54 protein-coding genes and 2 pseudogenes (1 of these 56 running past the window's edge) are annotated in these 57218 nt (G+C 56.4%); 20 read left to right on the top strand and 36 right to left on the bottom strand.

Annotation, left to right across the window (positions count from 1 at the left end; translation table 11 throughout):
• The 5 genes from ACR0J8_RS08060 to ACR0J8_RS08040 all read left to right on the top strand — a co-directional run.
• Positions 1–1541 carry the 3' portion of a TRAP transporter permease gene (locus ACR0J8_RS08060; RefSeq protein WP_480889571.1) on the top strand. 673 nt of this gene lie to the left of the window's left edge, so only the last 1541 of its 2214 coding nucleotides appear in the window; its start codon lies beyond the left edge, outside the window; its stop codon occupies positions 1539–1541.
• Between the two features lie 4 nt (positions 1542–1545).
• Positions 1546–2784, top strand: coding sequence for an NAD(P)/FAD-dependent oxidoreductase (locus ACR0J8_RS08055; RefSeq protein ID WP_480523260.1), 1239 nt, complete (start codon positions 1546–1548; stop codon positions 2782–2784).
• 28 nt (positions 2785–2812) lie between these two features.
• On the top strand, positions 2813–3553 hold the full coding sequence (locus tag ACR0J8_RS08050; protein WP_480523258.1) for an aspartate/glutamate racemase family protein: 741 nt from the start codon (positions 2813–2815) through the stop codon (positions 3551–3553).
• 332 nt (positions 3554–3885) lie between these two features.
• Positions 3886–4977, top strand: a complete 1092-nt coding sequence (locus tag ACR0J8_RS08045; protein ID WP_480523257.1) for a peptidoglycan-binding domain-containing protein — start codon at positions 3886–3888, stop codon at positions 4975–4977.
• Between the two features lie 47 nt (positions 4978–5024).
• Complete coding sequence (locus tag ACR0J8_RS08040; RefSeq protein ID WP_480523255.1) at positions 5025–5210, top strand: hypothetical protein; 186 nt, start codon at positions 5025–5027, stop codon at positions 5208–5210.
• Between the two features lie 20 nt (positions 5211–5230).
• On the opposite strand, the gene ACR0J8_RS08035 is transcribed toward ACR0J8_RS08040, so the two are convergent.
• Both ACR0J8_RS08035 and ACR0J8_RS08030 read right to left on the bottom strand, forming a co-directional pair.
• Positions 5231–5380 (bottom strand): hypothetical protein, encoded by a 150-nt coding sequence (locus ACR0J8_RS08035; protein ID WP_480523254.1) that lies wholly within the window; start codon positions 5378–5380, stop codon positions 5231–5233.
• A 184-nt stretch (positions 5381–5564) separates the two neighbouring features.
• The gene (locus ACR0J8_RS08030; protein WP_480889565.1) at positions 5565–6041 is read right to left on the bottom strand and encodes an Lrp/AsnC family transcriptional regulator; all 477 of its coding nucleotides are present in this window, start codon (positions 6039–6041) and stop codon (positions 5565–5567) included.
• Between the two features lie 88 nt (positions 6042–6129).
• Here ACR0J8_RS08030 and ACR0J8_RS08025 point away from each other — a divergent pair, with 88 nt between their 5' ends.
• From ACR0J8_RS08025 to ACR0J8_RS08015, 3 genes are all read left to right on the top strand, one after another.
• Positions 6130–7140 carry a pyridoxal-phosphate dependent enzyme gene (locus ACR0J8_RS08025; protein WP_480523250.1) on the top strand — a complete coding sequence of 337 codons (1011 nt, stop codon included), beginning with the start codon at positions 6130–6132 and terminating at the stop codon, positions 7138–7140.
• On the top strand, positions 7133–8257 hold the full coding sequence (locus ACR0J8_RS08020; protein ID WP_480889563.1) for an amidohydrolase: 1125 nt from the start codon (positions 7133–7135) through the stop codon (positions 8255–8257). The genes ACR0J8_RS08025 and ACR0J8_RS08020 overlap by 8 nt, the downstream gene beginning before the upstream one ends.
• Positions 8258–8614: 357 nt before the next feature.
• Positions 8615–11935, top strand: coding sequence for an ATP-binding protein (locus tag ACR0J8_RS08015; RefSeq protein ID WP_480523246.1), 3321 nt, complete (start codon positions 8615–8617; stop codon positions 11933–11935).
• A 50-nt stretch (positions 11936–11985) separates the two neighbouring features.
• On the opposite strand, the gene ACR0J8_RS08010 is transcribed toward ACR0J8_RS08015, so the two are convergent.
• From ACR0J8_RS08010 to ACR0J8_RS07945, 14 genes are all read right to left on the bottom strand, one after another.
• Positions 11986–12681, bottom strand: coding sequence for an RraA family protein (locus ACR0J8_RS08010; protein WP_480889561.1), 696 nt, complete (start codon positions 12679–12681; stop codon positions 11986–11988).
• Positions 12678–13373: an alpha/beta fold hydrolase gene (locus ACR0J8_RS08005; protein WP_480889559.1), complete on the bottom strand. Its 696-nt coding sequence runs from the start codon at positions 13371–13373 to the stop codon at positions 12678–12680. Before ACR0J8_RS08005 ends, ACR0J8_RS08010 begins: the two co-directional genes overlap by 4 nt.
• Complete coding sequence (locus tag ACR0J8_RS08000; protein ID WP_480523241.1) at positions 13370–14494, bottom strand: cobalamin-independent methionine synthase II family protein; 1125 nt, start codon at positions 14492–14494, stop codon at positions 13370–13372. Before ACR0J8_RS08000 ends, ACR0J8_RS08005 begins: the two co-directional genes overlap by 4 nt.
• A 102-nt stretch (positions 14495–14596) precedes the next feature.
• Positions 14597–15559, bottom strand: coding sequence for a cupin domain-containing protein (locus ACR0J8_RS07995; RefSeq protein WP_480523239.1), 963 nt, complete (start codon positions 15557–15559; stop codon positions 14597–14599).
• Between the two features lie 151 nt (positions 15560–15710).
• Complete coding sequence (locus ACR0J8_RS07990) at positions 15711–16685, bottom strand: nuclear transport factor 2 family protein (protein ID WP_480523237.1); 975 nt, start codon at positions 16683–16685, stop codon at positions 15711–15713.
• Positions 16682–17701 carry a LacI family DNA-binding transcriptional regulator gene (locus ACR0J8_RS07985; protein ID WP_170817123.1) on the bottom strand — a complete coding sequence of 340 codons (1020 nt, stop codon included), beginning with the start codon at positions 17699–17701 and terminating at the stop codon, positions 16682–16684. The genes ACR0J8_RS07990 and ACR0J8_RS07985 overlap by 4 nt, the downstream gene beginning before the upstream one ends.
• The gene (locus tag ACR0J8_RS07980; RefSeq protein WP_480523235.1) at positions 17701–18468 is read right to left on the bottom strand and encodes an SDR family NAD(P)-dependent oxidoreductase; all 768 of its coding nucleotides are present in this window, start codon (positions 18466–18468) and stop codon (positions 17701–17703) included. Before ACR0J8_RS07980 ends, ACR0J8_RS07985 begins: the two co-directional genes overlap by 1 nt.
• Position 18469: 1 nt before the next feature.
• The gene (locus tag ACR0J8_RS07975; RefSeq protein WP_480523233.1) at positions 18470–19519 is read right to left on the bottom strand and encodes an ester cyclase; all 1050 of its coding nucleotides are present in this window, start codon (positions 19517–19519) and stop codon (positions 18470–18472) included.
• Positions 19520–19617: 98 nt separating this feature from the next.
• A complete protein-coding gene (hisD, locus tag ACR0J8_RS07970) occupies positions 19618–20955 on the bottom strand; it encodes a histidinol dehydrogenase (RefSeq protein WP_480523231.1) in 1338 nt (445 codons plus the stop codon).
• An 11-nt stretch (positions 20956–20966) separates the two neighbouring features.
• A complete protein-coding gene (locus ACR0J8_RS07965) occupies positions 20967–21497 on the bottom strand; it encodes an ester cyclase (RefSeq protein ID WP_170682669.1) in 531 nt (176 codons plus the stop codon).
• 135 nt (positions 21498–21632) lie between these two features.
• Positions 21633–22514, bottom strand: a complete 882-nt coding sequence (locus ACR0J8_RS07960) for a carbohydrate ABC transporter permease (protein ID WP_170463829.1) — start codon at positions 22512–22514, stop codon at positions 21633–21635.
• Between the two features lie 9 nt (positions 22515–22523).
• Positions 22524–23555 carry a carbohydrate ABC transporter permease gene (locus ACR0J8_RS07955; protein WP_170611510.1) on the bottom strand — a complete coding sequence of 344 codons (1032 nt, stop codon included), beginning with the start codon at positions 23553–23555 and terminating at the stop codon, positions 22524–22526.
• A gap of 71 nt (positions 23556–23626) precedes the next feature.
• Complete coding sequence (locus ACR0J8_RS07950) at positions 23627–24871, bottom strand: extracellular solute-binding protein (RefSeq protein WP_170463833.1); 1245 nt, start codon at positions 24869–24871, stop codon at positions 23627–23629.
• A 98-nt stretch (positions 24872–24969) separates the two neighbouring features.
• Positions 24970–26016, bottom strand: a complete 1047-nt coding sequence (locus ACR0J8_RS07945; protein WP_170463835.1) for an ABC transporter ATP-binding protein — start codon at positions 26014–26016, stop codon at positions 24970–24972.
• 162 nt (positions 26017–26178) lie between these two features.
• Between ACR0J8_RS07945 and ACR0J8_RS07940 the strand changes: the two genes are divergently transcribed.
• From ACR0J8_RS07940 to ACR0J8_RS07930, 3 genes and pseudogenes are all read left to right on the top strand, one after another.
• The gene (locus ACR0J8_RS07940) at positions 26179–27180 is read left to right on the top strand and encodes a nuclear transport factor 2 family protein (protein ID WP_480889545.1); all 1002 of its coding nucleotides are present in this window, start codon (positions 26179–26181) and stop codon (positions 27178–27180) included.
• Positions 27177–28067, top strand: a complete 891-nt coding sequence (locus ACR0J8_RS07935; protein ID WP_480889543.1) for an amidohydrolase family protein — start codon at positions 27177–27179, stop codon at positions 28065–28067. The genes ACR0J8_RS07940 and ACR0J8_RS07935 overlap by 4 nt, the downstream gene beginning before the upstream one ends.
• A pseudogene (locus tag ACR0J8_RS07930) lies at positions 28064–28291 on the top strand (thioesterase family protein); the annotation flags it as partial. The gene ACR0J8_RS07935 and the pseudogene ACR0J8_RS07930, both read left to right, overlap by 4 nt.
• Before the next feature lie 32 nt (positions 28292–28323).
• Here the strand turns inward: ACR0J8_RS07930 and ACR0J8_RS07925 are convergent.
• A complete protein-coding gene (locus ACR0J8_RS07925; protein WP_480889540.1) occupies positions 28324–29037 on the bottom strand; it encodes an MFS transporter in 714 nt (237 codons plus the stop codon).
• A 625-nt stretch (positions 29038–29662) separates the two neighbouring features.
• On the opposite strand from ACR0J8_RS07925, the gene ACR0J8_RS07920 reads away from it, so the two are divergent.
• The 4 genes from ACR0J8_RS07920 to ACR0J8_RS07905 are packed head-to-tail and all read left to right on the top strand — an operon-like array spanning position 29663 to position 33400.
• The gene (locus ACR0J8_RS07920; protein ID WP_480523224.1) at positions 29663–30145 is read left to right on the top strand and encodes a paraquat-inducible protein A; all 483 of its coding nucleotides are present in this window, start codon (positions 29663–29665) and stop codon (positions 30143–30145) included.
• Positions 30106–30756, top strand: a complete 651-nt coding sequence (locus ACR0J8_RS07915) for a paraquat-inducible protein A (RefSeq protein WP_480889537.1) — start codon at positions 30106–30108, stop codon at positions 30754–30756. Before ACR0J8_RS07920 ends, ACR0J8_RS07915 begins: the two co-directional genes overlap by 40 nt.
• A complete protein-coding gene (locus ACR0J8_RS07910; RefSeq protein ID WP_480523220.1) occupies positions 30753–32834 on the top strand; it encodes a PqiB family protein in 2082 nt (693 codons plus the stop codon). Before ACR0J8_RS07915 ends, ACR0J8_RS07910 begins: the two co-directional genes overlap by 4 nt.
• Before the next feature lie 2 nt (positions 32835–32836).
• A complete protein-coding gene (locus ACR0J8_RS07905) occupies positions 32837–33400 on the top strand; it encodes an ABC-type transport auxiliary lipoprotein family protein (protein ID WP_170806813.1) in 564 nt (187 codons plus the stop codon).
• A gap of 182 nt (positions 33401–33582) precedes the next feature.
• Here ACR0J8_RS07905 and ACR0J8_RS07900 read toward each other — a convergent pair whose 3' ends face one another.
• From ACR0J8_RS07900 to ACR0J8_RS07885, 4 genes are all read right to left on the bottom strand, one after another.
• Complete coding sequence (locus tag ACR0J8_RS07900) at positions 33583–34833, bottom strand: aminotransferase class V-fold PLP-dependent enzyme (RefSeq protein WP_480523218.1); 1251 nt, start codon at positions 34831–34833, stop codon at positions 33583–33585.
• Positions 34834–35044: 211 nt separating this feature from the next.
• Positions 35045–35632: a TetR/AcrR family transcriptional regulator gene (locus ACR0J8_RS07895; RefSeq protein WP_480523216.1), complete on the bottom strand. Its 588-nt coding sequence runs from the start codon at positions 35630–35632 to the stop codon at positions 35045–35047.
• Positions 35633–35936: 304 nt separating this feature from the next.
• Positions 35937–36458 (bottom strand): DUF2141 domain-containing protein, encoded by a 522-nt coding sequence (locus ACR0J8_RS07890; protein WP_480523214.1) that lies wholly within the window; start codon positions 36456–36458, stop codon positions 35937–35939.
• A 4-nt stretch (positions 36459–36462) separates the two neighbouring features.
• Positions 36463–37371 (bottom strand): sterol desaturase family protein, encoded by a 909-nt coding sequence (locus ACR0J8_RS07885; protein WP_480523212.1) that lies wholly within the window; start codon positions 37369–37371, stop codon positions 36463–36465.
• Positions 37372–37609: 238 nt separating this feature from the next.
• Between ACR0J8_RS07885 and ACR0J8_RS07880 the strand changes: the two genes are divergently transcribed.
• Entirely contained in the window at positions 37610–39361 is a 1752-nt protein-coding gene (locus ACR0J8_RS07880) for an adenylate/guanylate cyclase domain-containing protein (protein WP_480523210.1), read from the top strand.
• Between the two features lie 57 nt (positions 39362–39418).
• Here ACR0J8_RS07880 and ACR0J8_RS07875 read toward each other — a convergent pair whose 3' ends face one another.
• From ACR0J8_RS07875 to ACR0J8_RS07855, 5 genes are all read right to left on the bottom strand, one after another.
• On the bottom strand, positions 39419–40399 hold the full coding sequence (locus ACR0J8_RS07875; protein WP_480523208.1) for a C45 family autoproteolytic acyltransferase/hydolase: 981 nt from the start codon (positions 40397–40399) through the stop codon (positions 39419–39421).
• Between the two features lie 5 nt (positions 40400–40404).
• On the bottom strand, positions 40405–41856 hold the full coding sequence (locus tag ACR0J8_RS07870) for a biotin carboxylase (protein ID WP_480889530.1): 1452 nt from the start codon (positions 41854–41856) through the stop codon (positions 40405–40407).
• An 18-nt stretch (positions 41857–41874) separates the two neighbouring features.
• Positions 41875–44619: an aminotransferase class I/II-fold pyridoxal phosphate-dependent enzyme gene (locus ACR0J8_RS07865; RefSeq protein WP_480523204.1), complete on the bottom strand. Its 2745-nt coding sequence runs from the start codon at positions 44617–44619 to the stop codon at positions 41875–41877.
• 50 nt (positions 44620–44669) lie between these two features.
• A complete protein-coding gene (locus ACR0J8_RS07860) occupies positions 44670–45638 on the bottom strand; it encodes a carbon-nitrogen hydrolase family protein (RefSeq protein WP_170682689.1) in 969 nt (322 codons plus the stop codon).
• A 345-nt stretch (positions 45639–45983) separates the two neighbouring features.
• Positions 45984–46664: an IS6 family transposase gene (locus ACR0J8_RS07855; protein ID WP_353392075.1), complete on the bottom strand. Its 681-nt coding sequence runs from the start codon at positions 46662–46664 to the stop codon at positions 45984–45986.
• Between the two features lie 592 nt (positions 46665–47256).
• On the opposite strand from ACR0J8_RS07855, the gene ACR0J8_RS07850 reads away from it, so the two are divergent.
• Positions 47257–47463 carry a cold-shock protein gene (locus tag ACR0J8_RS07850; protein ID WP_170766031.1) on the top strand — a complete coding sequence of 69 codons (207 nt, stop codon included), beginning with the start codon at positions 47257–47259 and terminating at the stop codon, positions 47461–47463.
• Between the two features lie 191 nt (positions 47464–47654).
• Positions 47655–48500, top strand: a pseudogene (locus ACR0J8_RS07845) (fatty acid desaturase).
• A 41-nt stretch (positions 48501–48541) separates the two neighbouring features.
• On the opposite strand, the gene ACR0J8_RS07840 reads toward ACR0J8_RS07845, so the two are convergent.
• From ACR0J8_RS07840 to ACR0J8_RS07810, 7 genes are all read right to left on the bottom strand, one after another.
• Entirely contained in the window at positions 48542–48790 is a 249-nt protein-coding gene (locus tag ACR0J8_RS07840; protein WP_480889526.1) for a ParB N-terminal domain-containing protein, read from the bottom strand.
• A 74-nt stretch (positions 48791–48864) separates the two neighbouring features.
• Complete coding sequence (locus ACR0J8_RS07835) at positions 48865–49554, bottom strand: hypothetical protein (protein ID WP_480523199.1); 690 nt, start codon at positions 49552–49554, stop codon at positions 48865–48867.
• The gene (locus ACR0J8_RS07830; protein WP_170712025.1) at positions 49554–49691 is read right to left on the bottom strand and encodes a hypothetical protein; all 138 of its coding nucleotides are present in this window, start codon (positions 49689–49691) and stop codon (positions 49554–49556) included. The genes ACR0J8_RS07835 and ACR0J8_RS07830 overlap by 1 nt, the downstream gene beginning before the upstream one ends.
• 46 nt (positions 49692–49737) lie before the next feature.
• Entirely contained in the window at positions 49738–50526 is a 789-nt protein-coding gene (locus tag ACR0J8_RS07825; RefSeq protein WP_480889522.1) for a hypothetical protein, read from the bottom strand.
• A 643-nt stretch (positions 50527–51169) separates the two neighbouring features.
• Positions 51170–51442: a helix-turn-helix domain-containing protein gene (locus tag ACR0J8_RS07820; RefSeq protein WP_480889520.1), complete on the bottom strand. Its 273-nt coding sequence runs from the start codon at positions 51440–51442 to the stop codon at positions 51170–51172.
• A gap of 70 nt (positions 51443–51512) precedes the next feature.
• Complete coding sequence (locus ACR0J8_RS07815; RefSeq protein WP_480523195.1) at positions 51513–51911, bottom strand: helix-turn-helix domain-containing protein; 399 nt, start codon at positions 51909–51911, stop codon at positions 51513–51515.
• Between the two features lie 38 nt (positions 51912–51949).
• On the bottom strand, positions 51950–52480 hold the full coding sequence (locus ACR0J8_RS07810; RefSeq protein WP_480523193.1) for a GNAT family N-acetyltransferase: 531 nt from the start codon (positions 52478–52480) through the stop codon (positions 51950–51952).
• Positions 52481–52689: 209 nt separating this feature from the next.
• On the opposite strand from ACR0J8_RS07810, the gene ACR0J8_RS07805 reads away from it, so the two are divergent.
• The gene (locus tag ACR0J8_RS07805; protein WP_480523191.1) at positions 52690–53166 is read left to right on the top strand and encodes a MarR family winged helix-turn-helix transcriptional regulator; all 477 of its coding nucleotides are present in this window, start codon (positions 52690–52692) and stop codon (positions 53164–53166) included.
• A gap of 324 nt (positions 53167–53490) precedes the next feature.
• On the opposite strand, the gene ACR0J8_RS07800 is transcribed toward ACR0J8_RS07805, so the two are convergent.
• From ACR0J8_RS07800 to ACR0J8_RS07790, 3 genes are all read right to left on the bottom strand, one after another.
• A complete protein-coding gene (locus ACR0J8_RS07800) occupies positions 53491–53700 on the bottom strand; it encodes a cold-shock protein (RefSeq protein WP_170329064.1) in 210 nt (69 codons plus the stop codon).
• A gap of 60 nt (positions 53701–53760) precedes the next feature.
• Entirely contained in the window at positions 53761–55113 is a 1353-nt protein-coding gene (locus tag ACR0J8_RS07795) for a DEAD/DEAH box helicase (protein WP_480523190.1), read from the bottom strand.
• A gap of 349 nt (positions 55114–55462) precedes the next feature.
• Positions 55463–56095 carry a tyrosine-type recombinase/integrase gene (locus ACR0J8_RS07790; RefSeq protein WP_480889515.1) on the bottom strand — a complete coding sequence of 211 codons (633 nt, stop codon included), beginning with the start codon at positions 56093–56095 and terminating at the stop codon, positions 55463–55465.
• 208 nt (positions 56096–56303) lie between these two features.
• Between ACR0J8_RS07790 and ACR0J8_RS07785 the strand changes: the two genes are divergently transcribed.
• The coding region (locus ACR0J8_RS07785; protein ID WP_480889512.1) for an adenylate/guanylate cyclase domain-containing protein at positions 56304–57218 on the top strand (915 nt) is incomplete at its 3' end.

Below are 57218 nucleotides of genomic sequence, written 5' to 3'. Positions count from 1 at the left end.
TCCACTTTGTGCTGTTTGGCGTCATTGCCCAGCGCACAGGGCTGGGACAGCTTTTCATCGACAACGCAACCATTTTGGCGGGCCGTTATACCGGCGGTCCGGCAAAAGTGTCGGTGGTATCCTCGGCGTTCTTCGGCACGATTTCGGGTTCTTCGGTGGCCAACACCGTTTCGACCGGCGCGCTGACAATTCCCAACATGAAGCGCCTGGGATACCCCGGCCATTTTGCAGGCGGGGTCGAGGCCGCGTCCTCGGCCGGTGGCCAGATCACTCCGCCGATCATGGGGGCGGCCGCCTTCATCATGGCCGAGTTCCTCGAGGTTCCCTATACAACCATCGTGATCGCGGCGATCTTCCCGGCCATCCTGCACTATGTCGGTGTCTTTGCTGTCGTGCACCTGATGGCGCGCAAGCTGAACCTGAAGGGTCTGGCGAAAGAGCAACTGCCGCAGCTCAAGGCTGTCTGGGCCGAAGGCTGGGCGAACATTGTCCCTCTGATCGGTCTGCTGGTGGTACTGTTCACTGGTTACACGCCATTTATGTCAGCTTTCTGTGGTATCTCGCTGGCGGTGATTGCAGGTATGTCGCGGATCAAGCAGCCTCCGACGCTGATCTACGCAGCCGCATTCCTAGCCTTTGTCCTCTGGAAGTTCTCGGATGGCGGGTTCGATCTGACCATGACGGCCATTCTTTGCGCCTTGTCTGTGGTCGCAACGCTCAATCCGCAAAAACGGATCGAAGTGCCTGAGATGCTGCAGGCGGTCGAATTGGGTGTGAAATACTCGCTGGCTGTAGGTGCCGCGGCTGCTGCCGTGGGCATCGTGGTCGGTGTGATCAACACCACTGGCATCGGGTTCCGCATCGGGTTCATGGTGACGCAGGGCGCGGGCAACCTGGCGGCGGATCTGTACAACATGATCTCGTTCGGCAGCTTCCAGCTATTTACGATGGAAGACCTGCAATTGTTCATCTCACTGGTCTTCATCGCCATCGTCTGCATCCTGATGGGCGCAGGCATCCCGACCACAGCGTTATACATCATGCTGGTTTCGGTCGCACAGCCCGCGTTGGCGCAATTGGGCGTGCCGCCCATCGCCAGCCACCTGTTCGTGCTCTACTACGGTGTCGTGTCCGAGATCACGCCGCCGGTCTGCACCTCGGCCTATGCGGCCGCGGCCATTGCCAATTCCAACCCGTTCCGAACCGGGCTGTCCGCCTTTACGCTTGGGCTTGGCAAAGTCATCGCGCCCATGGCCTTTGTCTATGCACCGGTTCTGCTGTTCGTGTCGTCAACCGGGTTCAATCTGTGGGAGTTCACCTACACTGCCGCCAGCTGCATTGCAGGGGTCATCGCCCTGTCCGCCGCCGTGGTGGGATATTGGCTAAAGCCGCTGAACATAGCCTCACGTGTCTTGATGGCATTGGCAGGCGTTATCTTTGTCGCGCCTAGCCTGACCGCTGATCTGATCGCGCTGGCCGTGGCCTCTCCGGTCATCGTCACCCAGATGATCACCCGCAACCGCAGTCATTCCCCGGCATAACAACATGGCGAAAGAAGTCACCATCATCGGCGCTGGCATCGTCGGCATCTGTTGCGCGTTGTCCCTGCAGGAGCGCGGCATTCCCGTCCGACTTTTGGACAGAAGCGAACCGGGGCAGGAAACCTCGTTCGGAAACGCAGGCGTTGTCTCTCCGTGGTCGATCATCCCGCAAGCCGTGCCGGGGATCTGGAAAAAGCTGCCGGCTATGCTGCTGAACCCAAAAAGCGCGCTGTCTGTCCGGCTTTCGTTTTGGCCAAAGATGGTTCCCTGGGGGATGCGCTTTCTGGGTAACTCCGGCGAAAAGACGGTGCGTGAGATCTCGGATGCGATGGAGCTGTTGTGCCGTCCTTCCATTGATCTGTACCGGCGGCATCTACAGGGCACCGGTCACGAGGATCTGATCACCGACAGCTTCTATGTCCACGCGTTCCGCCATCCGGAACAGGCCAACCTGGATGGGCTGGACTACCTCATTCGGCGGGAAAAGGGCGGCGACCTCGACCGCATCGACGGCGTTGAATTGCGGCGTATCGAACCTGCGCTGAGCCGTGATTTCAAGGCTGCCATTGTGATCAAGGGTCAGGCACGCGTCACATCTCCGGGACGGTTGGCTGCGGTTCTGGCCGACAAGGCCCGAATGCAAGGCGCAGAAATCGTCCAAACCGAGCTAAAAGGGCTGAGCCGCGCGCAGGATGGCGGCTGGCAGCTTGCCACAGCGCAAGGGCTCCTTCATGCAGACAAAGTCGTTCTGGCCGCCGGGGTCTGGTCAGCCGAAATCCTGAAACCCCTTGGCTTGTCGATCCCGCTGGTCGCCGAGCGCGGATATCATGTCGAGTTTCCAACGCCTTCCGCCAGCCTGAACAATTCGGTCATGGATGTGGACGCAAAAGTTGTCGCAAGCTCGATGCAGGGTGGCCTTCGTGTCGCGGGAACAGCCGAGTTCGCAAGCGTCGACGCGCCCGCCGATCCCGGAAAGGAAAAGACACTGACCGCGCAAGCCAAGTCCATGGTTCCGGACCTTGATGCAAGCGGCGCAAGGTTCTGGATGGGGCGGCGTCCGTCCTTTCCGGACAGCCTTCCCGCAATCGGACCTTTGAACGGAAAAGATGGTCTCTACACCGCGTTTGGCCATTCCCACTATGGGTTGATGATGGCACCGAAAACCGGCGAGCTTGTGGCCGACATCATCTCCGACCGCAGCCCAAATATCGACCTGGACCCGTTTTCACTGGCCCGGTTTTGAACCTCTGATCCGAAAGGAGCTGACGACCATGCCAATTTACGAAGGCGGCCAGAACATCTGTGGTGCCTCGATAGGCGTTTTATGCCTAGAGAGCTATTTCCCCAAACCTCCGGGTCATATCAAGAACCCGTCCAGCCTGCCGTTTTCGGTGCTGTACGAAATGATAGATGGCGTTACCGTCCCGACCCTGTTGAAAAACCCGACCCCTGAACTGCTGGACCCCTTTATCGCCGGGGCACGGCGCCTTGAGGCCGAGGGTGTACGGGCCATCACCGGCAGTTGCGGTTTTCTGGCGCTCTTTCAAAAGGAACTGGCGGCTGCTGTTTCCGTCCCTGTGTTTGCATCCAGTCTGATACAGGTGCCATTGGCGTTTCACATGACCGGCGCGAATGCACCAGTGGGCGTGCTGACCGCAGATGCGTCGGCCCTGACGCCCAAGCATTTCGAAGGCGTCGGTGCCGCGGGCATCCCCGTCGCGGTACAAGGGTTGGAGGACAGTACCGAATTTGCCGAAGTGATCCTGCAAAACACGCGAACGCGTATGGACACTGATCTGATTGAAGTTGAAGTCATGCAAGCGGTTCGCAACCTGAAGCGGAGAGACCCGGGCATCCGGTCATTGGTTCTGGAATGCACCGATCTGCCGCCCTATGCCGCGCGGATTCAGGAAGAACTGCAGCTTCCCGTTTTTGACCTGACGACACTGGCACAGATGGCGCATTCCGTAAGCACGCGCAGTTCGTATTCAGGGATCATGCCCTGGTCTTAAAGGTGAAAAGGCACGCTGTTGGAGGTGCCCAAAAGCACGAGATGGCGACGTTACAAGTGTCGGCGGCTTTCGCTGATACACTAAATTAGACGCGCGCATCCCAACAGTTATGATCCTGACGGATGGGCAAAACCTGTTTGCGTATTCGCGGCAGGCCCTCGGAAACAAGTCCGGTCTTGAAGGGCTGCCCGACACCGCAATGACACCCGGCCCCGGCAGAGACAATCGAAGTCAGAGTGTCCCACAGAGCGGATTTGCGTCGCTGGAAGGGGAACAATCGGTTACTCTGAACGCAAAGCTTCTGAACCTTGGAGACCTTCTTGCGGAGACGAATGCCAAATCTGACGTGCGACAAGACCTCGAAACGACGAGTTTCAACTCTGGCCTACGCCCTGCTGCTTTGGGTTTGCCTTCATGGGGTATCCACCGCTCAGGTTGCTGACCCCGCGCAGTTGGCGGCCGCCGCGGATTGCATCCGAAAAGCGATCTCAGAGGATCCTCAGATCGACGTTGAGATTGAATTCGAAGTTGGTCCAGCCGGCGACATCGTGAGGCTGCCGGTGATGACCGCGCCGGCGGCCGCCCGGTCCGCGCATCGTCAGTTCTACTTTTTCTTCGCGTCTGCGCTGGAGGGTTGCGCGCCGTTCCGGGATGGCATGGAAGGCAAACTATACAAAGCCAAGTACAGCCAGGGCAACCTGACCATAACCGGTGCGCCAGCGGCACAGACCGCATTGCTCCAGGAAACCCCGCCTGCGCTGAAACAGCTTCCGCCGCTAAGACCGCTGCCACCGCTGAAACCGGTGCCGGAAAATGGTACAGCTGAATCGGAAACTGCTTTGGCGCTGGACAAACAGGCGATCCGCGACATTCAGGCTCGGCTGAGTGTTCTGGGCCATGATCCGAATGGAATAGACGGTGTTATGGGTCGCGGGACTAGAGGGGCAATACAGGCGTGGCAGGCCAGCCGGGGTTTTCCGGCAACGGGTTACCTTTCAGCCAGCCAACTGGTAGCACTCAGGATACAGTCGGAAGCGCAATTGCAATCCTGGCTAGCGTTTCCCGACAACAGCGACCTCTACAACCCTCCGCCCCCGATTCCGATTGGGCCAACGGAAATGTCGGGGAACTGGCGTTTCACAACAACTTGCGGAACCCGCAGCAAAATCGGACAACAAAAAATAACGGGCGCGATGAAGGTCAGACATGTCGGTGGCGGCAATTACACGGGTCAGGTGAAAACCTCGCAAGGGTTTACTGGGCGATTCAACGGTCGGCTGTCGGGGCGTCGAATGTCGGGTGAGATTAATTATGGCTTCCTTTTGGGGCGTGTTCGCAGCAACGGCGTTGTCGCGGATCAAAAACTGGCAATCAGCGGACGCGATTCAAACGGTTGTTCGTTCTATGCGGCAAAAACCAGTTAGTACTGTTTTGACTTGGACTGGTTTCAACCGTCTTCACCAAACCAGACTTGCCACACGTTCTCGCACTGACGGTTGGGTCGCAAAGGCTGTCGTCTGGCACAGACGAAACACCGGAAACCTCACCGATATTCCTGGATGTCTGGCTGTTTACCCATGCCGATCAAGGCGGACGCGCATCCGTGGCAGTCATGAAGGAATGGCTGTCGGGTATTCCGTGGTCAAATCCGACATAACAACCGCCGTTGGTCAGCGTTCAGGCCGTCATATTCATTGCCCGGTTGAACGTCTGGAAGTCGCAGGGATTGCCCAACCGGACACCGTCCTTTGCAACGTCATCCACTGTGTACTTGGCAAGCGGCGTGTTCGAACCGCCAGTCTGCAACAGGGTCGCAAGCCACTCCATTCATCGTCCAGAGCAAAACGACGGCGATATAAGCGGCATTTGCGGTGGCTGATCAAAGCTGGCGGTGAAAACCGAGTTCGCTTCCGAACTTTGGCGTGACTGACACTTCCATATGGTAAGAGATTTCAACAAAAGTCGCCCAAAGCCGTGCCGTACAGAGTGAACGACTTCACGAGGGTTTTCGTCACCCCGGCCCGTCCCCATCAACCGGAATACCCAACCCGATTTTTTTCCGGCCCATGACCACAGATGTTCGAAAGCGACGGACGTTTGAATTGTCGAAAAACAGGCGCTTCGTAAGTTCTTGAAAATCATCCATGTCCTTTGCAGTGCAGACCAGACAGAAGTCGGCGTCTCCTGTGATGTAATAGCACTGCTGGACCATAGGCTCGGACTGCACCTGTCGTGAGAACGCGTCTATCTGATCCTGACGTTCCCGCTCCAGTTCAACCATGACAATGAAGCTCATCGCGACGCCAAGTTTTTTAGCGTCAACAATCGCCACTTCGGACAGAATAGCCCCCGAGGTTCTGAGCGCCTTCAGACGCCTTTGTACGGATGCGACAGACAAGCCCGTCTCTGACGCAAGGGCTTCGAGGCCCATCTTTGCATCGGCCTGCATCAGTTGAAGCAGCTTTCGGTCAAACTGATCGAGTTTCACACGACACCTTCATCATTTAGAGAAATTTTCCCGCAAATTTGGCAAATTTGACCATAATAGATCATCGTTTGCGCGTACAACCCTCTCCATGAAAAACTCAAATATACTCGACGTCGCAAAACCGCTGGCTCTGCTTGCTGCATGCCCTGCCTACAGGCCAAGCCCCTTGGAGACCCGCAGTTTCCAGGGAAGACCGATGCTGATCAAGGACGAAACCGGCAGAATGGGCTTGGGCGCATTCAAAGCGCTCGGTGGTGTTTATGCTGTCGCCAAGCTGATCGAAGCGCGCGTTGGCCACCCCGTAGAAGCAAACGCCTTTTTGGACGACACTGTAAAGGACATCGCACGCTCGATGACTTTTGTTTGCGCCAGCGCAGGTAATCACGGCATGGCTGTGGCCGCTGGCGCGCGTCTGTTTGGAGCAAAGGCCCGCATTCACCTCGCCGAAACGGTGCCCGAGGACTTCGCCATTCGTCTGCGGGACAAGGGCGCAGAGGTAGTTCGGTCCGGCGACGACTACGAGGAAAGTGTTGCGGAAGCCATTGCCGATGCCGAGGCAACCGGCGCCATCCACCTCGCCGACGGCTCCTGGCCCGGATACACCGAACCACCCCGGCTGGTTATGGAAGGTTATACCGTCATTGCCGAAGAAATTCGGCTGGCGTTGGTGACCGCCGGAACCTGGCCCAGCCATGTATTTTTGCAGGCTGGCGTTGGCGGCCTGGCCGCAGGGGTCGCTTATATGATCCGGTCCAACTGGCCGGTTCAGCCAAAGATCATAGTCGTCGAACCGGATGCCGCGCCTTGCCTCAAGGAAAGCGCCATGGCGGGTGAGATCGTCACCGTCGAAGGACCTGTGTCAAACATGGGGCGGCTCGATTGCAAGACGCCGTCCATGTTGGCCCTGGATATTTTGAAACAGTGCGCCGATGATTGGGGTACGGTCAGCGACCAACAGGCTTTGGATGCCGTAAAACAGGCCCAGGACCTGGGTTTCTCCACGACACCTTCCGGTGCGGCAGGTTTGGCAGCCTGCTTGATGGTTGAAACCGACCTGCCGCTGATCATCCTGTCCGAAGGAAGTGTGGCCGATGCTTGACCTCACCGCATTTCGTCGGGATTTGCATGCCAACCCGGAAACCGGTTTCGATCTTGACCGGACCTCTGGACAGATCGCAGCAGCGTTGGAAGACGCAGGGCTTGAAGTCACCCGTGGGGTTGGCCGGACTGGTCTCGTCGCGACCCTGCGACGGGGTCCCGATGAAACTGCGATCGGCTTTCGTGCCGATATGGACGCCCTGCCGATACATGAGGCGACAAACTTGCCCTATCGCTCTGAAACGGAAGGCAAGTTTCATGGATGCGGGCACGATGGTCACAGCACCATGCTGCTTGGGGCCGCGCTGGAACTTGCGGCGGATCCATCATTGAAACGGACCATTCACTTCATCTTTCAGCCGGACGAAGAAAACGGAAATGGAGCCGCCGCGATGATCGCGGATGGTTTGTTCGACCGCTTCCCCATGGCCGCAATCTTCGGTCTTCACAACATGCCGGGAATGGAGCTTGGTCATTTCGCGACGCAGGCAGGGCCATTCTGTGCGTTTGAGGATAATTTCGAGATCCATATTCAGGGTCGGGGCGGGCACGCTTCCATGCCCGAAAAGGGCATCGATCCGATTGTGGTCGGGGCCGCGATTGTGCAGCAATTGCAATCGATCGTCTCTCGCTCGCTTCCAGCCAGCGAACACGCCGTGGTTTCCATCACCGAATTCCTGACGGACGGTGCGCGCAATATCCTGCCCAGCAATGTAACACTGCGCGGGGACTGCCGAGGGTTCACCGGGGATGTGTCTGAAAGCATAGAACGCAGAATGCGCGCGATTGTGGCCGGTGTCAGCGCGGCGCATGCTGCAGAGGCGCAAGTTGATTACTCGACTTCCTTCCGGCCGCTGGTGAACGACGACAGGGCAACCGATTGTATTTCGGGCGCGGCCCGTGACGTTGGCAGAATAAACGCCAGTTATGGCCGGGTCGGTTTTTCGGAAGACTTCGCCGAGTTTCTTGCACATCGTCCGGGGGCATTCATCCTGATGGGTAACGGGGTTGAGGGGAACAATGCGATGCCGCTTCACAACCCGTCATATGATTTCAACGATGATGCTATCCGCCATGGAATTGCGTTTTGGACCAACCTTGCACGGCGGGACTTCTGATACGGAAGCCTGTGTTCAAGCACATGATCTGAACGGCGGCATTGTTACGCCGATCTTATATGGGTGATACGTCAGGCCAATGAAACGCTTCCGGATGAAGCACAGGCATCCAAGGATTACGGCAACCATTACAAGGGCCGTCAAAGCGCCCCGCCGAGAAGTTTATGTTGGGCCGGGTTAAAAAGGCGCATCGAAGCCCTTGACCCGTTAACAAACTGGGCTTCTTCATTGAAAGAATATTTCCTAGGATGTCATCGTAATTTGTAACGAGTGTATTGAAAGCTAAGCTAACAGGGAGATGCCTGTTGTTGGCGCGCAGACATTGCGCCCTGCCACGACGGCAAGTGAAACCACCGAATGTCCGATATCGCGCTTTGGCTTGAGAAACACGGTTTGACTAAGTACGCCAAGGCCTTTGCCGAGCATGAAATCGAACTGAGCGATCTATCCGAATTAACGGACCAGGATCTTGTCACGATCGGACTTCCCCTTGGTCCGAGACGGCGTTTCCTGAAAGCGGTTCGTGTCGATGCAGAGGCCGGGCAAAGCCAGCCCAAGGGTCCTGACGGCCCGACAATCGTGGCCGAGCGCCGGCAGCTTACTGTAATGTTCATCGATCTGGTCGGGTCAACTGAAATTGCCCAGCGCGTCGATCCCGAAGATCTGGCGGAGGTACTTCGGCTTTTCAAGGAAACATGCGCTGCGTCCGTTGCGGCCTTTGACGGCCATATTGCAAGTTATTATGGCGATGGAATCATGGTCTTTTTCGGGTTTCCTCACGCCCATGAAGATGATGCGGAGCGTGCCGTTCGTGCGGGGCTTCGCATTATCCAGGAAGTACCGGCTATTCGCACTCACGCGAAACTGAATGTCAGAATTGGGATAGCGACCGGATTGGTCGTCGTTGGTGATTTGCGCGGCGAAAAAATGTTTGAGGATGGAACCGCCATGGGCGAGACGCCCAATCTGGCCGCCCGTCTGCAGACTATGGCGGACCCAGGAACTCTGATCGTCGCTCCAAGCACGCAACAATTGGCGGGCGACGCTTTCAACTACGTTCTGCGCGGCGCATTTAAACTCAAAGGTTTCGCCAGGGAGGTTGAAGCCTGGCAGGTTACCGGAACGCGGGAAACCGTCAGCCGCTTTTTGGCCTTGGATGACGAGTTGCTCAAGCCTTTGGTCGGCCGCACCGCAGAGTTTGAGACCCTGAACGAAAAGTGGCGGTTGGCCAGGAACGGTCAGGGACAGGTTGTGCTGGTGTCAGGCGAGCCTGGAATTGGCAAGTCGCGATTGGTTGAGGAATTACGACAGAGTATTGCGGGGGTGCCGCACACTCAAACTCGATACCAGTGTTCGCCTTACCATTACGCAAGTGCGTTTTATCCTGTCATTCGCCAACTCAAAATTGCGGCGGGACTCCGTTCCGACGATTCAAGCGACGTAAAACTCAAAAAAATCTCTGCCGTTCTTGGCGATCAGTCTGACCATGCATTGAAATTGGCAGCGTCGCTTCTGTCGGTTCCATTTGAAGATCAATTGGGCCCGTTGAATCTGACTCCGCAGCATCTCATGGAGCAGACGCTGGAAATGCTGCTGAGCAATCTGACGGCAGTGGCCGGGAAAAAACCGCTGCTGTTCCTGTTCGAGGATGCGCATTGGATTGATCCGACGACCAAGCTGTTGCTGGATCGGATCGTGGACCGGATTCATGACCTTCCGGTGCTGGTTGTCATGACATTCAGACCCGAGTTCGACCCGGGCTGGGCGCTGCAATCAAATCTTTCGAAAGTGGTTTTGAAGCAGTTGGATTTCCACCAGGTCAAGAACATTGTGGATGAAGTCGCCAAAGGCCAGTCGATCTCGGACGAAATGTATGACCTCGTTGCGGCCAGATCCGACGGTGTGCCTCTATACGTGGAAGAAGTGACCAAAGACCTTCTGGAATCCGGCGGTTTGACCGAAGGAACAGACGCGTATTCAATGGGTCTAGTTTCTCCGGCGAACTCGGTTCCCAGTGCCTTGCACGATGCGTTGATGGCGCGCCTTGACCGGTTGAGTTCGGCCAAGGAAGTGGCCCAGATCGGAGCTGTCATTGGACCTCAGTTTTCGTATCCGCTTATCGCCAAGGTGGCCCGCATTGAAGATACAGCGTTGCGCGCGGGTTTGGAGCTTTTGTTGGATGCAGGCATAGTCACGGTTTCTGATGCCGATGATCATGAAACCTTCAGTTACCGTCACGCGCTTATTCGCGACACCGCCTACAACAGTCTTCTGAAAAGCGAACGCCGTGTTTTGCACGCTCGTGTTGCCCGAAGACTGGAAGACAAGGAGGTTCATACGGGTGATGCCAGCCCGGAAATTCTGGCACACCACTACACGATGGCGGGCATGAACAAGGAAGCAATCGACTACCGGCATCTTGCGGGCCAGCACGCGGTTCAACGATCTGCCAACATCGAGGCAGGTACACAATTGTCCCTGGCGATTGAGCAGTTGGCGGAACTGAGCCAAAGCACCGATCGGGACCGAAAAGAAATCGAGATACAGGTTCTCAGGGCAGGTGTTCTGCGATCAACGGCTGGTATTGCCGCTGATGAAACCGGTTCTGTCTACTCAAGAATACGCGACCTTTGTGAACGCGTTGAAGAGACAGAACATTTGTTCCCGGTTCTGAACGGTTTGTATTCCTTTCATTTGGTGCGCGCCGAGTACGATTTGGCCAGAAATGTTGCTGGGCAATTGCTGGATCTGGCGCATTCGACTGGCCAGACGCAACATCAAATGGTGGCGCACCGGGCGATGGGCGCGGTACTATTTCATATCGGGGAACTAGACCCGGCCTACGCGCATCTGAGCAAGGCGCTGGAACTCTACAGCCGGGAACGCGATGGGCATCTGGCGTTTATTTACGGATCGGACCACGCCGCGATTACCTCATGTTTCCTAAGCCTTGCGATCTGGATGCGCGGTGCGCCGGACAAGGCGCTTGAAGTCCAGAAAAAAGCGGTCGTTGCCGCAAAGGACCTTCAGCACGCCCACAGCATCGCGCAGGCGCTGACCTACCTGTGCATGCTTCATCTTCTGCGCCGCGAACCGGAACAGGTTATCGAGGTTACTGATCAACTTGAGCAGCTTTCCTCCAAGCACTCCTTCACATTCATGACTTTGACGGCATCCCTCTGGCGAAGCTGGGTGGATGCCCATGTTTCACCCCAGCCGGAAACGATCCGCGCATTACGCAAGGCATCAGAAGCATGGTGGGCCAGCGGCGCGGGAAACTACAAGCCGTTCTTTCTTACCTTGATTGCGGAGCTCACGCTGAAATCCGGCGACCGGGAAGGTGCGCTGGATTGCCTCGCCGAAGCACGCAAACACCACGGACTGACCAATGAGGGATGGGCCCAAGCTGAGACGGAACGGGTCTATGCCCTCGCATCTTCAGAGAATGGGGTCGCTGAAAACGAGTTTCGTTTGGGTTTGGATGTCGCGCGACAACAGAATGCCAAGATGTTCGAACTTCGAACGGCATTGGACTATGTCAAGCACTGCCAAAAATACGGTCGAGCTGCCTTTCCCACTTCCGATCTTCGTGCCGTCTTGCAAACGGTCACGGGCGGAGAGCATACAATTGACGTGAGCGATGCCTTGAAATGGCTTGATGAAACAACCGTCGGCTAACGCACGTCTGCTCAAGATGACACGGACGGGTAACTCGTCCCTTGCGCCTCCTAGGTTCGAGAGGCTTCAAACGCCGCCCACGCTTTTTCAAAGGCGTCGAAATCGAACCCTGATTGACGCGCGGGCACCAGGATAAGCTTCTCAGTTTCAAGCAACTTGATGATCGCCTGTTCAAGCACGTCCATCACCTCGGGCGGAACCACCAGTGCGCCATGCCGGTCTGCATGCACAAGGTCCCCGTCCCTGATTGAAAGTCCGAAGATCGACACCTGCGTTCCAACCTCTTTCACGTGCACGAAACCGTGGCTTGGCCCGACCGAGCCCGCCACAACCGGAAACCCGTCGGGCAAATCGCCGAGGTCGCGCATAACCCCGTTGGTTAATGCGCCACTGATGCCAAAACCCTTGTGGATCGTGGTGTTGATCTCACCCCAATAGGCACCGATGCAGTGCGGGTAATCCGTATCCTCGACCACGGTCACGACCGGACCGGTCCCCGAAGCCATGTTCCGGTAGTAGTCCATCCGACGCTTTCGGATCACCTCTGGCGCCTCGGTCGGCGGGTTCACGGCGGCAATCTTCGCGGTGCGTGCATATCCCACCATCGCGCCCGCACCGGGATCAGAGCACAACATGGTGCCCCGGGTGAAATCATTGAACCCTCGTTTGCCTTGCGCCACTTCGATGGCGTTGCAAACCGTGGGGGTATCGACCTTTTTCAGCAGGTTCAGCAGGGAATTCTTCATATCGCCTCCAGCCAGCGGGTCAGAGCCGCCGTGGTTTGTTGCGGTTGTTCCAAAGTCGGCAGGTGACCAGCCCGTTCGATAACCTCGAGCCGGCTCTGCGGCATCAGCGCGTGCATCATTTCGTGCCGCGATACCGGACATAAGGCATCGTCGCGCCCACACAGAACAAGGGCTTCACCGTTGAAGTTTTGCAGCGTTTCGCTTTGGTCTGGCCGATCTCGCAACGCTTTGGATTGATTGACAAAGACATCGGGACCAAGACCCTCTGCCATATCCATGCAAAGGTTCAGAATTGCAGCTTTGTCCGGGCCATCGGTCAGATAGTTGGGTTTCATCTCGTCCGCCATCACGATGCGCAGGTCTCCTCGTTCGACAGCCGCAATCTGCGGACCGCGCCTGGCTTTGACCTCATCCGTTTCGGCCAAATGGTTGGTGTCCATCAGCGCCAGGCCCACCACACGGTCCGGTGCCTGCCGCAGGATTTCCATAGCCACGATACCGCCCATTGAGAGCCCCGCCACAGCAAACCGTTGCGGCGCGCAGGCCAGCACGTCTTTGGCAAGAGCCGCCATCGTGTCATGGCCCCCGATTGGCGCAGTCAGAATTGGAACCCTGCCCGACAAAGCCGCGATTTGGGCGCTGAAAAGTCGCGCGTCACACATCATCCCAGGCAACAGAACAAGTGGCGTCATTTGACCAATGCGGCCCCTTCGGCAAGCGCGCCCAGCTTGGCATAGGCTATGTCCGGGTCGACCGCGCCGAAGCCGGCAAAAGTGCCAAAGCCGCAATCCGATCCCGCAATCACCCGGTCGCCCCCTACGATATCCGCAAAGCGTTCAACCCGCTGCGCGATCAGTTCGGGATGTTCGACAAAGTTCGTCGTGGTGTCGACGACGCCCGGCACCAGAATCTTGTCGGCTGGAATTTCGGCTTTGCGGTCACGAAACACGGTCCATTCGTGGGCATGGCGCGGGTTCGAGGTTTCGAACAGCACATAGCGCGACTTTGTCGACATCAGTGTCGAAAACACCTTGTCCATGCCGATATCGCAGCAATGCGGACCTTCGTAATTGCCCCAGCAAATGTGAACACGCACCTTGTCGGCCGGCACATCCTGCAACGCGTGGTTCAGCGCCTCGACATGCATGTTGGCGATTTTCAGGAACTCATCGTCGGACAGATCGGTGAACAACATATGCCGCGACAGAGCAAGATCGGGGCAATCCAGTTGCAGATCAAGACCCGCACCAACAATGGTTTCGTATTCCGTCTTCATCACGTCGGCCAGCGCTACCAGATAGGCCTCGCGCGTTGGGTAAAAGTCGTTTTGCAGGAACAGGGATATCACCCCGGGGCTGGCGGCGTTCATGAAGCCGCGCGCCACCCCGTGTTCGGCCATCGCCGCCTTGAGATTGGCAATATCCTTCTGCAACTCATCCTGCCCTTTTGAACGCACCTCGCCCACGCACATGGGCCGGGCATATTGCGGGGTTCCGCCGTCATTCGCCAGCCGCTGCAGAAAGCCCGGGAACATCTTGAGGTCCGCTGGCGCGTTGCGCGGGCTGTCACCGGCAAAGCCGGTGTAGCGGTCCTTGACATAGGTGGCGTACGAGATTTTCGAGGTTTCACCGTCCGATACGATATCAATCCCGGCCGCCGCCTGTTTGCGCACGGTATCGGACACGGCTGCGGTCATGCAGGTGTCAAATTTGGCCTGATCGAACGGCTCCTCCCGCTCGCGTGCGAAGATGAAGTCCACGACCTCCTGACTGCGCGGCAAGCTTCCCACGTGGGTGGTCAATATGCGGGTCATTTGTTCATCTCCCTTCGAAACTCAGTCCCGCGCCGGGACGGATGCCCGACGCAGGTTCTATTTGGCGCGCCCCAACCGGAAGGGGAACGCGCGCTGGCACCATTAAGCACCCGTCCAGGTCGCCCCGGCCGGATCATCGGTTGCAGTGATCCGGTACAGGCCCGCTTCGCCGGTCATCGAAGGCTCGGCGCTGTAGCTTTCGCCGGGCAAGGCCAAGGCAGTGTCGCCGTTCGACAGGGTGGTCTCAACATCGTTGATCCGGATGCGCCAGTGACCGCTTGCGGGCATCAATACGACCGGTTTTTCAGCCACGACCGCCTCGGTCACGGCCGAGCCGCGTGTCAGAAAATCAACCTCGAACCCGGGCTTGTCCTTGATCAGACCCTTTTCGCCGATCACAACCGCCGGCTTGTGCGCCGCCAGTGCCATCAGGTCCCAGTAGCGGGCGACATATTTGCCGATCACCGCGTCGACGGGAACCTCGGGGTACGCTTTCAGTTCTTCTTCGGTCAGCAGCGGCATGGGCTGCACATTGTGCGGCAGGTCCTCGCCCTTTTTGCTGTCGTACAGAACACCGTTATTGCCCAGCATCAGACCATGTGCCTGTGCGTCCTCGATCACCTGCGGTGCCCAGGTCACGCCGCCACCGGCATCGTCGCCACCCAGCATCGACATGATCATCCCATAGTCCTGGCCCACATTCTCGAAGCCGCGGAAGATGCCCGTCGGGATGTTGAAGATGTCACCTTCCTCGGCGATGAACTCGCCTGCAGTGCCATAACGGCCCCAGAAGAACCGCCACCGGCCTTTGGCAACAAAGAAAACCTCGGCCGTGGTGTGGCTGTGAAGCGAGTTGCGGCATTTCGGGGGCTGCCCCGCTGCGCCGATGTTGAACCCGATCTTGTCGGTGATGTGGACGTGCTGGTCCGGGCTTTCGCTGACCCCGCCACCGATGATGGTAAAGTTCTCTTTCTGGTCCGAGCCCGGCGTGTGGGCGTCGATAAATGCGGCTTTACAGGGTTTCAGTTCGCCATAGCGGACAATGCGGCTTTCGATGGTACTCATATCTTTCTTCCTTTTGCGGGGGGTTTGATCGGATCAAACCGTTCCACCCGGCGGGCGATTGTTCAGCCGCCGGGCGCGCAGGCTGGCGCGGTGGGCGTGGTAACGCCGCATCGCCTGCCCGGCATCCAGATTTGAGATACGGCACGGCATGCTAGAGATCGCCAGTTTTCAAAAGGATCTGTTTCCAGATCGATGTTTCGTCAAAAAGGGTGTATTCCCTGCGCAGACCCCAGGGGCCAAACTCGGCCTGGCTGATACCCAGAACAAAGACCTCGGCCCCGGTTGGAACGCCAAAGACACCCCAGCCGTCGTGCTTGCCGTGCAGCGTCCAGCGGATCGCGGCGCGCGGCGGCATTACCGGATCGTCGCGGCCAATCTGGTGCTGAATCTTGAATTCTGCATTCGGGAACGAGGCGCGCAGGCCCATCCAGAACCGGTCCACCGGACCCCAGCTGTGTCCTGTGGTGCCGCCGGGATATTCCGACAAGACGGCGCGGTCATACTCTGCCTCGATCACACCCATGTCGGCATTCATGATACGGGTCAGAATATCAGCGTATTTCTGACCCCACTCGTTGTCATTTCCACGCCCTTTGTAAGGGCCTGGCTTGTCATTTGCGGGCGTGTAGGGTTGCACGCAGGCGTCTGGCCCACCTTCACGGGCGATCAGGTCTCGGGCGTATTCCTTGGGATCCCAGCCCATCTGCTGAACAATCGCGCTCTGGTCGCGGATCAGCCATTCGTCGTTGATCTGGTTGTTGATGGCGTGGCAATCGGCCAGAATCCGGTAAACCAGCTTTTTCCCTGTGGCCTTACCGTAAACGCCATCGCCCAGATGGGTCGCCGTTGACAGCAACCGGTGCGAGGACAGCATCCCTGCTTCCGGGGTTCCGGACCAGATTACATCCTCGCCCAGAAGCGTACGGTCGGGAAACTCGGCAAGGGTGGCCATCGTGGCGGCGATAACACCCTGATTGCCAACCACAACCGATCCAGGTGAGCGCACCACGATGTCCGGCGCGTAATAGTGATGCAGCGTGGCTATGCCGCGATCCTCCCAGATCTCCTTGGTGATGCCGATGATGTAATCGGGAAAGTCTTTGAATTTGGGATCAAACCCCTTCATGTCTTCCATCCTTCAGGTATGCGGGCCGAGCCGCGAACAATAAGAGGTCCGTCAATCTCGACCCGGCGCGGACTGACATCAGGATCTTCGATTTTGCTGAGCAGAATATCGACGGTCTCAGCGACCATGCGGTTGGCGGGTTGGCGAATGGTGGTCAGGTTGTACGCCGGCCATGACGCCACGGCGACATCGTCATATCCGATGACCGAAACGTCGCCCGGGACATTCAAACCCAACTCGAAGCGCAGCGTGTCCATCACGGAAATGGCCATGTGATCGTTGGCGACAAACACAGCATCAGGCGCATCGGAGTTGAACATCTTAAGCGTCGCTTGCCGGGCTTCTTCGGCCACAAAATTCCCGACTTCGCGGGCGTGCAGCGTGACCCCAGCCTCCTTCAAGGCCGCCACGAACCCTGCTTCGCGATCCCTCTGGGTCGAAGCACCTTCCCATCCGGCGATGTAACCAATCTTTTGGTGCCCGCCGGCCAACAGGAACTCGGCGGCCTTTCGTCCTCCGGCCACATTGTCGGACGTAACTGACGACATGGCAGTATCGTCCTGTGCCCGATTGAACAGCACCATCGGTACGCCTGCGGTTCGGCAGCGGTCGGACAGATCCGACGACAGTGCAACCGAGGCCGCGATGATCCCGTCGACCTGAAAGTCGAGTATTTCCTCGACCACGTTGTCGATATTTCCAGCCTGATGCGAGGCCATGAAAATCAGCACGTGGTACCCACGCTCCTGCAGTGTGTTTGTCAGCTTTTCCAGCGCCTCAGGATAGAACTGATTGTTCAGATATGCGACAACAAGCCCGATGATCCGGCTTTTCCCAGACACCACGGCGCGGGCCAGAACGTTCGGGCGATACCCCAGTTCCTTGGCGGCCTTGCGCACCTTTTCCACGGTTTTCTTTGATGCCGATGCACCAGGGGTGAAGACCCGGCTGACCGCAGATTGGCTGACCCCTGCGAGGCGGGCGACTTCCAGTGATGTAACCTTGTGTGTCGCCATCAGTCCGCCGTCCAACCCCCGTCAACCATAAGCGCCGTGCCGGTCACCAAGGCCGATGCATCCGACGCCAGGTAGACCACCGCCCCCATGATGTCCTCAATCTCACCCGGCCGGCCCAGCTTGATCTTGTCCAGAATCCAGGTTCGTTTGTCCGGATCGTCGAACGTTGACCTGGTCAGGTCGGTCAAGATGAATGTGGGACAGATGGTGTTGACGCGGATCTTTGCGGATCCGAACTCCAGCGCCATCGCCTTTGAAAACCCCTCGACGGCGAATTTCGACGCGCAGTACACGGCGCGTTCCCGGCCCCCCACATGACCCATCTGGCTTGAGATGTTGATCAGCGAACCGGGGCGGCCGACCTCCAACAACCCTTTGGCAACGGCTTGGGTCAGGAAATAGGCCCCTTTGACATTAACGCCCATGACGGCGTCAAAATCATCCGGTTGCGTGTCCACAGCCTTGCTGTGGCGGGCAAGGCCGGCCGAGTTCAGCAAAATGTCGAAAGGTCCGTTTTGCGCCACGGCCGCGGCTGTGGCTGCAACGTCCGAGACGTCCAGCTCAAGTGTCTTGGCTGACCATCCGCGCGCTGACATCTCATTCGCGATGTCTTGCAACGCGCCAACGCGGCGCGCTGCCAATGTGACCTCAGCACCATGTTCCGCAAGGGCTACAGCGCAGGCCATGCCGATGCCAGATGAGGCGCCGGCGACCAGAGCGCGCTTGCCGCTCAGACTGAAACTTGGGGTGCTGGGGAATTGGGGCATATCAGACCTCGCCGACCGGGAACGGAATTGTGCCCGGAACACGTGCCTTGTTGAACTCGCGCAGGCGGGCAAAGACATCTACGCCCAGTTGGCGGTAGGCGTCCAGCAGATCGACCATCACCCAGTTTTCTCGGATCAGGCCATCCTCGAGCCTCCAGAAATCAAGGCTGCGCATGGTGATCCGCTTGCCGGACGGCGCAATTCCCATCCAGCCATCATGCGTGACGGTCTGAATCATGTCCGGCCAACCGGTCACGGCGGCATAATCACCATCGCCAAAGAAGTGGTAGGTGATTTCATCGACGTATTTGCCGCGGTCGGGCATACCGTTCAGAAAGGGGATCTGGTGCCAGTTGCGGAAACCCGCGATGCCGCGCCCGGTTCCAATCCCGGCGGGGCCGTACCAGTTCATGCGCGGATGCCAGAACTTCTCCATCTCCATCACTTCAGGCCCACCCTGGCTGGGGTGTTTCTTCAGATGGTCCAACATGTCGACGATATGGGCGCATGAAGTCTTTGACTTCGCTTCATCCCACGGACCTGGCACCATCCCGTCGAGCGTCGCAGGGCCGGGAATACAGAACTCCAGCCCCAGTGACGGAACCATCGGCCAGGCCTTGGCCTGCATCATCACTTCGGGGATGTCCCAGAGCGTCTGGATTTCCACAACCTTGTCGCCTTCGAAGCGATAGAATTCGTGGAACCGCATATGGGTCAGATGCCCCGTCGGCGGGATGTCCAGCCAGGGGGCGACGAAGGTACCAACGTAGTGGCCGCCACAGCCGACCCAATCATTGCCCTGTTCGGTCCGGCCACCCATCACGATCCAGTCACGACGCTCCAGATCGGGCATGGATCTCAGCAGCGGCGCATAACAGGTGTCATAGAGTTCCTGCGGTCCGGTCAGGTCACCAAACGGGTGCGGCATGTGAACGATGGCATCCGGCGCGATCACCGCACCCAATGCCGCGCGAACGCCGGTTTCATCGAAGTTGTACATGGCCTCGCGCAGAGGCGCGATCAGGGCCTTGTGGGTAGAGTGTTTGTCCATTGCGAAATCTCGCATTGCTTTTACTGCTTACTTCAGAAATTTCGTGACGCCCGGGCCAATCCCGGGCGCTGGTTTGACAGCGATTTCCGCCGCGCCTGTCAGGTGGCCTCGGCGGTCTCGCGATACACAGCACCCTCTCCATACGGCACGTTGATGCCGCCAAAACGGCGGACGCGGATGTTGCACTGTTCGGCGTGGCCGACAAAACCTTCCAGCATGCAAAGCCGCGAACCGTATTCGCCGACCATTGTTGCGGCCTCGTCGGTCAGAACCTTCTGATAGCTGTGGGTTTTCAGGAACTTGCCCACCCAGAGGCCGCCAGTGTAACGCCCGGCTTTCTTGGTCGGCAGCGTGTGGTTGGTGCCGATTACCTTGTCGCCATTGGCAACGTTGGTGCGTGGCCCGAGGAAAAGCGCGCCGTAGCAGGTCATGTTTTCCAGGAACCAGTCATCGCGGTCGGTCATGACCTGAACATGCTCGGACGCGATGTCATCAGCCACTTGCAGCATCTCGTCATAGGTATCGCAGAGGATGACCTCACCATATTCCTCCCAACTGACCTTGGCAGTACCGGCGGTGGGCAGGATGCCGAGGATACGGTCGATCTCGCTCAGCGTGTCTTCGGCCAGCTTGCGCGAGTTGGTGACCAGAACGCAGGGACTGTTATAGCCATGCTCGGCCTGCCCCAGCAGATCGGTGGCGCAAAGCTCGGCATCGGCTGCGGTCTCATCGGCGATGACCATCGTCTCGGTCGGACCCGCGAAAAGATCGATACCGACGCGGCCAAACAACTGGCGCTTGGCTTCGGCAACAAAGGCATTGCCGGGTCCAACCAGCATGTGAACCGGATCGATGGTTTCCGTACCGATCGCCATGGCGCCAATCGCCTGAATGCCGCCCATGACATAAATCTCATGCGCACCGCCCAGATGCATCGCCGCGATTACAGCCGCGTTCGGCCTACCCTGAAATGGCGGCGTGCAGGCGATGATCCGGGGAACACCCGCAACCTTTGCCGTTGCCACAGACATATGCGCCGAAGCGACCATCGGGAACTTGCCACCGGGGACGTAGCAGCCCACGGACTGCACCGGGATATTCTTGTGCCCCAGGATCACGCCGGGCAGGGTTTCAATCTCGATATCCAGCATCGAGTCGCGCTGCGCCTGGGCGAAATTCATCACCTGCTTCTGGGCGAATTTGATATCGGCCAGTTCACGCTCGGACAAAGACGCAATCAGATCGTCGATCTGTTGCTGGCTCAGGCGAAAGCTTTCGGGCGAGTAGCTGTCGAATTTCTCCGACAACTCGCGAACCGCGGTATCGCCTCGGGTTTCGATGTCCTTCAGCGTTGCCTCGACAACGGCGCGGGTTTTGGCATCGTCGTCGGCCCGGTCAGCCTCGGGTTTGCCGCGTTTCAGGTGTTCAATTGCCATTGTCCTAATCCTCAGTTTTCGGGCCGGGGCGGAACCTTCTCTCCCCGGTCAAATGCTTCCCAGCCTTCTCCATTGAACAGATCAACGCCCAGCTGCGCGGCAACGTGGGCAAAATCGACATTCACCCAATTGTCGACGATCTTGCCGTCAACGACTTTCCAGAAGTCCATGTAGCGGATCTCGACCCGCTTGCCGGTGGGGGCGATACCCAGAAACTCGCCCGAATGTGTCGCCTCCTGCCGGCCAAAGGCTGCGGCCCACTCGCCCATGTAGAGGCGCGCTTCGTCGATGCAGGTCTTGTCGGAAAACGCCGCCTGAAACGGGCGCTGCCAGTTTTCCTGAAATTCCTTCAGCCCGGTCTTGGTGCCGCAGCCCTGGTTGCCCAGCCAACGGAACCCTTCCGCGAAAAACTCGCCGATATCGTCAATGCGGTGGTCGTTCAGACCGTCGACCATCCCCTCGATCACGGCCCGGGTTTGTTCGGTTTTGCTCATGTCCGTGTCGCGTGTCAGCACGGCCTGTTCAGGGCGGGAACCCTTCATGTCTCTATTCCTTATCTGGTTGCCAAGAGGTTTTCTGTGTGGACGGGGAGGGTTAGTCGGCCGTCAGAAAATCCCTTGGCATCCGGTTGAGCGCCGGGTGGCGCGCAATGGCATTATGTCTTGCAGATGCGCTCATCAGCCCTTGACCGCCCCTGCTGTAAGACCGCTGACGATCTGGCGCTGGAAGAACAGGATCAGTACGAACAACGGGGCAGTGGCCGAAACCACGGCTGCGACCGCGTACATGACCTTGCCTTCAACCTGGGTTGTGCCCATGAAGCTGTTGATGGCGGGAATGATGGTCTCGTTCTCTTCACTCAGCAGCATCACGGCCACGGTAAAGTCGTTATAGGCCAGCAGGAAGCTGAACAGGCCTGTGGTGATCACGCCGGGCCACATGACCGGGACAATAACATGCCGGAAGGCCTGAAACCGGGTGCAGCCATCAACCATGGCGCTTTCGTCCATGTCCTTGGGAATGTTCTTGAAGAACGAGTGCAGCATCCACAGGGTAAAGGGCTGGTTGATCGCCACAAGCACGATGATGGTGGTCGGCAGGATGCCCCAGACATTCCACTCGAAGAACCACAGCAGGTAACCCGAGACCAGCGTCATATGCGGCATCGCGCGGAAGACCAGCGCAGCCATCAGGATCCAGAACGCATAGCGGAAACCGGATCGCGCCAACGCATATCCCCCCAGCGTTCCGAAGGTCAGCGAGATCAGCACGGTGAAGAAGACCACAATGCCGGTGTTCTTGAAGTTGAACCAGAAATCTTCCAGAACCCACGCCCCGTGATAGCCGGCACCGGTAAAGGCGCTGCCGGTTTGCTCTATCGTGTTGGCACCGGTCAGGGCATTCATCCAGTTGGCCTTGGACAAGAAGTCGGCCTGTACCTTGAAGCTGCCCCAGAAGGTCCAGAAGAACGGGAAGGCAGCGATCAGCAGCCAGAGGGCCACGAAACCGTAAGAGAACAGCTTTAGCGGGGTCATGCGGGATTGTGCTTTGGTCGCCATGTCGTGTCCTCAGTGAGATTTACGGGTGAAGTCGCGCCAGGTGCGAACAAGCACCGGAGACATCAGGATGACCGCAAGGATGATAGTTATCAGCGAAGTCGCACCTGCTGAGGCATAGAGCGGATTGCCGCTTTCGCGCAGATCGTTGTAGATGATCCAGCTGAGCGACTGTGCGTGGGCCTCGGCTTTGAAGCTGACGATCGGCTCAAAAACGCGGAAGTTATCCATGATCAGCATGAGCGTCACAAACGAAACCAGCGGCATCAGGTGTGGAACGATCACATGGATCAAGCGCTGCCACTTCGTCGCGCCATCGATCTGTGCCGCTTCCATCGTATCATCGGGGACGGTTTGCAGACCCGCGTAGAAGGTGATGAAACTGAACGGCAGGGTATGCCACACGCCGTAAACCATCAGCATGGTCCATGTCAGCGCCGTCGACGCCTTCAAGCTGAGTGTCGGATCATTGAATATGCGTTGAATGGTGGCGCCGATTACACCATCACCATCGACCATCCAGAACAGGATCAGCGAACCGACAAGCGGAGTGACAAGAAACGGCAGTAGCGAAATGAAGATCGCAACCCCTTTGAGCGCGCGGGGCAGGTTGTTGACGCCAACGGCAATGGCCAGCCCAAGGGCCAACACCAACGGCGTGACAATAAAGGTATAGGCCAGGGTGAATGTCAGGGCGCTGTAGAACGGCAGGTTATACACCTTAGCCCAAAAATCACCCAGGCTTTCAGAGCTTGCCCACGCTTCTCCGATCTCGGCAAAAGCCAGGTGTGAACGGTTGATGTATGTGCCCAGACCGTTAAACCGCCCAAGGGGTTGTTCTGCGCGCAGCTTTGCAGTGGCCTCGGTGTCGACCGTGGTGGTCGGGGTACACCCAAATGGTCCGCAGCTTTCAGAAACCAGCAGAACCTGCTCATGCTCGACAAAGAGCGATTGGACGAAAACCGAGACGATCGGCAGAGCGATGAACAGGATCATCGCGGAAAGCGTGGGCAGAATGAACCAGAAAAAGGTGCGGTGCTTCATGGCGTACGTCCCAGTCTTTAGTCCGGAAAAAGATGAGGGGGGCAGATTGCGCCCCCTCAAGTCGGGGAGTGTTACTTGAGAAAGCCGGCTTCTTTGGCCGACGTCCGGTAGGCGGCTTCGACATCCGCCAACGCCTGTTCAGCGCTTTCGTCACCCTTCAGAAAATCCGCCAGCTCCGCACCAAGTGCCGCATGCAGAAGGCCAATTTGCGGGATCATCGGATAGGGTTTCGCACCACCGCTAACGGTCTCTGCAACCCCTGCTGCAGCCGGTCCGGGCTGGAACCCGTCAAGCAGCCAGACGGCATCATCGTTGTTTGCTGCAACCATTTCCGGGGTCAGGGCGCTGATCAGTGCAGCAAAGGATGCCTCGGCCTCTTCATCCGACACGTTGGATGCGATGGTAATACCGTCCCACCACAGCGTGGCAGATGGGATCGATCCGCCGCCAACGGTTGGTGCAGCCGACAAAACTGTATTCGAGGTCACCTCTTCGGTGGACCCTTCATCATCCAGAATTGGCGCGCCGCGCGAACCCCACATGACGGCCAGAGCCGCCTGACCGGATTCCCAGAGACCCTGCGTTTCGTTTGACGCGTGGGTCAGGTGGTCGGGGTGGGCGTATTCCGCCAGAGCCTTCATGACTTCCAGTGCGGCCACGCCTTTTTCGTTGTTGATCGACGGCTCGGCCGAACCGGGTACAAAGAACTCACCGCCATGACCGAGATAGATCATGTTGAACACCTCGGCCAGGTTCCATCCGGTCTGAAGGTTCATTGCGATCGGATGTTCCATGATACCGGCAGCACGGATTTTCTCAGCGGCTTCCAGAACTTCTTCATAGGTGGCCGGGATGCCGTCGAAACCAGCTTGTTCCAGGATATCCTTGCGCGAGAACAGGTGCTGTGAGTTCGCCATGAAGGCCACAGCCATGACATTGCCATCGATGGTGATCAGCAGGTTCGGCGGGATGCTGTCTTTGTATTTTTCGACCAGATCGTTCAGCGGCCGCACCAGACCGTCGTTCATCAGCTGGGTCAACGTCGAGTTGGCCAGGATCACCGATGTATATTCCGACGGGTTCGGGGTCAGAGCGGCGTTCATGATCGAGCGCGCTTCGGTGGTGTGGTTGGTGTTGAATTCAGCCGCTGCCCCACCACAATTGGCTTCGGCGGCTCCCGCGACGGCGTGGATCGCCGGAAAGTCACTGGCCAGAATGCGGATCGATTGCCCCTCGGGGCCACAATTGGCGGCATAAGCTGCCGAGCCCATCAGGCCCACAAAGGCGGTTGCTGTAGCGATTTTTCTTAGGAACATTTCTGTCTCCCTGTTGTTTTGAGAATTTGAGCGCGAGGCCCGTTCGCGCATGAAGTTTTGTTGCCGGGGTTCGCCCCGATCATTGAGCAGGGCCCTGTTCAGATCCGGGCGCCGGTCTTGCCATCAAACAGATGGCAGATTTCGGCCGGAACCGAGATTGAAACCATGTCGTCGATCTCTGCCCGGAAATTCTTGTCTGCCTTCACCGATATGAGGGCACCGCCAACGCGAACCGAAATCATAGTGGCGTCCCCCAGCAATTCCTGCGTGTAGATCGGGGCGTTGATCTGCCCCTGCCCTTCGGCAGCAAGGCCGGCATCTTCGGCCCGGAAGCCTAATGTCAGCGGGCCGTCCGGAGCGTTCAGCCCGGAAATTTCAACGTTTTTGGCCGTGAAGGTGCCGCCCCGTGCCTCACCTTCCATCAGGTTCATCGCAGGGTTGCCGATGAAGCTGGCGACAAAAGTGTTGGCCGGAGTGTCGTAAATGTCGGTCGGGCTTCCAACCTGCTGCACCACGCCTTGTTTCATGACCACAACACGATCGGCCAGCGTCATCGCTTCGATCTGGTCGTGGGTCACATAGATCGTGGTCACCGCCAGTTCGTGGCTGAGGTTCTTGATCTGTGCCCGGGTGGACACGCGCAGCTTGGCGTCAAGGTTGGACAGCGGCTCGTCCATCAGGAATACGTTCGGCTCGCGCACGATGGCGCGGGCAAGCGCGACGCGCTGACGCTGACCACCTGACAATTCCGCAGGCTTGCGATGCAGGAAGTCGTCCAGTTCCACCATCGCCGATGCACGGCGTACTTTTTCGTCATGCGTGGACGGGTCGATTCCGCGGACCTTCAGCGGGAACCGGATGTTCTCGTAGACGTTCATGTTCGGGTACAGTGCATAGGACTGGAACACCATCGCCACGTCACGATCCTTGGGCTCCATGTCGTTCACGCGAGTCCCGTCGATCAGAATGTCGCCCTCGCTGGCATCTTCCAGACCGGCGATCATGCGCATGGTTGTCGTCTTGCCGCAGCCTGACGGGCCAAGAAGAACCAGAAACTCCTTGTCGGAAATCGTCAGGTCAAAATTATCAACCCCCACAAAAGAACCCCAACGCTTTCCAACATTGCGAAGTTGAATTTCGGCCATTCTGCCCTCCCAGCTGGACCTAGCGTGCATACGTTTGCAAAAAGCATAGACAGCAAAAGAAACATCTGGCAAGTTTTTTTTGCATGCGCATGCAAAATCACCCCTTGCCATCCGTGGCATACAGCTCCATCCCAGCGCTTAGAGCACTGAAAGAAATTGAAAATGTCCTACGAAGCCCAAAAAGCCGTCGTCGTCGAGTACTATGAAGCACTCAGCAAGAACGGAGAATCGGCCGCCGCTGACGCGATGTCCGAGTTCTGTGCCGAAGACTACTTGTGGCGCGGATTTCATCCGTTTGATGAATTGCGTGGCACCGACGCGGTGGTACAGAGATTCTGGCAACCGCTAAGGCACAGCCTGCGACATATGCAGCGACGGATGGACGTGTTCATGGCCGGCCGAAACGAGATGGACGGATTTTCCTCGGTCTGGGTTGTTTCCATGGGCCATCTGATGGGGCTGTTCGACAATGCCTGGCTGGGCATCGCCCCCACAGGCAAGATGGCGTTTCTGCGATATTGCGAGTTCAACAAGGTCGAGAACGGCAAGATCACCGAGACGGCGATGTATTTCGACATTCCTCATCTCATGATGCAGGCCGGGTTGCGGCCATTCCCGCCGCAGACCGCAGCTCAGCTTGTCCAGCCCGGGCCGATGACGCACGACGGTCTGATGTTCGGACCCCAACCCGCCGAGGAAGGAGAACGGACCCTGGCGGCCATCAACGCCATGATTTCCGATCTGGGCCAATGGGATAGCGGTCTCAGCCTTGAGGACGAGCTGCGGCGCACATGGTGCGAAGACATGATCTGGTGGGGTCCGTCCGGTATCGGTGCAACCTACACAATCGAGCGCTACGCACAGCAGCATTCAGGCCCCTTCCGCGCAGGATTTACGGATCGGTCGAAAACCAAGCACATTTGTCGGATGGCGGAAGGTTGTTATGGCGGGTTTTTCGGATGGCCGAATTTCACGGCCCGTCCCACCGGCGGGTTTATGGGGATGCCTGCCACCGACAAAGCTGCCGAGTTCCGGGTGATCGACATCTATCGCCGTAAGGGTGACAAACTTGCCGAGAACTGGATTTTCATCGACCTTCTGCATTTCTGGAAACAACAGGGTGTCGACATTCTGGGGCGCATGGCAAAGGTGCCGCGAACATGACCGGCTGGATCGACGCGCATCACCACCTTTGGGATCTTACCGCGGTGCATTACCCATGGCTGATGGCGCGCGGGGTGGACAGGTTCTTTGGTGACCCGACACCCATTCAGCGGGATTACCAGTTGAACGAATTTCGCGCAGACGCCGCAGCCTGCGGCATCCGCGCTTCGGTGCATATCCAGGTGGGGGCCGAGAACAGTCTGGACGAAGCCAGATGGGTTCAATCCGTCGCCGGCACCTCCCCGGACTGGCCGATGGCGCAGGTAGTGTTCTGCGACCTGACATCGTCCGATCTGTCCGACCGACTGGACACATTTCAGACCCTGCCGACTGTGCGTGGCGTGCGCCAGATCGTCGGTCGCGCGCCCGGAGAGGACGCGCAAACCGGCACCAATGCTTTGCTGGACGATCCACACTTCCTGGCTGGCTTGCAGGAAGCCGGACGACGAAAGCTCAGCTTCGATCTGCAACTAATTCCTGAATTGATGGAGAAGACCGCCCGCGTTCTTGCGCAGGCGCCGGAGACGCCGATTGCGCTCTGCCATGCCGGATCGCCCCATGACCGCAGCCCAACGGGCCTGAAAAGCTGGGCCGTACAATTGCGCGTCCTGTCCGACTTGCCGCATGTAACCTGCAAGCTGTCCGGTCTGGGCATGTTCGATCACACCTGGACCACCGACAGTATTCACCCCATCGTGGAAGTCTGTCTTGAACAATTCGGACCAGAGCGGGTCATGTTCGGATCGAACTTCCCGGTCGACAAACTCTACAGCGATTACGCGACTCTGGTGCAGGCTTACTGTGATCTGATTCCGGCTGAGGTTCAGGCGGCCGTATTCCACGATACTGCCGCGCGGTTTTATGACCTGAAGGCCCCAACGGCATGATATTCATCTTTGAAACTTCCGTGAATCCCGAGTGGATCGACTACAACGGCCACATGCGGGATGCCTATTACGGGCTGGTCTTCAGCCTTGCGGTCGATGCAATGCAGGATGAGGTCGGCTTTGATGCCGATTATCGCACACGCACCGGATGTACGATCTACCTGCTGGAAGATCACAAGTTTTACCTGCGAGAAGTCAAGGAAGCGGACCGGCTTCGCATTGAAACCCGAGTTCTGGACTGTGATGAAAAACGCTTTCATCTGCACATGCAGCTGGCAAAAAACGCGATACCTGAAACATCCAGCCCGACGCGCGATGCATATACGGCAGCCAGCGTGCCGAATGCCGCGTTGGAAATACCAACCATGAATACCGAAAAGACGGCCACGGGCGAATTTCGCCACAGCCCCGGCAAATCAAGTGATACGCTGACCAGCGCGGCAGGTGTTGCCCCGGCAGAAATGGCGGTTGGCAGCAGCGCGGCGCAGTAGACGATGGCCGCCAGAACAAAGAAGAAATAACCCGAGGTATCACCCGTCACGAGCAGCATCTGACCAGCGGTCGAGGCGGCGAGGTTCACCATTGTGTATATTCCGAAAACCCGCCCCCGCGATGTGCTGTCGGTTCTTTCGTTCAGCCAGCTTTCCACAATCATCGCCGCGCCGGCAAAACAGAACCCAGAGACCGCGCGAAGCGGAATCCACACCCACGGTGTCATCAGAAGAAGCGAAAGCAAAACGGTGATCGCCGCCAGGGCGCACATAACGCCGAAGGACCTGACATGGCCAACCTTCGCCACCAAATACGGCGTCTGCAAACACCCAAGGACATAACCGATCGCCCATCCGGTCCCGAGAAGACCCAGCGAGGCGGCCGAAAACCCCTCCTGTTCTCCACGCACGGGCAGAATCAGGCTGTTCATGCCCCCTGCAAGCAGAAGAAAACCAGACCCCAGAAGAAGGGCCGCCAATGGAAGTAGCTGTCATGCCATGGGATGACTATCACCGGGTCTGCGAGAGAAATCAAAAAACCCTGTGAAAATCAGCGAACAGCACCCGGTCAATCACCAGAACCTGGACCGCTCAGAGGAGTTTGGCACTTTGCGAGCCGCAATTTTCTGAGACACTGTTCTTGCCGACATCAGCAAGGTTTTCAAACGCGCGCATAGTCATATCCGCGGACCTGCGCAAGTCGTCCCGGTGCGAACAGCGGGAAGACGCCGCTCGATTGACAAGACAGGCGCATGGGCCTCATGACAAAGGCATCAGCATATCCACGCAGTCGTGTTCAAAGACGGCTCCGCGAAATCTGACAAAGTGATTTAAGTTGACCGATTTCAAAAAAACATCTGTCAGGATAAATCAATATGATCTAAAGCACACATCCTAGGTGCACCTTTTTTGGTCCGTCCCAAGGCAAGCATTGGGGGAGAAGGTCAGATAACAAACGCGTCTCATGAACCTGTCACCCCGACGGATGTGATCGTGTGCCCGAACTGTGATGCCGCATTTCGGCTGGTTAAGCCCGAATTCGCCGAGCGTGCCAGATGCGCCAGATGTCACACTGTGCTCATTACTCCGAAGCGGAAGGCCGGTATGCAGATCATTGCCCTGGCTTTTTCGGTCGCTGTACTTGTGGTCGCAGCAATGTTCTTTCCGTTTCTCACCGTCAGGGCGGGTGGCGTTCACAACTCGGTGTCGATCATGAGCACCGCGCTGGCGTTCCGAGGCGGCATTTACGGCCCTCTCGTGTTGGCCATGATCCTGCTGATCGTTCTGATCCCGCTGGCCCGCGCAGTCCTCAGCATCTATGTACTTCTGCCGATCGTGCTGGAACGCCCCTTACTGCCCGGGGCAAAGCCCGCGTTTCGATGGGTCGAAGCGCTGCGCCCCTGGTCCATGGCCGAGATCTTTGTGCTGGGCTGCGCCGTTGCGCTGACCAAAGTTGCTGACGTCGCCGAAATTCAGTTCGGCGCTGCCTTCTGGATGTTCACCGCACTTGTCCTGCTCGTCATCGTGCAGGACAGTCTTCTGTGTAGATGGTCTGTATGGAACTCTCTGATTCATCCCAGAAAATAGTCAGCGCGCGCGAGCTTGGGCTGGTCGCCTGCCGATCCTGCACAAAGGTGCATCGCCTGGGCGAAACCCGCACCTGTCAAAGATGCGGGCGAAAACTCCGGTCGCGTGATGAATTGGCGATCCAGCGTGTTTGGGCATGGTGGTTGGTCGGCGTCATGGCGTACATACCGGCCAATCTGTACCCGATGCTGGAAACACGCACGCTTTTCACCCGGCAAGCAGACACCATCGTGGGTGGGGCCGTGGATCTGATCCATCACGGCGCATTCGGAATTGCGGCCATAATCCTGCTGGCCAGCGTCGCCATTCCGTTGGGCAAGTTTGCCGCTATCGCCCTATTGGCGCTCAGCCTATCCCGCCGGTCTTCACTCTCCATGACGCAGCTCCGACTGGTGCACGAGGTCGTGGAATATGTGGGGCGCTGGTCGATGATCGACATTTTTGTAGTTGCAATCCTGTCCTCTCTGGTTCAGCTCAGCAGCCTGGCATCGATCAGACCCGGCACCGCCAGTCTCTTTTTTGCACTCTCGGTGATATTCACCATGCTCTCCGCCCAAAACTTTGATTCAAGGTTGATCTGGGATTCACGCCAACGTCAGGAAGCCAAATGAACGATGTTCCCGATGTACCGATCGAACGGCAACCGCGCCGGATATGGGACCGTGTATCGCTGATATGGGTCATCCCGATTGCGGCGGTTGCGGTCGCGCTGGCGGTTGCCTGGCAGTCTCTTTCCAGTCAGGGCCGGGTAATTCATGTCACATTCGAGGACGGCGCGGGCCTTGTCGCAAACTCGACCGAGCTGCGCTTTCGCGATGTGGCTGTCGGGTTGGTCGAAAAGGTCGGCCTGACCGAAGGGCTTAAGGCCGTCGAGGCACAAATCCGTCTCAGCAAAGAGATTTCGCCATATGTCGATGCTTCTGCCCAGTTCTGGGTGGTTCGGCCTGAACTCACCACCCAAGGCGTGTCTGGACTCGAAACGGTTCTAAGCGGCGTCTACATCGAAGGCAGCTGGGATGCGAATCCGGGCGAACCGACCAAACTCTTCAAAGGCAGACCGCAGCCGCCATTGTTCCGGGCAGACAAGCCCGGATTGCAGCTGACCTTGCGCAGCTCGGCCCGTGGCCAGTTGACGGATGATGCGCCCATTCTTTTTCGTGGCATCGAGGTTGGGCGGGTCGGCAAAGCCTCGATCGATCCGCGCGGAAATTTTGCCGTGGCCGAGGCGATCATCTACAATCCGCACCAACGTCTCATCAATGACACGACGCGGTTCTGGGACACGTCCGGTTTCAGCATTTCAGTCGGCGCGGCCGGGGCATCTGTCGATTTCACTTCCATAGCCAGCCTCGTGGCAGGAGGCGTCACATTCGACACGTTCGTGTCAGGAGGCTCGACCGTATCTGACGGTACGTTGTTCCAGGTCTATGAAGACTCCGAAGCCGCACGGGACAGCATCTTCAACCAGTCGCAGGTCGATGAACTGTTTGTCAGTGTGATCTTTGACGACAACATCTCGGGCCTCAGTGTGGACGCACCCGTTGAACTGGCGGGTCTGAGGATTGGAACGGTGAACAGCGTCATCGGTCTTATTGATGAGGAGGCTTTCGGGGACAACCGGGTGCGCCTGAATGCGGTCCTGGCCATACAACCGACGCGTCTTGGCCTGCCAGATGAAGTTTCACCCGCTGCCGCGCTTGAGTTTCTGAAAACGCGGGCCGATGAGGGGATGCGCGCGCAACTGGCCTCTGCCAGCCTGCTTTCCGGTGGCTTGAAGGTGCAATTTGTCGACAACACCGATGATGATCCGTTCGACTGGAATGAAACCGCCGAAGGGATAACAATCCTGCCTACCACCCAGAGCGAAATCCAGTCGGGGGAAGCCTCGGTCGAGCGTGTTCTGACGCGTATCCAGGCGCTTCCGGTCGAAGAGTTGATGTCCAGTGCCGTCGCGTTTCTTGACACTGCCCGCGCTTTTGTGGCCAGCGACGCGATCCGGGAAACGCCCGAAGACCTGCGTAAGCTGCTGGCTGCAGCCACGGCCGTGGTTGAATCTGACGACGTTCGCTCGGTCGCGGGGAATATCAATAAACTGCTGGATCAGGTCGATGCAATGTTGACCGAACTCAGGACCGAGCAGGTCACACAGCGCCTGCTCGGCGCCGTGGATGCGGCGACAAACGCCATGGAATCCGTGGACACATCCATTGCCGGCCTTCCAGAGCTGTTGTCGAGCCTGAACACTCTGGCTTCAAGGGCCAGTGCTTTGCCCCTGGACCAGTTGGTCACCGAACTGACCGGGATTGTCGCAACATTGGATGAGCTCATTCAAACCGAAGGCGTTCAGGACCTGCCTGTGCAACTGAATGCGACACTGGCCGAAGTCAACGCCGCTTTGGTCGATTTGCGCGAGGGTGGCGCGGTCGACAACGTAAACGCAACCCTGACCTCGGCGCGCAATGCCGCCGACGCGATTGCCAGCTCGACCAGCGAACTGCCCGCTCTGGCCGAGAGAGCCAGCAAACTGATGGACGAGGCATCTGCCACCATCAGTGGATTCAACAAGGGTGAAGCACTCAGCCGCGATGCACGAGCGGCGCTGCGCGACATTCAGCAGGCGGCCAATGCGCTTGCGGCGCTGCTTCGAACGCTGGAACGCGATCCAAGCATATTGATCAAGGGACGATAGACATGCCGCTACAAAAATTCCTCACGTGCCTGAGCCTGGTGCTGTTGGCGGGCTGCGGCGGGCTGAACGACCGGGTTTCAGTCAATGAACCAACTTTGGAAGGCCGTGTCAGAATAGGCGTTTCATCGCTTGAGATCAAAGAACCATCACTGCCCGGTTACGCCGTGGCGGACGAGATTTCGATCGAGGGCGAAGGCGGTCTGCTGGTTACCGAGGGGTCGGTTCTCTGGGCGGACAAACCTTCACGCGCGATTGCGCTGGAACTGACCCGTCATCTTACCGGCCTGACCAGAACTCGGATTGCATCCTCACCGTGGCCATTCGAGGAACCGCCTGCAGGAATTCTGGACCTGCGGTTTGAATCCTTCGTGGCACGGGCCGACGGCACCTTTTTTGTCTCAGGGCAGTATTTCCTGGGTCGGCTCGACGGCGGGCGAGAACGGTCAGGGTTGTTTGAACTGGTTGAGCCAATCGGCGAACCGCTGAACAGCACCAACATCGCCAAGGCCCGGGGACGAGCCGTCGCAAACCTTGCCCGGTTCCTGGCAAGCAATGCACTGAAATAGTCCTTTGGCCGGGCGGTTGTCCATGTGACAAGGGGAACGCGCAAAGGGGTGAAGGCCGGTCAGATACGGGCGTTTTGAGGGCTTCATTCCAGCGCACCGCGCTCCAAACGAGCGCAAACCAGGCCTGCCCCAATCACTGCTGCCCAGGCATGTATTTTCAAAGGGCGTTCCCGCCTGCGGATTCAGGCGGCGATGGATTTCATTGCGCCCAGGAACTGGGCGACTTCGGCAACGCTGTTGTAGTGGCACATTGACACGCGCACACAGCTGTCCAGGCCAAGCGGAGTCAGGATGTTGCCAGAGTAGTGATCTGCCTTGCGCAGATGCGTTCGGATACCCTGCTCGTTCAGCATTCGCACCACGTCGACTGAAGGCACACCCTCGACCCGCAGCGACACCAGACCTTCGCGCGCCGGGTTGTCGATGCCGCCCAGAATGGTCACCTTCTCCATCTCGGCCAGACCCGGCAGGTTGCCGGTGCCGTGGATCATCGCATCCGTCAGCGCCTTTTCTTGCGCGTGGATCGCCTCACCCGCGGCAACGAATTTGGCCCGGCGGTCGGTGGCGTCGCTGACCTGCTCGCCCAGCCATTCGAAATAGCTGACCACGTCGGACATGGTGGCGTAAGAACCGGTGTCGCGGGTTCCCATTTCCCAGTTGTCGGCAGGGCCATCCAGCAGGCTGTTATGCGGCAAGGCCGTCAGCCGGTCCGAGATCCAGGCAACACCGTAACCATGGCGCGAGAACACCTTGTAGGGCGAGATCACATAGCCATCCACGTCATAGGCCGTCAGGTCGATCCGGCCATGGGCGGCGTGCTGGATGCCGTCGACGATGATGTAGCATTCGGGCGCAACTGCCCGGATGGCGGCGGCCACGGCGGCCACATCGACACCCATACCGGTCACCGGCGAGGTGTGGACGATGGTCGCAACTTTGGTGTCGGGCGTGACTTTGGCGGTATAGGCATCGGCGGTCACGGCGCCGGTGACGTCGTCATGTTCGACCAGAACGTGGCTCTGCCCGGCGACGCGCGCCCAGCGGTCGCAGGCGCTGCGGGTGGCCGGGTGTTCCAGGGTCGTCCCCAGAACCTGACCCGCGCCGGTGCCCAGACAGGCGTTCATGATCAGGCGGAACAGCAATTCGGTGCCACTTTCGCCCACAAAGAACTGCCCGCCCGGCGCATTCATGAACACGGCCATATCTTCCTTGGCCTTGTTGATCACGCGCACCAGTTCATGGCTGCCCGGATTGTCGCGCCCCTGATTGTCGGGAATGGCCGCATAGTCCTGCGAGGTTTTCACCACTGAGTTCAACGTCAGCGCGCCGCCCGCGTTTTCGAAGAAAATCCGGGGTCCCTGTTGCGGGCAATGGTCGATCTGGGCAAAGCGATCGCGGATCTGCTCAAGCAGCGGTGTGTTGATCTCGGGCATGGGGACTCATTCGTGTAAATACTTCTGTCTGACATATATTGTTCGCGGGCCCGGTTTTCTCACAAAAAATGAATGGGCAATGCCTTTGCATTTTTCATGCTTTATCGGACGATCAGGTATCGGCAGCCCCGACCAACGAATACGGTGCCTGACTTTGGTAAGCTGGCACCCGAATTCCCGTGATCCTCCCTTTATTTCGATACTGTCCCTCTCAAGGGCTTCCAAGCGACTGCGCCAACTTCACAGCCCCCAGATAGGCCGATCGACGCCAATCGGGCGGGGGGTTCAGCGGCGACAAGGCATCGGCCGTAAGATAAAGGTCGACGACTCCGTGCGCCACTGTCTGGACATCCTCCGGGTCCGCCGACGGATACTCTTTCTGGACAATTTGGCGGGCAAGCGCGTAGAACTCAGCCATAACACCCGTCAGAATTTGTCTGAGGTCCGGGTACTGTTCCACGACCATAACCAAAGCCTGATAAGCGTTGTTCAGTCGCGTGTCAGTTTCGCTTTCCTCGCTGAACAGGGCGTCCACGAAGTTCATTAGCCCCGGATAATCCTGCAAAGCTGTTCGCAAATTCTCCAGAGAGACGCGCTGTTCTTCCACAACATGCAGGGCCAAGGCGCGTAACATCTCGTCCCGGTTTCCAAGATGGTGCCGTATCAACGGCCGCTTAAGTCCGGATTCCTCCGCAATTCTCTCAAGCGTTGCGCCCTCAACCCCGAAACGGGCCACCAGCGTCATGAACGCATCCAGCACTTCGGCTTTGCGCTGTTTCTGAACCGAGGGACGCCCCATTGGTATTTCTCCGTCTCTTCAATTTCGAACCGGGCGGATCCGTCAAAACAGACCGTCAACTATTCTGAACTGCCCAGTGTCTGGCAGGCCGGAACTGTGCTTTTTCCAGCTATTTTTCATCAAGCGCAAAGCTGGCGTATGTGCATTTTGCCGCCTGCCTTTAGGCATTTGCAAGCCCCGCAGATACCCGAGGAAAGTGAGTAGCGCCCTGACCCGCTGATTGGCAGCCAGACCCCGGGGCAAAGCGGCGTCACCACACCGAAATGCCCCGGTTCAAGACAACCATAACCTACCGGCAGGATGATCAGAACCAACCCGTAAAATACTGATCTGGCCAGTAAAAGAACGCCAGATCCACCGGAATACCCGGGCTGATCAGTGAGTGCTCGAATACAGGGTCATCGTAGAGATCATTCAATCCGGAAACCGCATAGCCTTCCGTTGGCGTCCAACTCTCATCGAGACCCATCTGATAATCACTGTCTTCGTCATGAAAAGCCACCACGCTGTAGTAGTTGTCATTCAGGTCCGGGAAATCGACGCGCTGCGGTTCCGTGCTGGCGGGAAGCGTGACGTAGCCAGCCGCCGTGTTGAAATCAAACGCGTCAAAAGAAGCCGCGTTGTCAAAGGCCATGACAACAAACTGGCCTCTGTCGATACGAGCACTGTGCAGGTTAATCACCAACCCACTGTCCGAAGACGTACCGGTCGAGGATGCCGATGTCCGGGGGATGTCCGTACCAAATCCCGAGGCCATCCAAGCTCCGCCGACGAACAGGGCCGTTGTTACCAGCGCCGCGACCATTCTCTGTGAATTTGAAGGCATGGCTTTAACCCCGTTTATCGCTTGCCGAAGCGTTGGCGCCTTGTTTTTGGGGTCGCCAGCCCGGCGGACCAAACAGAACCCCCAGCTTGTTTCGGAACCCCGGCATTCGCCAGGCGTCGCCAAAGGCGCGGGCAAAGCCATGAAAAAAGGCTACAAACGGATTGACCGAATTGATCGGCGTAACCAGACCGTAAGTGACTTCTTCTTTTTCTTCTTCGAACGTGCCGAACATGCGGTCCCAGATGATGAAGATTCCGGCGTAATTCTTGTCCAGATACTTGCGGTTGGACCCGTGATGCACACGGTGATGCGACGGCGTGTTCATTATGTATTCAATGGGTTTCCAAAGCTTGCCGATGACTTCGGTGTGCAAAGCGGTCTGGTAGAGTTGCACCAGCAATTCCGCGACCAGGACAACAAATGGATTGAAGCCCAAAAGCACCAGGGGAATATGAAAGAACAAGGGCCAAAACCCATCCAGCGGACCATGCCGGTAGGCTACCGAAATGTTAAAGAAGGGTGAGCTGTGGTGCACCGAATGTGTGGCCCACAAGATGTTTATCCGATGCAGGATACGATGCTCCCAATAATAGGCCAGATCCGCGAGGATCAGCACGATCAGGAACGAAGCCCATGTGGTGGGGATGTCAAAGAACGCATATTGCGACGCCCAGACATAGGCACCGACGTAGAAGCCGGCCATCAAAACAAAAGTGATCGCAAGGAAGAATCCCAGCGTGATGAAGTTGGTGACGGTATCGCCAACCATCGCGAACGTCAGCTTTTTGCCAATCGCGTAACGCGCAAGTTCAAACACCAGAAATCCGATGGCAAAGACGAAAAACCAGTCGTCGATCATCGTCTCCCAATAGCTGATCTGGAAGTCGCTGACATACGTGTTGAGGAAGTCCATTTAGGTAGATCCTATTAAATTGTCTTTTTTGACAATTAAATAGTTTTAGCCCCGTGTCAAGTGGCCCCCACGCCAACGCTCTATCTTGATGCCGACACAGCCCTATCCATTGCGCTGTCTTGCGATCATGCTCGACATAGGTAATTCCTGAAAGAAACCGTTCGTCAAAACAGACACCTACCCATTACAAGTTTAGCAAATGCCCAAAGCTGGCCCGCAATCAAAAGTCCGAATTGGAATGTCCACGCTTCTGGCGCTGGCCATAGGCGGGTTGGTGGCACTTTCGGTCAGCGCGGTGCTTCTGGTATCAACCCACGCCAATGTTCAAAACACGACTGAATTGTTAAACACCTCAGCCTCGATGATCGTCGAGGCCATTGAGGACAGGGTCGTTAGCCTGACGACCCCTATCGAGGAATTGGCAAGTTCTCTCCAGAAAGATGCAAGTTCGGGCGACGTCGAATTGTCCAACACTGACTTTCTGAAGGCATATTTCAAGGGCGTCGCAGCCTCCGCCCCCTATCTGACGGACCTTGCCGTTGTTTACCCGGACGGCAGCCTTTTTGTGACCAGTCAAATCGTCGATTCCGACGGAATTTCCTTTGTCACCATCACGGAGCCATCGGTGGATGGGCGGTTGCGGTATCTTGAAGATATTAAAAGTTATGAGGGCCTGTTTTGGAACGAACCCTTCTTCGATGAAGGCCGGACGCATATTTCGGCCACCGTACCGGCCTATCGGGACGATGTGTTCCTGGGTGCCATTTTTGTGTCTTCAACCGTGCATCATTTCTCGGACACCATCGATGAGTTGGGCAGCAAGTTCAGCGCGACCGGTTTCATTCTCTATGGCGATAACCGCGTCCTGGCACATCCGAAGCTGCTGAACCTGTCCGGAAGTTCCTTAAGTCCGGACACACCTTTGCATTCAATCGCTGCGCTCGATGACGCGGTGATCTCGCAAGTGCTAAAACAAGACCCCGAGTTTCAGGGGGGCGACAGCTCTTTTGACGGGTATGTGGTCGAAATCGCAGACGGCGAGTACTTGGTTCTGACCAGTACGATGGATGAGTACGGTTCGGAACCATGGGTCATTGGCCAGTATTCCCCGCTAAGCGATTGGAGCAGTCAATGGACCCGCCTCAGCGACGCTGCCTTTGTCAGCATTGGGTTCTTAATAGCGTCAATGATTGCGGCGATTGTGCTTGCCAGAAAGCTTTCGGCCCCAATCAAAAAATCAACCGAAGAAGCCATCAAGATCAGCGAACTCAATCTGGATCAGATCGACTATCTTCCCCCCTCTCGCGTTGAGGAGGTAAACCTGCAGGCCGTGGCATTCAACAAGATGCTCGACGGGTTGCGCTGGTTTGAAACCTATCTGCCACGCACTCTGGTGCGACAATTGTTGAATTCCGGAGACCCTGATGTTGTCAGGCCTCGCGAGGTCGAGCTGACTGTCATGTTCGCCGACATTGTGGGCTTTACGGCTGCGTCAGAAACGATGACACCGCAGGCCACGGCCGACATGTTGAATAGCCATTTCGCGATTTTGAACCGTTGCATCCAGGCCGAGGGAGGAACGCTCGACAAGTATATCGGCGACGCCGTGATGGCGTTCTGGGGTGCTCCTCAGGAACAGGTCGACCACGCCGAGCGGGCCTGCCGTGCAGCGGTGGCCATCAAGCAGGCGCTGGCTGAGGCGAAAGTTGGCTATGGCCTGAAGATTGCGATTCACACCGGTCCGCTCATCGTCGGGAATATCGGAGCAGTCGAGCGGATGAATTACACCGTGATCGGAGATACGGTTAACACCTGCGCGAGGATAGAGACTTTGGCCGGTGATCTTGCCACGGAAGAGCCAACCAACATCCTGGTCAGCGACGCAACTGCGCGACGCCTCAGCGCGTCGTTCCAGCTGGAACATGTCGGCGATTTCCATGTGAAAGGTCGGTCGAAACAGGTGACCGTTTACCGTGTCAAAACTGAATAGATGATGGGATCAGTGGTACCGTATTGGAACAGCCCGCCATGTCCGATCTGTCAAGTTTCAGACCGGATCCCGCGGGTAAATGACCTGCAGACTGTCCGTGTGAAATTGAGCAATGCTCTTTTTCCATCTCCGGCCCGGCCACAGCAGTTCGGCTGTCAGATCGTGGGGATGGTAGGCTGCGGTGTATAGGGTTCCGAAACCCTGATCGAAAGCCAGAGAATACAGCGGCGGCTTCAGGAAAGACCCGACAAAAACCTCTTTCGTCTCTGGGTGCAATGTCAGGCGATGCAGCAGGAAACGCTCACGCTCGACAGTGGCGGTAAGGCGTGCATGGCTTTTCCATTCCACGCGCTCCTGATGGTTGGTGGAAACAGCCGCATGGGTAAAAAGCGTCGGCCGGTCCGGTGCAAGAAACGCCGTAAAGAACTGCCGGTCCCGGTTCAGGACCGTAACGTTGTAGCTCATGTGGCACGGAACCCGTAGCAGAACCTCTTTCGCCTCTTCCAGTGTCGAACAGGTCTGCAACAGGTATCGCAGGATCACGGGAACCCCAAAGCCTTCGCCGACCGCGCGGCGGCCACCGAACGTCAGGGAAACGGTTAGCCCTGCATCATTCATGCCATCCAGCAATCCAAACAAGCCATCCGAGGTGCCCATGACCTGACGCCCGTTCCATTCGGTCTTCAGGAATATTCCATCAAAGGCCGACGGGTTGTAGTCGTAGTTCCGCACCATCAACGGTTCTGGCCCCTGCCAAATCGCCTGGCTGCACCCGGCCAGATAGCGCGGCGGGCAAAAGAAGCTCAGGAACCGCGCCTCCAGATCGCCGGCGCCAAAGGCGGCGCACAACATGTCATACGGCTCGAGCATTTCCGGCATATATGTTTTCAGCGCATGACGGCACTCGGAATATGTCGGGCGTGATGACAACCCTTCGCTTGCCCACCATTTAAGGTAGGCATTTCGATACTCGGAGAAAATCCCGGACAGTTTCTGTCCGGGTTTCTTTTCTTCTACGGCGCGAAAGGTTAGCTTCATGCACTCTACATAATCTTAAACGCCGGATCCTCAAATGCCTGAGCCGATGGCAGCGGACGTGCCGAGAACGCGTTCTTGATGCCATTGATCCAATGCTTCGACTTAGCCGTAAGCTGAAAACCCTTGGTCATCGACCGGCCGCGTGTGACCAGGATGCCCAGATCGGCCCCTTCGTACCGGTAGTCGCCAACATTCGATATCCGCAAAAAGAACGCTTCGTCTTCGCTTTCCACCGCGCGCCGGTGATAGTCGAACCGGTCGAACACCACCCGCCCGTCCGGCAACATCTTGTAGATCCCGGATTCCGGGGCATTGGTGATGATATCGACCGTGTCCTCGGTGTGCTTGATCACCATTTGCGACCAGGAATCGATCATGTCGGGATCGGCCCAGCGTGCGTTCAGTTCCTCGACACCCAGGTTGAATGGTTTTTTCGAGAACTCCAGCAGGTGAAACAGGAACAGCGGCGCATCTGCATGCGCGAAAGCCGCGTGGTTGGTCATCGAGGACGCGCCCGTGATCCGGGGGTTGAGCTCGCCCAACCAGATGTCGCCGGTCTTTTTGTCGATCAGGAAATCCAGTTCGAAATAGCCGCGATATCCTTCCTTGCGAAGTTGTTCGCCAAATTTGAACGTCAGTTCCCGCGCTTTCTCGCGCGTCTTCGGCGGGAACGCAGTCGAGAAAATCTCGTTTCCGCACCAGCCTCCGCGATAGGGGGTCAATTCCTTGAACCCGATTAGTTCCGTCATCAGGGGGCCGACAATCGTGCCTTCGGACGTGGCGCAGGCTTCGATCGCCGAACCCCGGCAATCGATGCGTTTCATGATTTTGATTTCGCCCTGGCCCACGATCTCATGTTCGTGTTTGCGGAAATCGGCCTCGGACTTGATGAAAAAGGTGGTGTGGCCCGAGTCTCCAAACGCACTTTGCAGGACAAGATCATCGCCGAGCCCCGCCTTTTTGCAGACCTTTTTCAACTGGTCATAGCTGTCGACCTTGGACAGCGTGTTGGGAACCGACGGGACACCCGCTTTGTTGCCGACCCGGACAGTTTCGATTTTGTTGTCCATCTTGGTGCGCAGCTTCGCCTTGGGGAACCAGACCTCGCCGCCCAGTTCCTTGACCAGTTTTTCCGTCTTTTCGTCGAACATCAGGAAAACGAATTTCGGCTTGCCGCCGCGCGCCTTGACGTATTCGACAACTTCCTTGTGCTGAAGCAGATAGTTGTTGATGTCTTCGATCGACTGAAACTCGTCATGGGGAAGTTCGGAAGGAACCAGAACGTTGGGATGGCGTCCGTCAAAGCAATCCATGTAGCAGATGTACTTGAAATTCTTGACCCATTCATCCAGACCGAGCAGGTTGAAATTGGTCGCCGAGACAAAGTAGATCGGGTCCGAATTCGTGTGAAAGTAACGACGGATTTCCGAAATGTTCTTGAGTACCTTCTTGGGCATTTAACCTCTCCCCTGATATTATTTTTTGACGGACTCCAAGGCCTCTTGGGTAAACACGCGCAGACCCAGGTCTTCGCGGAAACCATGAATTTCACTGACGTCCAGCGCCCGCATGAATGACAGGATTTCCGGACTGATGACCTGACCGGGCACCAGAATCGGGAAGCCTGGCGGATAGGGAATAATGAAGCTGGACGAGACAAGCTCCTCACCCGCTTCAAGCCGCGCCATCAGCTTGTCATCGGTCGGAATATAGTCGCAGTTGTCCTCGTCATAAGCGAGGAAAAACGCGGTCCGGATATCTCCTTCGGGCGTATCTGATCCATCCCTGAAGGCATCGTGGAACCGGCTGAAATCCGGCAACGGCGGCACGTCTTCGACCAAAGCCTGGACCCGGTTTTCAAATGACCTTCGTTCCATTTTCGAGGCATCGTCCAGAAGCTCGTCCAGGTCATTGGCAATTTCGACCAGCACTTCGATCAGGTATGCGACCGAGGATCGGGTTGTCCCGATATTGGTCATGAACAGCACGGTGTTCCGCGACGTCTTGTTGATCTGGATGCCATATTTGTCCATCAGGATCTTGGTCTTGAACGTGTCGCCGTCCCAGCCTGTTCCACCCACGGCCAGCGTTATGCGTGTCGGGTCCAGTACAAATTCGTCCTGGCTCCACATCGTCCACTTTTCGACCCAACCGTGATCAGGATCATAGTAAGCCTCGACGCCGCTCTCCCGGAACTGTTCCGGAATCATTTCGCCGGCAGTCACCACCTTGAAATACTTCTGCAAAACCGGATGGTCCGAGATGGCGCGCCGGATCGACATGGCTGTCTCGATCTGCTTTTGCACAAATTCGAAACCTTCCAGTTCGACCTGTCGGCGCCCCACGTCCAGAGAAGCGATGATCTGGTAGTTTGGTGAAGTCGAGGTGTGGGTCATGTAGGCCTCGTGGAAAGCCTGCTCCACCTCGCCTTTGAAGTCCTGATCGTTGACGTGAATCATCGACCCCTGCCGCAATGACGTCAGAGTCTTGTGGGTCGATTGCGTGGCATAGACGCGGACGCGGGCATCGGGTGGCGGAACCAGCCGGGTCTCGAGCAGCTTTTCGTGGCTCGCACTCTCAAGCTTTTCCTGCTGGGCCGCCCAGGCGCTGGCCGCTTCCGGCGTGCGCAGCGTTTGCCGCAACACGTTTGCAACCCCCATGGCGGTACGCTGGCGGTAGGTCGGGTCAAACCGCGCAAAACCGAACCAGGCTTCGTCCCACAGAAAGATCAAGTCCTTCTTGATGGCCAGACACTCTTCCATGACACGCTGAACATTGTAGACAACCCCGTCGAAGGTGCAGTTGGTCAACAGCACCATCCGGACGCGATCCAGCTTTCCGGCATCTTTCAGCTTCAACAGGGTGTGCTTGATCTCTTTCAGCGGCACGGCACCGTACATCGAGTGTTCGTGCAGCGGATAGCTGTCCATATAGACGACGCTCGCCCCGGCCAGAACCATGCCGTAATGGTGCGATTTGTGGCAATCCCGGTCGACCAGAACAATGTCACCGGGTCGAACGACCGACTGAACAACGATCTTGTTGCACGTCGAAGTGCCGTTGGTGGCAAAGAACGTGTGTTTCGCCCCAAAAGCGCGGGCGGCCATGTCCTGCGCTTCCTTGATCGGGCCGCGCGGTTCCAGCAGGCTGTCCAGCCCGCCCGAGGTCGCGGATGTTTCAGCCAGAAAGATGTTCGACCCGTAGAATGCCCCCATGTCCTGAATCCAGTGCGAACGGCTGATCGATTTGCCGCGGCTGATCGGCATGGCGTGGAAAACACCTGTTGGCTGTTTCGAATATTCCTTCAGGGCCGAGAAAAACGGCGTTTTGAATCTGCGATCGACGCCGCGAAGGATGTTGAGGTGCAGTTCCTGAAAGTCTTCCTGATTGTAAAAGACGCGTCGGCAGCGGCCCAAATCCAGCCCGGCTATATCTTCGGCAGAACGGTCTGTGACAAGATATGCGTCCAGTTCGGGTCGGATCTTCTCGATAAGCCGACAGGCTTCAGGTCCGTATTCATGCGGGTCGAGACCGTCAACATCCTCGTCCTCGCTGACACGCGTCAGGTACTGATTCAGGATCGGAAGATCGATCTTCGACTTGAGCGACAAGCCCGGCCGGATCACCACGGCCTGAACGTTGTAGTTGAACAGAACCCCGATCAGGGCGTCCTCCAGCGACGGAACAATGACCGGTTCATAAATGAAGGAATCTTCCAGCCGACGCATGCGCAGCAGGTTTTGCCGCAGGAATCTTTCCTGATGTTCAGTAACGTCATCGACGATCAGCACCTCAAAATATGGCCGCCCCAATGCACGGGCTTCTGGCGCAAGCGAGGCTTCGTCTTCATAGTCCTCATTGTCTATTTCATCGGAAGACAGCGGAATCGACCGCCGCCTGTAAGCGCCCGACGTCAGCGCCCGCGCAATACGACGAACGCAGATCGACAGATCCTGAACATTGCCATTTTGCAGAAGACGCCGCAGATGCTCGAACGCGTGGATTCCGGGGAACGCCCAGTAAAGCTCGATCGGTTCCAGAACATCAAACAGATGCTCCGCCGTCGCCATCAGCTTCTGGCTCTGGCGTTTTTCCCGGCCATGAAGGGCGAGGCCTTCAGCGGCCTCTCGTAAGGCGCTCCATCGATCAGCGCGAAGTTGCGTGGCGCTGTAATAATCTCGTAGGGACGGCAACTTCTTCTTCTGCGAGTGCAAGTTCAATACCTGCCTCCTTTCTGTCGCGTCCGGATCAGTGCCGCCTCCTGATCCGATTAATCCGAACCCGTCTTTCCGTGTAAGACAGAAAGGTTAGGCGGCGTCAGCAAATCTCTTTCCGCTTCTTCAATCGAAGTTCTGGGGTCGGATGCCAGCAAACCGCGATCCGAGCCCTGCCGGGGAATTTCCAGCGGTCCGAGCGTGTTCAGGTAAGCATCGGCACCGCTTGTGCGATCATAAACCGTGAAATCCGCGTCGCGATCCCGGAAGCTCTTGAGAACTTGCCCAAGTCCCTTGAGACCGGTTTCCCGTTGACGCCGCACCTGATCCAGATCGATTTCGATCGGGAACATGTCTTCCTGTCCGGCGGACTGGTGCAACACCGTTGCTGATGGGTCGACCACCAGCGAACGACCGACGCCACCGGCCCCCAGGCCATTCACGTCAATGACGTAACACTGAAACTGCGCCGCGGTCGCCCTTGCAATGGCAAGTTCCGCTTCGCGGTCAGTGGTCCCGGTCAGGACCGGGTGAAGAAGAACCTCAACACCCTGACTGGTCAGTTGCCGTGTCGTTTCCGGGAACCAAATGTCATAGCAGATGGAAAGGCCAAAGCGCCCGACATTCGGGACATCAAAAACACAGAAATCAGTCCCGGCCGAAATCCCGGCCTCATACGGGCGGAAGGGAAACATCTTCGAATACTTGGCAACAATTTCGCCGTCGGGATTGATGACGACAGACGTGTTCAGAATACGCCCATCTTCGGTTTTTTCGAACATCGACCCGGGGATCAGCCAAATACCGAAGCGGCGCGCATCCTCCTGAAACTGCAATATTGCGTCATTCGGGAACGGCTGCGCGAAACGGTCCAGTGGCCCATAGGGCGCAAGTTCGGAAAACAGAACCATCTGAGTCCATGGAAACCGGGCCATCAGAATTTCAATACGATGGCGCATCGCCTCTACGTTCGAATGAAGCGCTGCGACGTGCATCTGAACGCCGGCGATCGCAAATGGAGTCATATTGGGCATCTCTCCCGAAAAAGCTGTCTGATCACCTTATTTTCAGGTGAACCCCGTTACCAGCCTGTTTTTTTGAGCACCCCAGATTTCTGTCGCAAACTGTTTGATCGCTGGCACTCGTGAACTTAGCCGATGAGTGATTTAGGGAATTGGCAAGGTGCCAGTCTGTTCGTGTCTTGCGTCCATGCTAGGGCTTGTCGCCAATCTGCCCGCCCTGCCCCGGTCGGAATGGCAGCGCGATGATCGACAATTTTCCGGTCATTCATGTCGTATCACCCGATTGGCAAAATAGGGCTCTGTTGCGAAGTTTCTGACTAAACGAAGAGTTGACACCGAACCCGCTGCCTATGCCGCCAGTTCTGCAAATTGACGAAACGGACAGATTCCGGGCGTGAGTTGACCTTTGCGGATCATGTGCGCCACTTCAATTCCATCCAACGTTGCCGCTGCTGATGCGAAGGCTTTGAACCCCAGCATCGGGCGAGTTCGTCTTTTGATGAAACGGTGGTCCTGTTCCACAATGTTGTTCAAGTATTTCCGCCGGACCATTTCAATTTGGACTGGGCAACCAAAGCCTTTCAACATCTTGTTTATGGCCTTGATGCCGGCTGTGTTGGCTCCGCTCTTGTCGATGACAATCTTTCTTGGAAGGCCGTTGACCTCCAGTGCCCGGGCAAAGAATTTGGTGGCGGCGGGTTTGTTTCGACGCTGCGAAAGCATGAAATCAAGCGTCTTACCGTGCTTGTCGACAGCTCGGTAGAGGTATACCCACGCCCCTTTCACCTTGATGTAGGTCTCGTCCACTCTCCAAGAACGATCGCAAGATTTTTTGCGGCGACGCGCGGCCTCGGCAATCGCGCTAGAGTATCTCTTCACCCAGCGGTTCAGTGTAGTGTGGTCCACCGAAACACCGCGCTCACCCATGATTTCCTCCAGGTCACGGTATGAAACACCATATCGAACGTAGAAGAATACTGCGAATAGGATCACATCTTTCGGATACTGTGCACCCTTGAAAGAAATCATGAACTGACTTTCGGCTGAATTACACCGGCCGCTATTCACTCTCTGCGTTCTTGAGCGTCAATGGCAAAAAGTTTGCAACAGATCCGTCGCGGTGCGGAGCGAATAACCGCAATTCGTCCGGAGCGCAGTGAGGAACGGAGATCGGATATACAGGGACGGGGCAAAGCTCCAATTCGCTGCTGAGCAGCATCCCGGCTGCAGAACGTCAGAAATGCGCAGAAAGCGAACTTTGCAAAGTCTCGCCAAGGCACCAAAATGGACGCTTATCGCTGTTTCGTATGCAGCAGGATAATTTCCTAAAAATGATCGTTAGTCTTCTGTGCCGCTGACCCAAGCCACCTTCAAGTTTGGATCGAAGAGCAACGGTTTCACCTCTACTTGCCTAGTTCTAAGCCAGACAGGCTCAAATTCTCTGTTGTCCGCCAAAGCATCAAGGCTTGTATCGTGCGTACTCGAAGCCCATATACACAAGGCTTACGTTTTTCTTTTTCGACCTGCTGTCTCCCCAATTCGGCGTTCAGTCTTTCGATTCAGACCGACCACGCCGAGTCGCCGCAATGATGCGGGCGGCAAGTATTAGGAGACCTCCACCATGGCAAATGGCACAGTAAAATGGTTCAACTCGACCAAAGGTTTTGGCTTTATCGAACCTGAAGATGGCAAGCGCGATGTGTTCGTGCATATCTCAGCACTTGAACGTTCCGGTATCAGCGAATTGAAGGATGGCCAGAAGGTTACCTTCGACGTTGAAGCTGGCCGTGACGGGCGCGAAAGCGCCGCCAATCTGGCACTCGCCTGACCTTTTAGGGCACCCTTTTCGGGTGCCCTTTTGAACAATGGGCTACTATACGCCGTTGGAGAACAAGTAAGTTGCAACCTAAAGAGTAGACGCGGGTGCTCGCGCAATACCGTGTGCCCGATGCAAAGCGCAGTGTTTATGAAATTGCGATCACCGTTGTCCCCTTATTCGCGCTATGGGCTCTAGCGTGGATGGCTTTATATTTTAGTGTCTGGATCGCAATACTACTGGCCATCCTGAATGCCGCATTTCTGGTCCGTATCTTCATCATTATGCATGATTGCGGTCATGGATCTTTCTTTAGAAGTCGCACTGTTTGCAATTGGACCGGTCGGGTTCTAGGTGTTCTTGCCCTGACACCCTATGACGTTTGGCGGCAAAGCCATGCGATTCACCACGCCTCAACCGGTAACCTTGATCGGCGTGGTATGGGTGACATCCCTACATTGACCACTGAAGAATAGCTCAAGCGGAAGTGGTTCGGGCGTGCCGCTTATCGTCTGACCCGGAACCCCGTCTTCCTGTTCGGTGTTGCGCCGATCTATACGTTCTTTATTCAAAACCGTCTACCTCTTGGTTTCATGCGTTCGGGCTGGCTGTACTGGGCAAGTGCGATGGGAACAAACGCTGCAATTGCAGGGATATTGGCCCTAGTTTTTTGGGCCGGAGGCATTGAGGTTTTAGCGTATGTTTTCCTACCAACCATGATTGTCGCATCATCGATTGGTATTTGGCTTTTCTATATTCAACACCAGTTTGAACACACGACCTGGGAACGGGAAGAGGGGTGGAACCTTCAGAACGCCGCATTCTATGGAAGTTCTCACTATGCTCTACCAGGCATCCTGCGGTGGTTCTCTGCTAATATCGGCGTACACCATGTTCACCACCTTGCCAGCCGCATCCCGTTTTACCGACTAAACGAAGTTTTGCGTGACCATTCTGCGTTAGAAAATTGCCAGCGTATTACTCTATATGAGAGCTTTCATTGTGCACGATTGCATCTTTGGGATGAAAAAAAAGTCAACGTCTGCTGACATTTTCTGAGGCTTTGTCGAACGCCAATTCCAATAGGCAATTAGTGTAGTCTGGCACGTACCAGATAGGCTTCGACCGTATCACCGCCCAAGGCGCGAATGGCCTCTAGTCGGTGAAGGCCTTCAATTAGCACGAACCTCTTGTTGTCCGAGCGTATCTGGATCGGGGTCTTCTGGCCGTTCTTCAGAATATCTTCGGCCAGCGTCAGAACTTTTTGTTGTTCAAGCGTTTTCGCCCGTTTCGCAGGAACATAGATCAGGTCGAGCGGATATGGTCTTTTTTCCAACATTAGCTACGTGGGCAACCTTTCGTGCATTTGTTCCGGTTCAGAGCTCGCTTCCAAAGCGGGGGCTGGAACGTACGTCATAGAACCGAGCGAACAGCGTCGCGCAGTTCCTGATGCATAATCCAAGTTGCTGGCTTATCGTCACTTTCGATGTGAGAAAATGCCAGGACCTGAGCGGCTCCATCATTCTGAGCCGATCCAGCTTCGGGTAGGTCCAGTTCCAGATATTCTGCGATCAATAGTCCGATTTTCTTGAAAACCTTGATGGAGGCCTCGCGCGATTTGTAACCAGCCGCCTGAGACAAGTGACCAATGGTCAGGCCGTCCTTGCCTGCGATTGTAAGTGCTTTGAGCATTGTGACCTGCGCAGGGGTGAGCCTGATCTGTCGCAGTGCCTCGGCATATTCTCTTTCGCTGGGAACGAGAGTGCCGGAGTTACCCTCCAAACGGCGTTGACCACTACGTTTCCTGTCTCGTTCACCGAGAATTTCTTTTAAGGCTTCGATGGCCAATGCTGGTGTTTCGCCGACTGCATCGGCAATCATTGTCTGCGTTTTAGCCGGTGGCTTGGGAAATGCGCGCGCAACGCTGTTACCGCTCAGGATGCCAGCCTTAATCAAGTACTTTCCAAATTCTTCTTCAATCACTCCTGCTACGTCAGCGTTCCGCGACTTACGAACACTGCGGTCCTGAAATGCTCTTTGTTCCAGATCACGAGCTGACATCTTTGAACCGGGAAGGGTTACTTGAGGGGCATTTTTGCGCATTAGAGAAACACCACCACAATTATGGCCGCAACAAACACCAATAACGCGATAAACATCTTCGCTCTGTAGGACCAGCGATGCGCCCTTTCGGCCTTGAGCATTTTGCCCAGGTTTTCGTCAATCGAGTTATGGTTCACGGCTTGATCCTTCCGAATTTGTCAGGCGATATTGATTTCCAGCAACCTATTTTCTCGGCAAATTTTCGGTGCACTTGTCGTTCTGTCTCGTGAACGGCCGATTACATTCCCAACCATCACCTCTTCGATTCAAATGCGCGTTTGAAGGGACAAGGATCGCAACGCACCTGTCCCGGTTTGCGCGAAAACCACGTTCGCATTTCCATCCGGAATAAGTTTCAGGCGCAAGGTATGCATGCAGTGGAACAGCCACAGGCTCACAGCCGCTCTCCGCTGCGCTGTAACCTCTGAGGCATACCCAACCATCCGAGTTTCCTCTGTCGCTCAGACGGCCGTTTTCTGGGACCTCTATTGCAACACAATCCTGGTTCTCCTTACGAAATCCCCAGTTGCAGTGTATTTCCTGCACGCCAAACCGGGTTTCGACGTGCCCATTTTGAGGCGAACTCACTTCTTCACATTGATCTCCGACACGCTGGAACAGCCGATTGCACTCCCACTGATCTCCGGTTGATGCAAGATAGGCATTTTCAGGAACTCTTATTTCCTCGCAGAGTTCTCCGACATTCTGAAAACCGTGATTGCATTCCCAGCCGCTGCCATAGGCGCTACCCGTCAAAAATGCGTTTTCTGGCAAGTCTGTTATTTGGCAGGATCCGTTCTTGTTTTCGAAACCTTCGTCACAAACAGACCCATCGGCATTGCCCGCGACCTGAGCAGGAAGCTGCGTTCCTGAGAGAATCACCAAAAGTGTTGGGAACAAACAAAGAATGCAGCGAGCAAACACGATGAATGAATGGTCGAAACCGAGCCTGAGACCTGATCTATCGGGCATCAAGCACGCAATATAAGAGCCATGTGCTGTTCATACGGCGCCTTCTTTCATGGGTCACGCGATGACTGGAGCACGTCAGGTGACAGTTGCGAATGCTTGCGAGGAACGAGCTCATAGCGAAAACCCCAGCGAAACCCGTTCCTAGGCTGAGGCTCATGCTACAATTAGTCTGAATGCCATTGGATTATCGTAACCGGCAGCATCGCGGCGGCGAGTAATTTTTTACCAATACACTCTTGTCGTTCCTAGTCTGTGAAGAGTCAAGGACGCACGCTCGTCAAGAAGCGCGTGCTGCGGAATGGTCAATTTTTGAGACCGGCGAGTTATTAGGTGGCTTTGAGAATAACTGAGAGACAAAATTCAGCGGGATACCACCTTTGAAACGGAGCTATTGGCAAACTGGCAGAAAACGATTTCCGTGATGCGCAGTACAACTGCACAAACGCATTGCGTTTAAAGTCTGCTTCAAAGGCCAATTTCGGGTACTAAGGCACAATGGCGAGACAGGAATTCTGGGCACATTGATACCGCAGTGTGATCGGCCCATTGCCAAAGTAAATTTCAATTCTGTTCCTGGCCTGACAACGAGACCAATCTTGTCCACGGCTGGCAAGCAAAACAAAGCGATCTGCACGGGTATCGTTCAAATCTGTTCCCGAAGACGAGTAACTGTTTCTTTTGGATGAGCATCCAGTAGCGCAAGGAGTTTATACGCTGGTCCTCCGGGGCGGCGGACGCCGCTCTCCCACAATTTGTAACCAGATTCGCTCATCCCGATAAGTTCGGCTATTTCCGCCGCGGTCAAACCTGCCTTTTCGCGGACCTCCAGCGGTGTAGCGAAGGGCTCGGAATTGGTGTCCGAACGGTTGCCTTGCGCCGGATCAACGGGCACAAGGCTGGAATCCGGTCCTGTCATCATCTGCTCCTTTTTTTGTCATTTGAGGCATGGCCGTAGGTCATGCCTGAAGTTCGCACTTGCGCCGATGTCAAAGTCTGGCGCGCAGTCGTTTTTCAACAGTGCCCAGCCTGCGGGTGGTCTGAGCCATATCTGTCCGGAGGGTCCGGATTTCATCAAGGACGCCCTGAATATCCTCCGATCCGGAAATGGTATCGGTCGGTTCAAGCACACCTTCTCCCTCACCGCTCAGAAGCCAAACCAGAGAGACCCCAAGAATGCCGGACATCATCTGCGCCTTGTTTGCACGTGGCTCGGTACGATCTTCTTCCCATCCCTGCACGGTTTTCAGTTTGACGCCCAGGCGACTGGCAAGCTTCTTTTGCGAGTATCCAACGGCTTCGCGCGCGGCGACGATCCGGTCGCCCAGAGTTGCCGCTTCATCACCGTAGTATGAGGTGTCGTTTGATATAGTCGTGGCTACGTTCATTCTGCTCTCTCACTTTAGTTGAAAATGTCGTGGCGCGGTCAGACCGCGAGATCATTGCGATCCGCAAGACGGATCGTCACAAGATTGCTGCATTCATGGCGGCGATATGGGGTCAGTGCCTGCGTGATTAAGGGCTGGATATCCATCCGGGATTGCTGCGACCGCGCAAACCGGCGGAAACAAGCCCAGGTTCGCTCGTCGTTGGACGCAATTACGGTCTGAACACGGGTGACATCGGTGCAGACGTCCCGACGCATCACCTGCCCCAGCATCAACGACGCAAGACCCTTGTCCGCCTCATCCTCTGAAACGCCGACCTGCCAGATAAACAGGGTTTCCAGGTCATATGGCAGAACATAAGCCAGCATCGCTCCGACCAGGTTTCCATCCAGTTCCGCAATGATCGAGAATTCTTTGTAGTCATCAAAGGCTGCCAGTTCGCCCAGAAAACCACCTATAGCTTCCTGATCCTCGGTTCTGGCCAGCGAAGACACCGCTGCGCCGTCTTCCGGTAAAGGGGGACGCAAAACCGGAATAGGTTGTTCGAACAACTCCAAAGAATGCTGCATGTACCGCTCCATCAATAAACTTTGACTAGCTAAGTAACACAGGAAAGTCGAAACTTCAAAAGACGAAGCTATTTTTTACTAAAGCGTCGTAAATCTACTTCTATTAGTGATATTTTAATTAGTAGAACTAATTATTTCATTTTCCGTTAACGCTTGAGAAATCAATGCAATTTTGACAATCTCACTCCATTCGAATGCGGAGTAGATACATGGATCGTATCGACAGCAGCCTTGTCGCCCTGCGCCGAATCCTGCGCGCCACCGAGATGTCCGGCCGGGAACTGGCGCAATCCGCCGGGCTGACTGCGGTCCAGCTTCGTGTGCTGCAAGTGATTGGCGAGACCGGGCAAACCACGGCCAAGGCGATTTCAATGCGCATGCATGTCAGCCAGGCAACTGTCACTGCGCTGGTGGACAAGCTGGTTTCGGGCGGCATGGTCGTGCGCGAGAAATCCATGACCGACCGACGGCAGACCAATATCCTGATCACCGATCAAGGGCGGAAAACCCTTGAGGACGCCCCTGATCCACTGCAACAGCTCTATGTGCAGCGGTTCAAGCAAATGGAGGACTGGGAGCAGGCAATGCTTGTTGCCGCGCTCGAAAGGGTTGCAACGATGCTAGACGCCGAAGACCTTCAGGCCGGCGCGATCTTGACAACCGGCGACTTGAACAAGGCGGAATAATGGGCCGGAATGACCGATCCTATTAGCGCACCTTTTTTTGTCGAGGCTTTTATCAAGAAAGGATTTGGCAGCTTAAACGAACCCGACGTCAACTTAGTCGATCTTTCATTGCCACGCATTCATTGCGGGCTAGCAGACGATATCTCCTTTTGGAACGACACTTCCTCTTTGGACTTCGACCGGCCCATCATGCTTACCGCCGGTATCGGCAGCTCTAAACCTAACATGTCAGTTAGTCGCTGCGCAGCCAGTGGCAGGTTCAGAATGCCTGGGCCTCCAGACAGCGACAGTTGCAGCCGCAGCCTGGCATCGTCTGTGAATTGCCTACTGCAATTGCAGGTTTTCGGCGGAGGTCTTGCCGCGCATCCTGTCTTCTTTCAGATCGAAGCCGACCTTTGCACCTTCTTTCAGGCTGTCGAGGCCGGAGCGCTGAACCGCGCTGATGTGCACAAATGCGTCGCCGCTGCCGTTATCCAATTCGATGAAGCCGTAGCCTTTAGTTTCGTTGAACCATTTTACTGTTCCGGTCGTCATGAGATTATCCTTTCAATGACATGTGCGCCCGCCGGGATTAGTCGGGGCTGTTTGCTACGCTCAGGCAGCAGGTTGGGTAAACTCACCAATGTTGGAGAGCATTCGCATAAGACCGTCCTGCGCTTGGGAGGGGTCGATCTGGTGTTGTCGGTGTCCGTTTCGCTGGTGCGTCGCGTGGCCAACGGTTCGCGGCTTTGGCGAAGGTGCAAGATTGGCAACGCTGGGCTTTTGCGGTTTTGCATTGCGACCGCGTTTCGCAGGTTCGGCTTGCATTTCATCGCCATTTGGCAGCCTGTTGCCGATCAGCCTTTCAATATCCTGCAGGAGGGGCATCTCTTCACGATCACACAGTGAAATCGCGGTGCCGGTTCTGCCCGCGCGGGCGGTCCGGCCAATGCGATGCACATAGGATTCCGGCACATTCGGAAGCTCATAATTCACCACATGGGATACATCGTCGATGTCGATGCCCCGTGCGGCAATATCGGTGGCAACAAGGACGGTGGTTGATCCCGACCGGAATCCTGCCATGGCACGTTCGCGCTGAGGCTGGCTTTTGTTCCCATGAATGGCAGCTGAGTTGATCCCGGCTGCAATCAAGTGTTTGCAGACATTATCGGCACCGCGTTTGGTGCGTGTAAAAACGACCGCGCGGTGAACAGCTTTGTCCGACAGAATGTCTGCCAGGACACGGCGTTTGTCCTGCTTGGCAACATGTCTGACGCTCTGCGCAATCCGTTCAATCGGCTTTGAAACAGCCGCTACCTGAACCTCTGCCGGATCGTTCAGGAAATCATCGGCAAGCTTTCTGATCTGCCCCGGCATTGTTGCCGAAAGAAGCGCAGTCAGTCGCTTTTCAGGCAGCTTGGCCATGATCTTTCGGATGCTGGGCAGAAAACCCAAGTCCAGCATCTGATCGGCCTCATCCACCACGATGGCCTTGGTCTGAGACAGATTGATGACGCCTGTGCCAAGATGATCCAGCAAGCGACCAGGCGTTGCCACCACAATGTCCACACCGCCGCTGAGAGCCTTGATCTGCCCGCCGGGGCGTACGCCACCGACGACAAGTGTCGCCGTGATCAAGCTGAACTTGCTGTAAGCGAGGATGTTGTCCACGATCTGCGCCGCAAGCTCACGCGTGGGCGTAAGGATCAGGGCTGTGCACTGTTTCGGAGCGGGTTTTGATCTCTCACGCTCAATCCGATGCAACAGGGGCAATACAAATGAGGCGGTTTTTCCTGTGCCGGTCTGGGCAATACCGATCACGTCGCGCTTAGATTGCAGCAGCGGAATGACCTTGGCCTGAATGGGCGTAGGGGTCGAATATCCTTGAGCCTTGATGGCCTTCAGGATGGGCTCGGCAAGGCCGAGGGTGTCAAATGTCGTCAAAAGCGTTTGGTCTCGTGCCATAAACGCGGTTCACCGCTATCGGCACTTGGTCTCTCTAATCTACTGGGAAGCTCGTATGAAATAGCCGCCGTCGTTTCGTTGCTCTCAAGGAGCTATTCAAGACAACGATCTGGGGATCACGGGCGAGAATACTTTACCGCTGATTTGTTCATCCACACGCGGCGTTGCGCCTCACCTACAGGGCAAAGGTTAAGAAAGCAACAACTCATTCATAGAGCAGACATTTGCCAAGGTTACGTTTGTCGCAAAGCCGGAATAGCAAAGTCTTGGATTGAATGTCCGGTTTGGGCTGATAGTTCTACTCTAGGGGGGGCGCGCAAAAAAGGCCGCTCGAAAGCGGCCTGATGGATTACACCACGGTGGCTTCCGCGATGGCGAGCGCGTCTTCGATGTCTACACCCAGGTAACGCACTGTACTGTCCATCTTGGTGTGACCAAGCAATAGCTGCACGGCTCGCAAGTTACCTGTTCTACGATAAATCTGCGCCACTTTTGTGCGTCGCATTGAATGGGTCCCATATTGGCTGGGATCAAGCCCAATCGAAGCGACCCATGACTGAACCAACCTCGCGTACTGACGAGTAGAAATATGCAGCCGATACTGAAACCGTCCCGGCCACAAGTACTCGGATCTTTTCATTGCAGGTTGTTTCAACCATCTCAGAAGCGAGTTTCGTGTACCACTGCTAATTTCAAAGCGAACTGGTTTCTGTGTCTTGCTTTGGTTGACTGACGCTCGTTCCTTTACTTTTCCCGCAGTAAACACGTCTGCGACTTTCAGGCGAACTAGATCGCAACCACGGAGCTTACTATCTATTGCTAAATTGAAGAGTGCTAAGTTCCTATGATCTTCTGAAATTTCTAAGCGAACGCGTATTGCCCAGACATGCCTTGGCAAAAGCGGGCGCTTCTGGCCAATAACCCGACCTTTGTTCCACGCAGATCGGCCAACTCGAATGACGGGTAGATTTAAAACTTGCATGACGAATACTCCACACCGCCACGCACAACCTCATCGCCCACACAGTGTCAGCGTCTATTGGTTACCATGCTTGGTCTCCGTCATGAATAATCTGACTTTGTCGAAGCCCGACCAGCGCCACAAATATGCGATTTGGTGTAGGGCGAATAGCAGAACTATGGATTCAATAGATCAGGGTGGATAATCTTCGGTGTAGGGGAGAACGGGAGTGGAACGCCGCCTTACCACTATCTTGAGTATTGACGTCGTGGGCTACTCGCGGCTGATGGAACGCGATGAGGCATCGACGCTGGCTGCACTAAAGTCGCATCGGCTGGAACTCATTGAACCCTTTGCGGCGAGTTTTGGCGGCAAGACAATCAAGCTGATGGGTGATGGTGCACTGCTGGAGTTTGAAAGCACCGTACAGGCAATGAAATTTGCCGTTTCTGTACAAAACGAAATGCTTTCTCGAAACTCGGACGTTCCAGAAAGTGAAAGAATTGTTTTTCGGATCGGCATAAATATCGGAGATGTGATTGCCGAGGACGGAGACATATATGGTGATGGCGTCAATGTCGCTGCCCGCCTTGAAGGTTTGGCTGAGCCCGGAGGTATTTGCATTCACCGCAGCGTGCGGGATCAGGTGCAGGACAAACTGGATCTGAATTTCGAGGATCTGGGTGAGACCGAAGTCAAGAACATAGAGAGACCAGTCCGAGCCTTCGAAGTCGTACTGGATGACAAGGCCAAGGCTTTGGCTGTATCGGAGCCAGTTGCGCATACGAAACCACACATATCCAAATGGGCGCTAACTCTGGTCGGTGCAATATGCATCTGCTTGGTGCTGGTTGCGGTAATATGGTGGCGATCCAGAGATGTGGGCCCCCTGACCGACCAAGAGGAGTTGGCGCTTGCCATCCCGGACGAACCTTCCATTGTCGTTTTGCCCTTTGAGAACCGCTCACCAGTTGAAGAGGTCGGCTATCTGGCGGAAGGCTTTGGAACAGCGATCACGACGCAGCTTTCGAAGTTTCCACAGCTATTTGTGATCGCTGGTTCGACTTCGATTACCTTTGCCGACAGCGCGGTCAAACCATTGGAAATAGGCCGAGAGCTAGGTGTGGGATATGTCCTTTCAGGT

Source organism: Ruegeria sp. N11, assembly GCF_056531525.1.
The sequence above is the reverse complement of the archived record's forward strand: the minus strand, read 5'-3'. Positions and strand labels throughout refer to the sequence as shown.

Bases quoted from the DNA above. Each gene is read 5' to 3' on its own strand.
- ACR0J8_RS08055 (WP_480523260.1), top strand. From the start codon at position 1,546: ATGGCGAAAGAAGTCACCATCATCGGCGCTGGCATCGTCGGCATCTGT.
- ACR0J8_RS08050 (WP_480523258.1), top strand. From the start codon at position 2,813: ATGCCAATTTACGAAGGCGGCCAGAACATCTGTGGTGCCTCGATAGGC.
- ACR0J8_RS08045 (WP_480523257.1), top strand. From the start codon at position 3,886: ATGCCAAATCTGACGTGCGACAAGACCTCGAAACGACGAGTTTCAACT.
- ACR0J8_RS08035 (WP_480523254.1), bottom strand. From the start codon at position 5,380: ATGGAGTGGCTTGCGACCCTGTTGCAGACTGGCGGTTCGAACACGCCG.
- ACR0J8_RS08025 (WP_480523250.1), top strand. From the start codon at position 6,130: ATGAAAAACTCAAATATACTCGACGTCGCAAAACCGCTGGCTCTGCTT.
- ACR0J8_RS08020 (WP_480889563.1), top strand. From the start codon at position 7,133: ATGCTTGACCTCACCGCATTTCGTCGGGATTTGCATGCCAACCCGGAA.
- ACR0J8_RS08015 (WP_480523246.1), top strand. From the start codon at position 8,615: ATGTCCGATATCGCGCTTTGGCTTGAGAAACACGGTTTGACTAAGTAC.
- ACR0J8_RS08010 (WP_480889561.1), bottom strand. From the start codon at position 12,681: ATGAAGAATTCCCTGCTGAACCTGCTGAAAAAGGTCGATACCCCCACG.
- ACR0J8_RS08005 (WP_480889559.1), bottom strand. From the start codon at position 13,373: ATGACGCCACTTGTTCTGTTGCCTGGGATGATGTGTGACGCGCGACTT.
- ACR0J8_RS08000 (WP_480523241.1), bottom strand. From the start codon at position 14,494: ATGACCCGCATATTGACCACCCACGTGGGAAGCTTGCCGCGCAGTCAG.
- ACR0J8_RS07995 (WP_480523239.1), bottom strand. From the start codon at position 15,559: ATGAGTACCATCGAAAGCCGCATTGTCCGCTATGGCGAACTGAAACCC.
- ACR0J8_RS07990 (WP_480523237.1), bottom strand. From the start codon at position 16,685: ATGAAGGGGTTTGATCCCAAATTCAAAGACTTTCCCGATTACATCATC.
- ACR0J8_RS07985 (WP_170817123.1), bottom strand. From the start codon at position 17,701: ATGGCGACACACAAGGTTACATCACTGGAAGTCGCCCGCCTCGCAGGG.
- ACR0J8_RS07980 (WP_480523235.1), bottom strand. From the start codon at position 18,468: ATGCCCCAATTCCCCAGCACCCCAAGTTTCAGTCTGAGCGGCAAGCGC.
- ACR0J8_RS07975 (WP_480523233.1), bottom strand. From the start codon at position 19,519: ATGGACAAACACTCTACCCACAAGGCCCTGATCGCGCCTCTGCGCGAG.
- hisD (WP_480523231.1), bottom strand. From the start codon at position 20,955: ATGGCAATTGAACACCTGAAACGCGGCAAACCCGAGGCTGACCGGGCC.
- ACR0J8_RS07965 (WP_170682669.1), bottom strand. From the start codon at position 21,497: ATGAAGGGTTCCCGCCCTGAACAGGCCGTGCTGACACGCGACACGGAC.
- ACR0J8_RS07960 (WP_170463829.1), bottom strand. From the start codon at position 22,514: ATGGCGACCAAAGCACAATCCCGCATGACCCCGCTAAAGCTGTTCTCT.
- ACR0J8_RS07955 (WP_170611510.1), bottom strand. From the start codon at position 23,555: ATGAAGCACCGCACCTTTTTCTGGTTCATTCTGCCCACGCTTTCCGCG.
- ACR0J8_RS07950 (WP_170463833.1), bottom strand. From the start codon at position 24,871: ATGTTCCTAAGAAAAATCGCTACAGCAACCGCCTTTGTGGGCCTGATG.
- ACR0J8_RS07945 (WP_170463835.1), bottom strand. From the start codon at position 26,016: ATGGCCGAAATTCAACTTCGCAATGTTGGAAAGCGTTGGGGTTCTTTT.
- ACR0J8_RS07940 (WP_480889545.1), top strand. From the start codon at position 26,179: ATGTCCTACGAAGCCCAAAAAGCCGTCGTCGTCGAGTACTATGAAGCA.
- ACR0J8_RS07935 (WP_480889543.1), top strand. From the start codon at position 27,177: ATGACCGGCTGGATCGACGCGCATCACCACCTTTGGGATCTTACCGCG.
- ACR0J8_RS07920 (WP_480523224.1), top strand. From the start codon at position 29,663: ATGCAGATCATTGCCCTGGCTTTTTCGGTCGCTGTACTTGTGGTCGCA.
- ACR0J8_RS07915 (WP_480889537.1), top strand. From the start codon at position 30,106: ATGGTCTGTATGGAACTCTCTGATTCATCCCAGAAAATAGTCAGCGCG.
- ACR0J8_RS07910 (WP_480523220.1), top strand. From the start codon at position 30,753: ATGAACGATGTTCCCGATGTACCGATCGAACGGCAACCGCGCCGGATA.
- ACR0J8_RS07905 (WP_170806813.1), top strand. From the start codon at position 32,837: ATGCCGCTACAAAAATTCCTCACGTGCCTGAGCCTGGTGCTGTTGGCG.
- ACR0J8_RS07900 (WP_480523218.1), bottom strand. From the start codon at position 34,833: ATGCCCGAGATCAACACACCGCTGCTTGAGCAGATCCGCGATCGCTTT.
- ACR0J8_RS07895 (WP_480523216.1), bottom strand. From the start codon at position 35,632: ATGGGGCGTCCCTCGGTTCAGAAACAGCGCAAAGCCGAAGTGCTGGAT.
- ACR0J8_RS07890 (WP_480523214.1), bottom strand. From the start codon at position 36,458: ATGCCTTCAAATTCACAGAGAATGGTCGCGGCGCTGGTAACAACGGCC.
- ACR0J8_RS07885 (WP_480523212.1), bottom strand. From the start codon at position 37,371: ATGGACTTCCTCAACACGTATGTCAGCGACTTCCAGATCAGCTATTGG.
- ACR0J8_RS07880 (WP_480523210.1), top strand. From the start codon at position 37,610: ATGTCCACGCTTCTGGCGCTGGCCATAGGCGGGTTGGTGGCACTTTCG.
- ACR0J8_RS07875 (WP_480523208.1), bottom strand. From the start codon at position 40,399: ATGAAGCTAACCTTTCGCGCCGTAGAAGAAAAGAAACCCGGACAGAAA.
- ACR0J8_RS07870 (WP_480889530.1), bottom strand. From the start codon at position 41,856: ATGCCCAAGAAGGTACTCAAGAACATTTCGGAAATCCGTCGTTACTTT.
- ACR0J8_RS07860 (WP_170682689.1), bottom strand. From the start codon at position 45,638: ATGACTCCATTTGCGATCGCCGGCGTTCAGATGCACGTCGCAGCGCTT.
- ACR0J8_RS07855 (WP_353392075.1), bottom strand. From the start codon at position 46,664: ATGATTTCTTTCAAGGGTGCACAGTATCCGAAAGATGTGATCCTATTC.
- ACR0J8_RS07850 (WP_170766031.1), top strand. From the start codon at position 47,257: ATGGCAAATGGCACAGTAAAATGGTTCAACTCGACCAAAGGTTTTGGC.
- ACR0J8_RS07840 (WP_480889526.1), bottom strand. From the start codon at position 48,790: ATGTTGGAAAAAAGACCATATCCGCTCGACCTGATCTATGTTCCTGCG.
- ACR0J8_RS07835 (WP_480523199.1), bottom strand. From the start codon at position 49,554: ATGCGCAAAAATGCCCCTCAAGTAACCCTTCCCGGTTCAAAGATGTCA.
- ACR0J8_RS07825 (WP_480889522.1), bottom strand. From the start codon at position 50,526: ATGCCCGATAGATCAGGTCTCAGGCTCGGTTTCGACCATTCATTCATC.
- ACR0J8_RS07820 (WP_480889520.1), bottom strand. From the start codon at position 51,442: ATGACAGGACCGGATTCCAGCCTTGTGCCCGTTGATCCGGCGCAAGGC.
- ACR0J8_RS07815 (WP_480523195.1), bottom strand. From the start codon at position 51,911: ATGAACGTAGCCACGACTATATCAAACGACACCTCATACTACGGTGAT.
- ACR0J8_RS07810 (WP_480523193.1), bottom strand. From the start codon at position 52,480: ATGCAGCATTCTTTGGAGTTGTTCGAACAACCTATTCCGGTTTTGCGT.
- ACR0J8_RS07805 (WP_480523191.1), top strand. From the start codon at position 52,690: ATGGATCGTATCGACAGCAGCCTTGTCGCCCTGCGCCGAATCCTGCGC.
- ACR0J8_RS07800 (WP_170329064.1), bottom strand. From the start codon at position 53,700: ATGACGACCGGAACAGTAAAATGGTTCAACGAAACTAAAGGCTACGGC.
- ACR0J8_RS07795 (WP_480523190.1), bottom strand. From the start codon at position 55,113: ATGGCACGAGACCAAACGCTTTTGACGACATTTGACACCCTCGGCCTT.
- ACR0J8_RS07790 (WP_480889515.1), bottom strand. From the start codon at position 56,095: ATGCAAGTTTTAAATCTACCCGTCATTCGAGTTGGCCGATCTGCGTGG.